This window comes from Desulfovibrio sp. SGI.102 (genome assembly GCF_050314315.1).
Classification (GTDB): domain Bacteria; phylum Desulfobacterota; class Desulfovibrionia; order Desulfovibrionales; family Desulfovibrionaceae; genus Desulfovibrio.
In genome coordinates, this window is the sequence record NZ_JBNPNC010000009.1 from 1 (window position 1) to 56284 (window position 56284).

The following is a 56284-nucleotide window of genomic DNA, read 5'->3' on the forward strand; positions in this document are numbered from 1 at the left end:
CCGTCGTCTGGACGCCGGGCGGGATGTTTCTTATACAGGAAAGGCCCCGTGCGGGCTTTTTTCCTGTTTTTGCCATGACATGCCGCCGGAGCACGCCGGGGCATCCACTCTTTCCAAGGAAGACGCCATTGAAATGCAAGATCTGCAAGGCGACGGCCGTGGTGGCCCTGCGCAGCCACAACGCCGCCTTCTGCCCCGACTGTTACCTCAAGTTCTTTGCCCGTCAGGTGGAAAAGGGCATCGAAGGCCAAAAGCTCTTCACCCGTGACGAACGCATCCTGGTGGCCCTTTCGGGCGGCAAGGATTCGCTGGCCCTGATGCTGGAGCTTTCCCGGCAGGGCTATGACGTCACCGGCCTGCACATCGACCTGGGCATCCCGGAATCCTCGCCCGTGGCCCGCGGCGTGGTGGAGCGCTTTTGCGCCAAGCACGGCCTGAAGCTCATGGTCAAGGAACTGGCTGCCGAGGGCCTGGCCATCCCGCTGGTCAAGGAACGCCTCAACCGTCCCGTCTGCTCGGCCTGCGGCAAGATCAAACGGCATTTCTTCAACAAGGTGGCCCTGGACGAAGGTTTCGACGCCCTGGCCACGGGCCACAACCTGGATGACGAGGTGGCGCGCCTGTTCAGCAACACCCTGCGCTGGGACACGGCCTATCTTTCGGACCAGGGCCCGCGCCTGGACGGCGAGGACGGCTTTGCCCGCAAGGTCAAGCCCCTGTGGCGCCTGACGGAGTTCGAGACCGCCAACTACGCCTTCCTCATGGGCATCGAGCACCACTATGCCCCCTGCCCCTACAGCCCCGGCGCCAGCTTCAGCACGCTCAAGGCCCTGTTGCAGCGTCTGGAAGCGGCCATGCCCGGCCGCAAACTGGACTTCTATCAGGGCTTCCTGGCCCGCGCCCGGCCGGTGTTCGCCCGGCGCGAGGCCGAAGAGGGCGTGGAACTGGCGCCCTGCACCAGCTGCGGCTATCCCACCTCGTCCGGCGACATGTGCGGCGTGTGCCGCATCCGTGAAGCCCTCAAGGACAGCAAATAGCCTTGGCTGCTCCAGAAAGATCATGGCGGGGAGGGGCGGCGCCCCTCCCTGTCTTTGCCTTCTTCCCTGCCCGGAGACCGCTGCGCTCGCACAGGGCCGGGGATTTGTCCGGAGCACCGGCAGCCTTTCCCCGGCTGTCCTTGTGCCGGAGCCCTCATGCCCGGCCCTGTTTGACGGCAGGCTGTACGGCGGCCGGAGCCATGATCGTCAGGGAGGCCCGTCATGGGCGTCGCTGAATATGTCCGGGCCCTGCTGGCCTCGGACAAGCTGGGGCCGCAGATACGGCATCACCGTTGCGAGCCCGCGCGGGCGGCCGTCTATGCGGAAAGCCGCCTGCCCTGGCCCGCGGCCATCCGGCGCACGCTGGAGGAGCGCGGTCTGAGCGGCCTTTACAGCCATCAGGCCTTGGCCACGGACCACATCCGCGCCGGGCATTCCGTGGTGGTGGCCACGCCCACGGCCAGCGGTAAGAGCCTCATCTACAATTTGCCGGTGCTGGAGCGCCATCTGCGCGACAGCGAGGCCCGCGCCCTCTATCTTTTCCCGCTCAAGGCCCTGGCCCAGGACCAGCTGGCCGGGCTGCAGCGCCTGGTCTCCGGCTGGCCCGAGGAGGCCCGGCCCACGGCCGCCCTCTATGACGGCGACACCAGCGACCATTTCCGGCGCAAGATCCGCCGCGACCCGCCCACGGTGCTCATCAGCAATCCCGAGATGCTGCACCTGGCCCTGCTGCCGCACCATGAGCAGTGGGCCCCCTTCTTGGCCGGGCTGTCCCATATCGTGGTGGACGAGGCCCATACCTACCGCGGCGTGTTCGGCGCGCACATGGCGGGCGTGTTCCGCCGTCTCAACCGGCTGGCCGCCCATTACGGCGCCATGCCGTCCTATGTTTTTTGCACGGCCACGGTGGGCAATCCCGGCGAGCTGGCCGCGTCGCTCTCCGGCCTCGACCTGCTGCCCGGCCGCCAGCCGCCCGTGGTGGTGGACCAGTCCGGCGCGCCGCAGGGCGCACGGCATTACGTCTTCCTCGATCCCGATCAGAGCCCGGCCACGGCGGCCATCGATCTGTTGCGGGCCGCGCTGGCACGCAAGCTGCGCACCATCGTCTACTGCCGCTCCCGCCGCATGACCGAGCTGGTCAGCCTGTGGGCCGGGAGCCTTTCCGGGCCGTGGGCGGGCCGCATCTCCGCCTATCGTGCGGGATTCCTGCCCGAGGAACGCCGCCAGATCGAGGCCCGCATGGCCTCGGGCGAGCTGCTGGCCGTGGTCAGCACCAGCGCCCTGGAGCTGGGCATCGACATCGGCGGGCTGGATGTCTGCATTTTGGTGGGCTATCCGGGCACCATCATGTCCACCCTGCAGCGGGGCGGGCGCGTGGGCCGGGCGCAGCAGGAGTCGGCCGTGGTGCTGGTGGCGGGCGAGGACGCGCTGGACCAGTATTTCATGAGCCATCCCGAAGACTTTTTCAGCCGTCCGGCGGAAAAGGCCGTGGTCAACCCCTGGAACGAGGTCATCCTGGCCCGGCATCTGGAGTGCGCGGCCGCCGAGCTGCCCCTGTCCGCCCGCGATCCCTGGCTGGCCCCGGCCCCGGCGCAGGAGGCCCTGCGCGATCTGGCGGCCCAGGGGCGCCTGCTGCTCTCCGCCGACGGCAGCCAGTGGCTGGCCGCCCGCAAGCGGCCGCAGCGGCTGGTGGACTTGCGCGGGACGGGCCGGAGCTTCGTCATCGAGGACAGCGAGGGCACGGTCATCGGTTCCGTGGACGGCTTCCGGGCCTGGCGCGAGACCCATGTGGGCGCGGTCTACCTGCACCGGGGCCGCAGCTATGTCATCGAGGAGATGGACCCGGCAGCGGGCCGGGTGCGGGCCCGTCAGGCCAAAGTGGACTGGTTCACGCGGGTGCGCGGCCACAAGAGCACGGACATCCTTGAAGAGCTGGAGCGCCGTCCCCTGGGGCGCGGCGTGGTCTGCCGGGGGCGGCTGCGCATCATCGACACCATCACCGGTTACGAGAAGCGCAGTACGCGCGACAACCGCCTGCTGACCATCGTGCCGCTGGAAGCGCCGCCGCAGATCTTTGAGACCGAGGGCCTGTGGTACGTCATCCCCGAGAGCTGCCGCCAGCGTCTGGAAGAGGATTTCGTGCACTTCATGGGCTCCATCCATGCCTGCGAGCATACGGCCATCGGCATGCTGCCCCTGCTGGTCATGGCCGACCGCAACGATTTCGGCGGCATCTCCATCCCGCTCCATCCCCAGACCGGCCTGGCCTGCGTCTTCATCTATGACGGCCTGCCCGGCGGCGCGGGCCTGACGCGTCAGGCCTTCGGCCATGCCCGCGAGCTGCTGGAGGTCTGTGCGGCGGTCATCGAGGTCTGCCCCTGCGAGGACGGCTGTCCTTCCTGCGTGCATTCGCCCAAGTGCGGCTCTGGCAACCGGCCCATCAGCAAGGCCGGGGCCCTGCGCCTGATCCGCGATCTGCTGGCGCCTGGTGCGGATGCCGAGGGCGAGGCCCTGTGCGCCGACCTGCGCATCAGCCCGCCGCTGGAACTGCTGCCGCCCCGGCCTGTGGACGAGCCCGCGGCCCCGGTGCCGCCGCCCGTGCCGGACATGGCGGCCATCATGGCGGCCTGGGCCGGACAGGCCCCCGCCACGGCCCCGGCGGGAGCTGCGGGACAGGCCGGGCCGGGGGCCCGGACAAGCGTCGCTGGAGCCGGAGGAGCCGGGACGGGGGCTTCGGAAGGCGTTCCTTCGCAGGAGGAGCGTATCGAGGGCCGCGGAGGAGAGGTCTTTGTGGCCGGTACGAGCCCGCAGACCAGCGCATCCGCCGCAGCCGGAAAGCCTTCCGGCAAACAGGTGGCCCTTCCGCCCCAGTCATCCCCGGTGGCAGGACGGAAGACCGGCGGGGCCACGGCGGCAACAGCCACCCTGTCGATTATGCAAAAGCCGGGGCTCATGGCTCCCGCCGTAGCTGTCGGTGATGCGGGCAACGTCCGTGTCCGTCCCGAGCCCGGTGTGGGCGCGGTGGGCAGGCCGCCGGAACATTATCTGGTCTTCGACGTGGAGACCCGGCGCAGCGCCGCCGAGGTGGGCGGCTGGAACAGGGCCGATCGCATGGGCGTGAGCATCGCCGTGGCCTATGACAGCCGGGCCGACGATTTCTTCACCTATACGCAGGAGGCCCTGCCGGAGCTCTTTGCCCGCATGCGGGCCGCGCAGCTGGTGGTGGGCTTCAACTCCTTCCGCTTCGACTACGCGGTGCTCTCGGCCTTCGCGCCCTTCGAGCTGCGGGCCCTGCCGGGCCTTGACCTCTTGCGCCGGGTGCAGGACAGTCTCAAGTACCGCGTGTCCCTGGACAATCTGGGGCAGGCGACCCTGGACGAGCCCAAGAGCGCCGACGGCCTGCAGGCCCTGCGCTGGTGGCAGGAAGGGCGGCTGGACGACATCGCCGCCTACTGCCGCAAGGACGTGGACCTGACGCGGCGGCTCTACCTTTTCGGGCTGGAACACGGCTGGTTGCTTTTCACCAACAAGGCCGGGCAGCGTGTGCGCGTGCCCGTGGATTTCAGGCAGTGACGATGGAGACGGCGGAAAAGATCATCCAATGGCGGCGGGAGCTGCACCGGCACCCGGAAGAAGGCTGGACGGAATTCTGGACCACGGGCTTCGTGGCCCGGCAGCTGGCGGACATGGGTCTTGCCCCGCGTGTGGGGCAGGAGGTCATCGACCCTGCCGCACGCATGGGCCTGCCCGCGCCCGAGGTCGAAGCCCGGGCCCGGCAGCGGGCGCTGGCGGAAGGGCTGGAGCCGTACTGGCTGGAGCGCATGGGCCGGACCACGGGCCTGGTGGCCGATGTGGGCCCGGCGGACGCGCCGCTGGCGCTGGTGCTGCGCTGCGACATGGACGCCCTGCCGCTTATGGAAGCGCAGGAGGCTTCCCACCGGCCCGTGCGCGAGGGCTTCGTCTCCCGGCATGAAGGCCTGTGCCATGCCTGTGCCCATGACGGCCATATGGCTCTGGGCCTGGGGCTGGCGGCCCTGCTGACGGCTCCGGGCGCGGCCCCCCTGCGGCGGCGTGTGCGTCTGCTGTTCCAGCCTGCCGAGGAAGGCGTGCGCGGTGCGGCGTCCATGGTCTCCCATGTGGCGGGGGCGCGGCATTTCCTGGCCGTGCATATCGGTCTGGGGGCCCCGCACAGCGGTGATCTGGTCACCGGCGTGGGCGCTTTTCTGGCTACCAGCAAACTCGATGTCCGCTTCACGGGCCGGGCGGCCCATGCGGGCGCTGCCCCCGAACAGGGGCGGGATGCCCTCAAGGGCGCGGCGTCGGCCCTGCTGGGCCTGCACGCCCTGCCGCGTCATGGCCACGGCACCAGCCGCATCTGCGTGGGACGCCTGGAAGGCGGCAGCAGCCGCAATACCGTGCCTGCCTCGGCCTTCATGGCCTGCGAGACGCGCGGCAACAACAGCGAGGTCAACGACGACATGCTGCGGCGTGCCCGGGACGTCATCGCGGGCGCGGCCGCCATGCACGGGCTGGAATGGCGGCTCGACGTGGTGGGCGGTGCGCCTTCGGCGGCAAGCGATGCGGCCTTCGCGGAGCTGCTGGCCCGCTGTGCCCGGGAACTGCCGCCCGATGCCCGGGGCGGGGGCTGCTTCCCGCTGCCCCGGATCCGTGAGCAGGGCGGTATGGGCGCCAGCGATGACGCCACGACCCTGATGCGGGCCGTGCAGGCAGAGGGCGGGTTGGCGGCCTATGCCTTCCTGGGGGCCGATCTGGCGGCCGGGCACCATCAGCCGGGCTTCGATTTCGACGAAGCCGTGCTCTGGCCCGGTGTGCGCTGGCTGGAAAAGGTCTGCCGGGAGCTGGCCGGCTAGGACGTGGCCGTCCATACGGAAGGGCCGCCTCTGGCGGGCTTGCGGGAAAAGCGACCGTTCGGAAGATGCCGTCGCGGCGACGGGAAAAGGCCCCGCAGGCCTGCGGGATCGGGGGATGCCGCCACGTAATGCGCAGCTGCCCTGATTTTTCTACATTTGGGAATATTTTTTATAATTACCTGTATGCGCAGGATAATTTTTTGATGGAGCCCCTGCCCTCATCGGCAGGGCCTGTGGAAAAATGCTGTTTTCCACATTCGGGTCGAAAAATAACAGCCCCTGCTGCTGTCTGTTCTGTCAATAGCTTGAGATAACAGGAAAAATCTTTACGGCATGCCTTCTGCATCATGTCCGGCATCCCGGACGCCGCCATCCGGCAAAGGCGTCGGGCAGAGCAGGAGATGCACGATGGAAAGACGAAGGTTCCTGTATTCGGCACTGGCCGCAGCCTCGCTGGCGGCCATCCCGGCCGCGCGGAGCAGCGCCGCCGCCACTACGACAGCACGCAGGGAAGGGAGCGCGCCCATGACACCTTCCCAGAGACAGAACCCCATGAGCTGCAACGGCATGGTCACGTCGCCGCACTATCTGGCCAGCCAGGCCGGGCTGGACATCCTGCGGCGCGGCGGCACGGCCATCGACGCGGCTGTGGCCACGGCCGCCACCCTGGCCGTGGTCTATCCGCAGATGTGCACGCTGGGCGGCGACAATTTCTGGCTCATCCATGATGCCCGTACGGGCAAGATGAAGGGCCTCAATGCCAGCGGCCGCGCCGGGGAAAAGGCCAGCATCGACTTTTACCGCAGCCGGGGGCTGAGCAAGGTGCCGGCGCGCGGCTATCTGGCCGCCAATACCGTACCGGGCGTGGTCTCGGGCTGGGACGAGGCCTGGAAGTACAGCCGGTCGGCCCTGGGCTCGCAGCTTTCCTTCGCCTCCCTGCTGGACACGGCGCGCGAGCTGGCGGAGCGGGGCTTCCCGGTCAGCACGTCACTGGCGTACTGGAGCGGGGTGGACACCGACCCCACGGATCAGGAATTCCGCGATCTGCAGCGCTATCCGGGCTTTGCGGCCGCCTATCTCAGGGAAGGCAAGCCCTACGGGCTGGGCGAGGTCATGCGCCTGCCCGAGCTGGCGGCCACGCTGGCCCTGCTGGCGGACAAGGGCGCGGGCGAATTCTACAAGGGCTCCATCGCCGCGGCCATAGCGGCGGATCTGGAAGAGAACGGCGGCCTGCTCACCGTGCGGGACTTTGCCCGGCATACGGCCGACTGGGTGGAGCCCATCTCCGTGCCGTACCGCGACTGCCGGGCCTGGAACCTGCCGCCCAACACCCAGGGCATGGCCTCGCTGGAGATCCTGAACATCCTCAACAACTTCGACCTGTCGCAGATACGGGAAGGCAGCGCGGACTATTACCATCTTATCATCGAGGCCACCAAGGAGGCCTTCCTCGACCGCGATACCTACCTTTCCGACCCGGCCTTCGTGGACATCCCGCTGGAGCGCCTGCTCTCGGCCGGGCACGGCAAGCGGCAGGCCGCCCGCATCCGCATGGGCAGGGCCGCCACCAGCCTTGCGCCGCTGGACCCCAAGGGCGACACCATCTGGCTGGGCGTGGTGGACGGGCAGGGCAATGCCGTTTCCCTGATCCAGAGCATCTACCATGACTTCGGCTCCGGCATCGTGCCCCGGGGCACGGGCGTGCTGCTCCAGAACCGGGGCAGCTTCTTCTCCCTCGACCCTGCGCACGTCAACCGCCTTGAGCCCGGCAAGCGCACCTTCCACACCCTGAACCCGGCCATGCTGACCAGGAACGGCAAGCCTTTCCTCGTCTACGGTACCATGGGCGGCGAGGGCCAGCCCCAGACGCAGGCCGCCATCGCCACCCGCGTGCTGGATTACGGCATGACCCCGCAGGAAGCCATCGACGCGCCCCGCTGGCTGTACGGCCGCACCTGGGGCAAGTCCAGCAACGACCTCAAGCTGGAGGGCCGCATCTCCGCTGACGTGGCCGACGAGCTGGCCCGGCGCGGGCACCCCGTGCGCCGGGTGGAGGACTATACCGATACCATGGGCCATGCGGGCGCCATCCGCATCGACCCGCAGACAGGCGTGCTCCAGGGCGGTACGGACCCGCGCGGCGACGGCCTGGCCTGCGGCTATTAGGCGGACGGCAGCTCCCTTTCCCGTGGAGCCGCTGCCGGTATGACGGCCGCGGCCGCCCGGGTTCCCGGACTGGACGCAGCACCCCCTCGGGAAGCGCTGTGAGGTAGAAAGGTCTCAACGAAACAAACATAAAAAGCCCCGGCAATGCCGGGGCTTTCGTCTTTTTTAGCCGGTCCCGTGGGAAAGGGGGCCCTTCCCCCGGCAGCCGTTACGCATCGGCCTATGGGCAGTCCGCAGTGATGGCGGTTCAATACAGTTTTTCCAGATCCTTCTCATCCATGCCGTAGGTATGTTCCGTTGCCGGGAAGGTCCCTGCGCGAACCTCGTCGGCATAGGTCTGGAAAGCCTGGCGCATGGCCGCGCCCAGCTCGGCATAATGTTTGACGAATTTGGGCGAGAGACCGTCTACCATGCCCAGCATGTCCTGCCAGACCAGCACCTGGCCGTCGCAGTCCGGGCCCGCGCCGATACCGATGGTGGGCACGCTGACGCTGCGGCTGACCAGCGCGGCCAGTGGTGCGGGCACGCATTCCAGCACGATGGCGAAGACCCCCGCCTGTTCCAGTGCCCGGGCATCGTCCAGCAGGGCCTGTGCGGCTTCACGGCCCCGGCCCTGGACCTTGTAGCCGCCCATGCTGTGCAGGGATTGCGGCGTGAGACCCAGATGCCCCATGACCGGGATGGACGCCTGCACGATGGCTTCCACCTGCGGGCAGAAATGGCGGCCGCCTTCCAGCTTCACGGCCTGGGCCCGGCCTTCCTGCACCAGGCGTCCGGCATTGGCGCAGGCCTGCTGCGGCGACAGGTGGTAGGACATGAAGGGCATGTCGCAGACCAGCAGGGGCTTGGTCAGGCCCCGGGACACGGCGGCGCTGTGATGGATCATCTGGTCCATGGTCACGCTCAGGGTATCGGGCTGCCCCAGCATGACCATGCCCAGTGAATCCCCCACCAGCACGGCATCCACATGATCGTCCATGAGCCGGGCGACGGTGGCGTCATAGGCCGTGAGCATGGCCAGTTTGCGTTGCCCCTTGGCCTGGCGGAAAGTGACGGCGGTCTGTTTCATGGCAGTGCTCCCTTGCTGCGGGCGGGGCATGACCGCCCGGGAAAAACGGGCCGTGGCCCGGGTAGGAAAAGAAAAGGCGGGGAAAGGACGCATGTCCTTCCCCCGCCCTGATATGGACAGGATGGCTAGAAGCCTTCTTCCAGCGGCGGCCAGACCAGCCAGGGGCCGTCAGGCGTCACGGTCTTGCGGTCGGCCGGGGCCAGGAAGACCTGGCGGCCTTCCACGCGCAGGCGGCCTTCGGCCAGCCATTGCAGGGCCTGCGGGTAGATGCGGTGCTCCAGCGGATGGATGCGGTTCATGAGGTCGTCCAGTTCCTCGCCGGCATTGGCAGGCACGGCGGCCTGGATGATGACCGGGCCGCTGTCCACCAGTTCTTCCACGAAGTGCACGGTGCAGCCCGTGATCTTCACGCCGTAGGCCTGGGCATCGGGACCGCCGTGGGCGCCCGGGAAGCTGGGCAGGATGGCGGGATGGATGTTGATGACCCGGCCGGGGAAGGCCTGGAGGAAGGTGCTGGTCAGCATGCGCATATAGCCCGCCAGCACCACATATTCCGCGCCGGACGCCTTGATGGCGGCCACCATCTCGCGGTCGAAGCTCTCGCGGTCGGCAAAGGCCTTGTGGTCGATGCAGACATGCGGGATGCCGGCCTTTTCGGCGCGTTCGAAGACCTTGGCGCCGGGACGGTTGCCCGCGATGAGGCGGATGTCGATGTCCAGCACGCCCTGGGCGGCCTTGTCGATCATGGACTGGGCGTTGGTGCCGCTGCCGGAAGCCAGGATGGCGATTTTCAGGGCCATGGTTTACCTCTGCGGGCTGTAGTGAGCTTTCAGGGCCTCCACCAGCGCGGGGATGGTGTAGGCCTCGGGCTGGATGTGGCAGGGCAGGCCGTTGTCGGCCAGGGTCTTGGCCGTGACCGGGCCGATGGCGGCCAACTTCACTTCAGGATGGGCGCGCAGCTCGTCCGCCGGGATCAGGGAGAGGAAGTTCTCCACCGTGGAGGAAGAGCCGAAGGTCACGCAGTCCAGGGTGCCGTTCTGCATGGCGGCCAGCACTTCGTCCTTGCGGGCGGCGGCGGGCACGGTCTCGTAGGCGGCGATGACGTCCACCTGCGCCCCGGCCTTGCGCAGCTCGTCGGGCAGCACTTCGCGGGCCTTGGCGGCGCGGGGCAGGAGCATCTTGACGCCGGCCACGGGGCCCATGGCCAGCAGGCCTTCCACCACGCCCTCGGCCACATAGCGGGCCGGGATGAAGTCGGGCTCGATGCCGCGTTCGCGCAGGGCGTCGGCCGTGGCGGGGCCGATGGCCGCCACCTTGCACTGGCCGATGGCGCGGCTGTCACGGCCGCAGGTGGCCAGGCGCTTCCAGAAGCGACGCACGCCGTTGACCGAGGTGAAGATGATCCAGCCGTATTCGGCCAGACGGGCCACAGCGGCGTCCAGCTCGCTGTAATCGGCCAGGGGGCTGATCTCGATGGTGGGGCACTGGATGACGTTGGCGCCCAGTTCGGTCAGGCTTTGGGCCAGGCCGCTGGCCTGTTCGCGGGCGCGGGTGACCACGATGCTGCGGCCGTACAGCGGGCGCTGTTCGAACCAGCCCAGCTGGTCGTGCAGGGAGCAGACCTTGCCCACCACGATGACCGAGGGATTGCTGAATTTGTTGTCCACGGCGGCCTGGGGCAGGGTGGAGATGGTGGCCACCAGGCTGCGCTGGTAGGGCGTGGTGCCGCGGTAGACCAGAGCGGCCGGAGTGTCGGGATCCATGCCCGCGTCCAGCAGGTGCCGGGCGATGTCGGGCAGGTTCTTCATGCCCATGACGAAGACCAGGGTGGAGGCGCTGGCGGCCAGGGCCTTCCAGTTGTGCACGGAACCGGGCTTGTCCGGGTTCTCGTGGCCGGTGATGATGGTCACCGACGAGGCGAAATTGCGGTGGGTCAGCGGGATGCCCGCATAGGCCGGGGCCGCGATGGTGCTGCTGATGCCGGGCACTTCCTCAAAAGGCACGCCGGCGGCCAGCAGTTCTTCGGCTTCTTCGCCGCCGCGGCCGAAGATGTAGGGGTCGCCGCCCTTGAGGCGGGCCACCACCTTGCCTTCCTTGGCCTTGCGCACCAGCAGGGCGTTGATCTCGTGCTGGGGCAGGGCATGGTTGCCCGCCACCTTGCCCACGTAGATGCGCTCCGCATCGGGGCGGGCATGGCCCAGCAGCGAGTCGTTGGCCAGTGCGTCATAGACCACCACGTCCGCGCAGGCCAGCGCGTCACGGCCCTTCAGGGTCAGCAGCCCGGCATCGCCGGGACCGGCTCCGATAAGATAGACCTTCATTTATACGCCTCCACGCGCCAGTTCCAGCAAGGTGCGGGCGCCGAAGCCCGTGGAGCCCACGGGGCAGAGCGCCGTCTTCTTGGTTGCCCAGTCCACGCCGGCGATGTCCAGATGCGCCCAGCGCACGCCCTCACGCACGAAATGCTTGAGGAAGAGCGCCGCGTGGATGGCCCCGCCTTCGCGCGGGCCCATGTGGCAGATGTCCGCCACCTCGCTCTTGAGGTTGTCTTCGTAGCCCTTCCACAGGGGCAGGGGCCAGTAATTCTCACCGCCCACGGCACCGGCGGCACGGATGTGCTCGGCCAGGGCGTCGTCATCGCAGAACAGGCCCGCCACCTGCGTGCCCAGGGCCACGGCGCAGGCGCCGGTCAGGGTGGCGATGTCCACCACGGCCGCGGGCGTCCACTGCTTCTGGGCGTAATCCAAGGCGTCGCACAGGGCCAGACGGCCTTCGGCGTCGGTGTTCTGGATCTCCACGGTATCGCCGGAAGCGGCGCGCACCACGTCGCCGGGGCGCATGGCATTGCCGCCGGGCATGTTCTCGGCGCAGGCCATGATGCCCACCACGCGGCGGGGCAGCTCGTCCCCGGCGCAGGCCACCAGCGTGGCCAGCACGGCGGCGGCCCCGCTCATGTCGCCCTTCATGGCGTGCATGTTGGCAGCGGGCTTGAGGCAGATGCCGCCGGTATCGAAGGTGATGCCCTTGCCCACCAGCACCAGGGGCTTTTCCTGCTCATGGCCTTCGGGAGCATGCTCCAGCACGATGAGGCGCGGCGGACGGGCAGAGCCCTGGCCCACGGCCAGCAGGCAGTTCATGCCGGCTTCGGCCAGATCCTTCTCGTCCAGCACGGTGCACTTGAGACCGGCATCGGCGGCCAGCTTCTGCGCTTCTTCGGCCAGCAGGGCGGGAGAGAGCAGGTTGGACGGCGTGTTGTCCAGACGGCGGGCCAGGCACACGGCCTCGGCCGCGCGTTCGCCGCGGCGGGCGGCCTGCTGGCCGCCGTCGGGCACGAAATCGCCCTCAAAGGCCACGGCCAGCCACTGGGGAGCCGCGGGGGCGTCCTTGGCGGGCTTTTTGAGATCGTATTTGTACAGGGCCAGGCAGGCGGCGTAGACGCTTTCTTCCACCAGGCGCTCACGGCCGCCGGGCAGGGTGGCCAGCTGGGGTTCCAGCAGCAGGATGGATTCCAGGCCCAGTTCGTGGGCACGCTGCACACCGGTGGCCACGGCCGTGCGGATGTCGTCCGTGGTCAGGTCTTCACGGGCGCCCAGGCCGATGGCCAGCACGCGCGGCACGCGCAGTTCGGGATGGCCGTGCAGCAGGGCCTGCTGGCCCTTCTTGCCCTGGAAGTCGCGCATGGCGGGCGCGATGGCCAGCCAGGGAGCCAGATTGTCCAGCGCGGGGCAGGCTTCCAGCATGTTCTCGCCCTGGCAGACAGGCACTATGAGAATCTCGGCCTTCCACTGGTCGGGGCCGAGGCATTGAAAACGGATGTCCATAGATTTCTCCGAAGCATCGAGATGAACGGGCGTCCCGCAGCGCGGGACGGCGACGGCGGGTTGCCATCGCGAGGAGCAGAATATACGCTGTGCCGTCGTTTTTGCCAAGCCGCGAGGCGCTTTGCCGTCCCGGGGCCCTTTCCTCTCCGGCCTGTGCCGTCATCCCTGCCCATCCGCGTCGCTTTCCGCCATGCTCGTCTACATCCACGTCCCGTTCTGCCGCTCCCGCTGCCGCTACTGCGCCTTCCACTCCCTGCCGCTGGGCCCTGCCTCGCCCGACAGTTCGCCCCGGGTGGCGGCCTACCGGGACAGCCTGCTGCGCGAGCTGGATCTTTGGGCCGCGCGTCTGGGCAGGCGGCCGGTGGAGAGCGTCTTTTTCGGCGGCGGTACGCCCAGCCTGCTGCCGCCCGATTTCCAGGCCGCCGTGCTGGAGCGCATCGACCGGCATTTCCATCTGGCGGCCGGGGCCGAGATCAGCATGGAGGCCAATCCCGAATCCCTGCTGGCCCGCCGGGCCGTGGACGCCTATCTGGCCGCGGGCATCAACCGCATCTCCATGGGCGTGCAGAGCATGGACGACAGTTTCCTTTCCCTGCTGGGGCGGCCGCACCGGCGCGCCGACGTGCTGCGGGCCGTGGAGCATCTGCGGGCCGCGGGCTGCCGCAATCTGGGGCTGGACCTCATGTGGGGCCTGCCGGGACAGGAGGCGGCCCACTGGCTGGCCACGCTGGAAGACGCCCTTGCCCTGGAGCCGGAGCATGTCTCGGCCTATGGCCTGACCCTGGAAGAAGGCACGCCGCTGGAACGCGACTGGAGCGCCGGGCGTCTTTCCCTGCCCGAAGATGACGAGCAGGAACGCATGTATCTGGAAGGCATCCGCCTGCTGGCCGCGCACGGCCTGGAACAGTACGAGATCTCCAACTACGCCCGCCCCGGCTTTTTCAGCCGCCATAATATGGGCTACTGGACGGGTGCCGACTATCTGGGCCTGGGCCCGGCGGCCACGTCCACCCTGGAGGGCCGCCGCTGGACCGATACGCCCGATCAGGCGCGCTGGCAGGCCGACATCGACGCCGGACGTCCCGACCATGATGCCGAGGCCATCACGCCGCGCATCCGGCTGGAGGAGCGGCTCATGCTTTCCCTGCGTACCTGCGCGGGCTTCGGGCTGGCGGAGTACAGGTCTCTCAGCGGCCGGGATTTCATGGCCGACCACGGCGGCTGGTGCCGCGAATTGGTCGCCGCCGGTCTGGCCCGTCTGGACGGGGACAGGCTGGCGCTCACGCCGCAGGGCCTGCTGGTCTCCAATGCCGTAGTGGCCGATCTGTTCGAGCGTCTGGACGAGCTGGGGATGTAAAGAGATCTGTTGGGCGGGCGAGGGGAGAGGGACACCCTTTTGGAAAAGGGTGCTCCCTCTCCCCTCGTGCTCCCCTCTCCCTTCCCAAAACCTTTGCTCCGGTCTCTGGACGATGCCGGGAGCGCCCCGGGCAGCCGTTGACGTTGGTCTCCCGAAAGGTTTGGCGGGTGGAGGCGGGGCGGGATGTTTCTAAAATAAGCTGCAGATAGCGTCGAAGGCAGACATCGTCCCGATAAAAACGGCCGGCATCCTTTGCAGGATGCCGGCCGTTTTTAGGTGTTGCAATGCTGTGGACCCGGGCGCCATCAGGATGGCGGGGGACACGTCCCTCCCGGCGAAAGTGCGCTGGAGAGAGGGAGTTTGAGGGGGCTCCCCTCAAACCATGCCTGCCGCCGCAGGGCCCTTGCCTAGAATTCCAGGCTGCCGGGAGTGCGGGGGAAGGGGATGACGTCGCGGATGTTGGTGATGCCGGTGAGCATCATCAGCAGGCGTTCGAAGCCCATGCCGAAACCGGCGTGGGGCACGCTGCCGAAGCGGCGCAGATCCAGATACCACCAGTAGTCCTCGGGCTTCTGGCCCATCTCGGCGATGCGGGCCAGCAGCTTGTCCAGGCGCTCTTCACGCTGGGAACCGCCGATGAGCTCGCCGATGCGGGGCACCAGCACGTCCATGGCCGCCACGGTCTCGCCGTCGTCATTGCCGCGCATGTAGAAGGCTTTGATCTCCTTGGGATAGTCATAGACGATGACGGGACGGCGGAAGTGTTCTTCGGCCAGGAAGCGCTCGTGCTCGGTCTGCAGGTCCACGCCGAAGGCCACGGGGAAGGTGAACTCCTTGCCGCTGTCTTCCAGGATGTGGATGGCTTCCCGGTAGGACACGCGGGCAAAGGGCTGGGCCAGCATGCCCTTCAGGCGGTCGATGAGGCCCTTGTCCACGAAGTTGTCGAAGAGTTTGAGGTCGCTCTCGCAGCGGGTCAGGGCATGGTCCACCACATGGCGGGTCAGGCCTTCGCCCAGCTCCATGATGTCTTCCAGTTCGGCAAAGGCCATCTCGGGCTCGATCATCCAGAACTCGGCGGCGTGGCGCGGGGTGTTGGAGTTCTCGGCGCGGAAGGTGGGGCCGAAGGTGTAGACGCGGCCCAGGCCCAGGGCCAGGGCTTCGGCTTCCAGCTGGCCGGACACGGTCAGGTTGGCCTGACGGCCGAAGAAGTCCTTGGAAAGATCCTTTTCACCGGCGGGCAGGGCGGTCACGCGGAACATCTCGCCCGCGCCCTCGCAGTCGGAACCGGTGAGGATGGGCGTATGCACCCAGGAAAAGTGCTGGCTGTGGAAGTAGTCATGCACGGCGCGCGCCGCTTCGGAGCGGATGCGGAAGGCCGCGCCGTACTTGTTGGTGCGCATGCGCAGGTGGGCGATGCCGCGCAGGAACTCGTCGGAGTGGCGCTTCTTCTGCAGAGGGAAGGATTCGGGATCGGCCAGGCCGAACACGCGGATGCTCTCGGCACGCACTTCCCACTTCTGTCCCTTGCCGGGGGAGGCCACCAGCTCGCCGGTGACGGCCACGGAAGCGCCGGTGTTGGCATCGCCCAGGCCTTCGTGGGCGGCGGTGCCCGCATCCACGATGCACTGCATGTTGGTCAGGCAGGAACCGTCGTTGATCTCCACGAAGCTGAAGTCCTTGGCATCGCGGCGGGTGCGGATCCAGCCGCAGACGGTGATCTGGCGCTGCGGGGCCTCGGAGGCCAGGGCATTGACGATAAGGGTGCGTTGCATGACGACTCCTTGTGTCGCAAAAAGGTAGAATGTGTATGGATAAGGCTCTTGCCGTATGTTCGGGACAGGGGGAGCGGTCCTGTGAGCGGAACGCACCCCAACACGTTACTATAACGGCAAAGACGGCGCCCTTCAAGGCCGGGAGCCGGGGCGGCGCCGGGGGATGGAGCTTGGTTTTTGGGCGGGAACGTGCTTAGATGGAGGGATGGGACTGCCCTCCATCCCCGGCAGTCATGAAACAAGGAGACTCGGACATGAAAAAGATCGCCACGCTGGCCCTGTGCGTCCTGATGCTGGCCCTGACGGCCCCCGTGATCCAGGCGGCCACCCCCCAGGCCGGAGCGCCCAAGGCCGACAAGCCCGCCAAAGTCGATGCCCGCAGCACGCCCGTCTGGGTGGAGCTGGAAGGGACGGACAGCATCGGTGCCCGCCTGGGCATGCGCCTCAAGGAAGCCTTCAACGGCAGCAACCTCTTCAGCCTCACGGACAAGGACATGCCCAAGATGCGCCTGCTGGTGAGCACGCAGTCCGAATTCCCCGGCCGTCCGGGCGTGGGCTCCGTGTACTCCATCTGCTGGACCTTCACCCAGGGCGAAGGCTACCTGGGCTATCTGCTGGCCCGCGAAGTGGGCACCCTGACCTATGAGGAAATCGACGCCCTGGTCAACCGGCTGGTGGAGCGCACCGACGGTCTCTCGGTCAAGTACAGCAACCTCTGGAAGTAGTTTTTTCTGGGAAAAGGTCGCTCTGCGCTGTTGAAAAAGCCGCTGTCCCCTTGGGGACGGCGGCTTTTTGCATGGCAGGACATTGTACGCGGGAAGATGTGTTGACGAGGGGAAAGGAGGCCCTTTGGGCTGGCGCGACAAAAGGGCCTCCTTCCCCCTCGTGCTCCCCCTTCCTCCCCAAAACGCGCTCATGGCGTCCCGTGCTCCGCACAGGACGCGGATATCCGTCATGACGGGCGGTCGGGGGAGCTGCAAACGGCCGTGCCGTCATGGGGCAGACCGGGACAGACGCAGGAAGCGGAGGGGAAAAAGGTCAGTTCCCCATGCGGGTGACGTGCAGGCGGGCGGCCAGGGCCTCCAGCACGCGGGCGGGCGTGACGTTGAAGCCCAGGGCCTCCTGCGCCTCGTTGAACCAGAAGCAGCACTGGACGCGCTTCTCGCGGGGCAGCAGGGCCAGGGCCGTGTCCAGGGGGCAGAGGGCGTCGTCATTGCCGGACATGACCCGGCTCATGGATTTCTGGCAGGCCAGCAGTATCTGCCCGGCCAGACGGGCGTCCAGGGCGTTGCGGGCGCCGGTGCGTTCGAACAGGCCGCGACCGCTGGTGATGAACAGGGCCAGGGCCTCTTCCCAGGGCTGGAGGGCCGGATCACGGGAGAGGCTGTCGGGCCAGGGCAGGGTCAGGCAGAGGGAGCGCGAGACCAGCGTGGGCAGGAGCTGTTCGCGCTGGGCGGCCAGCAGGACGAAGCAGGAGGAGAGCGAGGGTTCTTCCAGCGCCTTGAGCAGGGCATTGGCCGCATTGCTGCGGTTCTGTTCCACGCCCATGAGCAGCACCACGCGGCGGCCCTGACCGTGGGGAGCGTCGCGCAGCTTTTGCTTGAGCTCGCGGATGTTGTCCATGTTCAGGGCGCGGATGGGGCCGGGATGGGCCTCGTCGTCGGCGTTGCTGATGCGGCCGTCGTAGGCCAGCACGTCCAGATGTTCACCGGCATCGATCTGCATGCAGGTGGGGCAGATGAGGCAGGGCCCGCCCTCGCCGCCCGGCTGCTGGCAGTTGACGCAGGCGGCCCAGTAACGGGCCGCGGCCAGGCGCTGGGGCTCGGTGCCGCCTTCCAGCAGCAGGACCTGCGGCGGGTTGGCGGCCAGGCGGTGGAGCACCTCGCGGATGCGGTCGAAGTCCGGCGTGCTGATGTCCTGGAAAAGCGGCATGGCGTCCCTCGCGGTGCGGGAGCGTGATGGTCACGCACATGGCAGGGCTGCCCTGATGCGCCTCAGGCTCCACCAAAGATGGTTGGAAGGAAAAGGACCGGCCGGACAGGGTGGCATACGCCGCCGGCCGTCATGGTCCAAGCTCCCCCTGATAAAAGTTTTTGGAAAAGAGAGGGGGGAGCGCGAGGGGGGAGAGGGAGAACCTTTTTTCAAAAAGGTTTCCCTCTCCCCCCTCGCAGGATCTATCTCAAGCGCGAACGCTTAACGGACGATGGTCTGGGCGCGGTCGGCACCCACGGAGATGAAGGAGACGCGCACGCCGGTGAGTTCTTCGATGCGGGCGATGTAGGCGCGCACGTTGTCGGGCAGCTGCTCGACGCTGGTGCACTGGCTGATGTCGTCCTCGAAGCCGGGCATTTCTTCATAGATGGGCTTCACGCGGCCCAGGGCGCCTTCTTCCTGCGGGGGGTATTCCAGACGCTGGCCGTCCAGTTCGTAAGCCACGCAGATCTGCAGGGCGGGCAGGTTCTGGAGCACGTCCAGCTTGGTCAGGGCGATGTCGGTAAGGCCGCACAGGCGCACGGTCTCGCGCAGGATGACCACGTCCAGCCAGCCGCAGCGGCGCGGACGGCCGGTGGTGGCGCCGAACTCATGACCGTTGGTCTGGATGTAGCGGCCGGTGTCGTCTTCCAGCTCGGTGGGGAAGGGGCCGGAGCCCACGCGGGTGGTGTAGGCCTTGACGATGCCCACCACGCGTTCCAGGGCGGAGGGGCCCACACCGCTGCCGGCGGCGGCGGAGCTGGCCACGGTGCTGGAGGAGGTCACGAAGGGATAGGTGCCGTGGTCGATGTCCAGATGGATGCCCTGGGCGCCTTCGAACAGGATGTCCTGACCGGCGGCCTGGGCCTTCTGGATCTCGGAGGAGGCGTCCTTCAGATAGGGCGTGATGCGCGGGGCGATGGCCAGCAGCTCTTCGCAGACCTGGTTCTCGTCCAGGGTGTCGTACTTGTAGAGCTCGCGCAGCAGGACGTTCTTTTCCAGCAGGGCGTGATGCACTTTTTCGCGCACCAGCTGCGGGTTGGTGAGGTCACCGGCACGCAGGCCCACGCGGGAAGCCTTGTCCTCATAGCAGGGGCCGATGCCGCGGCCGGTGGTGCCGATCTTCTTGCCGGCACGCTTGGCTTCGCGGGCATTGTCCAGGCTCTTGTGGTAGGGCATGATCAGGTGGGTCTTTTTGCTGATGCCCAGACGGCTGGGGGACACGTCGATGCCCTTGGCCGCCAGTTCGTCCACTTCCTTGAGGAAGACGAAGGGGTCCAGCACCACACCGTTGCCGATCAGGCAGTTTTTGCCCTCGTGCAGGATGCCCGAGGGGATCAGGTGCAGGATGGTCTCCTTGCCCTGGACCTTGATGGTGTGGCCGGCGTTGTTGCCGCCCTGGAAACGCACGATCAGCCCGCTCTGCGCGCTGAGCATGTCCACAATCTTTCCCTTGCCCTCGTCGCCCCACTGGGCGCCGATAATGACCGTATTTGCCATATATCCACCTGCACTGCCCGCATGGCGCGGGCCAAGGCTGAAGTTTTGTCGTCCACACGCGAAAACCCCGTAGCCTGACGACTAAGGGGAACAACGTTGGCCGCAATGCCTTAGTTTTTTCTAGCCGCTAACAGCGGACAAGTCAAATGCCGGGGCCACCGGGGGAGAAAAATGGGTAAAATTTTATGAGATCCGTGTCCCGGCAGGGGCGGGGCCGCGAAAAAAGGGGGGAAGGGACATCCCTGCCGGGATGCTCCTTCCCCCCTTTCATGACGCTGCCGGAGCAGCGGGACCGTTATTGGTAGGCGCCTTCACGCGTGCACTTGGAGGCATCGAACAGGGTGCCTTCCATGCGGTACTGTTCGAAGATGTAGGCGTTCTCCTTGTGTTCGCTCCAGCGCGCGCCGCCGCGGGCATGGGTGAGGATGCGCGGCTTGGGCAGGGCGGCCGGGTCACGCATCTCGAACTCGTCGGAGGTGCCGACGCCCTGCAGGGCCAGGGTGGGCACGTCGGCGCTGGACATGAAGGCATCGCTGATGCGCAGCTCGCCGCGCTGATGGGGTTCCTTGACCATCAGGAGGGCGTGGGGACGGCCGGGAGCGTAGGGCGCGGTCTGGAAGACGGTGCCGTCGGGGAATTCCTTGCCGTCATTGTAGGTACGCTCCACCATGGGGCTGTCGCTTTCGCCGTGGTCGGAGACCAGGATGATGCGCGTGTTGTCGTAGATGCCGGCTTCCTTGAGCTGGTCGAAGAAGATCATCAGGTAGCGCAGCAGGTGGCGTTCGGCGTAGTAGTGTTCGGGCAGCAGGCCGTCGACGAAGAAGAGCTGGCCCTCGGTGGCCGGATAGGGGTCGGCCACGATCTCGGGCTGGCCGTCCTTGAGGTCGGGGGCGTAGTGCCACATGTAGTGGGACAGCATGGTGTAGAAGACCTTGGCCGTGCTGCGCGGGGCATCGGTGGTGATGCCCGAGGTGAAGGCGAAGCGGAAGAAGGCGTCGCCCGCGCGGCAGGCGTCCATGCTGGCCACCAGGATGCCGTCGCCGGCGTCATGCCAGTTGCCGTCGTCGTAGATCTTCTGCTTGATGATGTTGGGCGAGGCCTGGAACAGGCCCAGCATGGCGAAGAAGCTGCTGAAGTCCCGCAGGCTGGTGCCCTGGTGGTACTTGAGCTGGAAGTCGTCCTTGACCTGGGGCACGGTGGTGACGTTCTCCACCTTGCCGAGGTGACGTTCGTAGAAGTCCTGGTTGAAGAACTCCAGGCCGTTGAGCATGCAGACGTCGTAGCCGTGGGCCGCGAAGTTGCGGGGCATCACGGCAAAGGCGCTGTTGATGTTCTCTTCCAGGGTCACGTCGCGGCGGGCGTTGACGGCCGCCGGGCTGTAGGCGTGGCCGCCGTAGATGCTGGGCAGGCTCATGACCGTGGCGTCGGCCATGGAGATGGTGTCGGGGTACCAGACGAAGCCGTCCATGCCCTTGCGGAAGCCGTTGGTGAACCAGGGGTCGTCCAGCATCCGTTCGATATGGCCGCCGGTGAACATGTCCATGACGATGACGATGACGTTTTCGCCGTCCTTGGAATAGGACTGCATGTCAGCCACATAGGCGGGCGGGGTGAAGCTGGTCTTGGCCTGTTCGGGCTCTTCGGCGGTCAGGGCGTTCCAGGCCGTGAGGGCCACCAGGGAGAACACGGCGATGGAGAGCACGCGCGGCAGCTGCAGGCGCACCTTGGGGAAGGCGAACAGCAGGGCCGTCAGGCCCAGGGCCACCAGCACGGGCAGCAGGCCGTCCTTGAAGGTGCTCATGGGGCCGGTGAGGGCGGCCTCACGCAGGAAGCGGATGCCGTCCAGGGCGCCGAAGTGGCCGGGCAGCACGAAAAGGTTCACGAAGGCGAGGCTCAGGGCCCAGAAGGCCACGAAGGCCGGGATGGTCTTGGCCTTGGCCGGGAACCAGAGCCAGAGCACGAAGACCACGAAGAAGGTCAGCGAAAGGTAGCGCACCATGCCCAGCAGCACGTCCAGGGGACCGGCGGCGAAGAAGTTGGGGTCGCTGGCGTAGGACTGGAAGGGCACGTACAGGAAGATCAGGATGGCCAGACCGGCGCAGGACAGGCTGTAGACCGAGCGCATGGTGGCGGCCATGACGGTGTTCATGCCGCCCTGGGCAAAGCCGGGCTTGCGGAAACGGGGCAGGCGGATGGGCAGGCGCAGGTTCTGGAGCAGGAAGAAGACGTTGTTCATGGTCCAGAAGATGAGCAGGGCCGAGGCCGCGCTGTACAGCAGCGCCAGGAAGAAGAAGGCGATGATGATGGCCTGCAGGGTGTCCTTGCGCGTCAGGCCCGGGGTGGTCAGCGTGGCGATGATGTTGACCACGGTCATGACGATGGGCAGGGCGTTGACGCCCCAGAGCAGGCCGTCGGGCTGCGAAAGGTCGGGGATCATCAGGCAGGGCTGGCCCTGCAGCTGGGTGAGCCCCAGGATCATGTAGTACGCGCCGGTCAGGAAGGGGATCTGCAGGGCCACGCCGAAGGCCGAACGGACGGCCAGCAGCGGATGGTAGGCGTAGCGCTTGTAGAGGTTGTTGATGCGGCGCTGGCGCTCGGCCCCCTTGGATTCCTTGCGGATGCGGGCCAGCTGCGGGGCCATGATCATCTGGAGTTTCTTTTCCCGGGCCTGGGTGCCCACGGCCAGACGTCCCAGGGGGATGAAGGCCACGGCGCTGATGCAGGACAGGACGAGGATGCTCAGGCCGTAGTTGTGGGTGAACTGGAGGCTGCCGAGATAGATGGCCCGGTAGATGATCTCGATGGGCAGGATGAATATTTCATACAGAAGCGACATGGCGTTTCCTTGAAAGCATATCCGGCAAGGGCCGTGCTATTTCGTTTTGGTGGCGGCAGCTTCGGCCGCGTGTTCGGCGTCCATGCGGGCCAGGGTGTCCACGGTCCACTGGGCGATGGCTTCACCGCTCCGGCCCCAGCAGGCCACGGATTCCTCGCGGAAGGCGGCGATGGCGGAGGAAGGCGTCTTGAGGGCGCGTTCCACCACGGGCACGATGTTGTTGAAGTCCTCGGGCGAGACCACTTCGCCCAGACGGGCGGCCACGGTGTCTTCCCAGATGACGCCCAGGTCCGCCACCTCGTAGAGTTCGGGGTTGCGCACGGGGATGTCCAGGGTGATGACGGGCTTCTCGTAAAGGAAGGCGAAGTCGAAGCGCACGCAGGACTTGTCCGAGATCATGACGTCGGCCCGGCTCATGGAGGCGGTGGCGTCCATCTCGGTATCGAAGCTGACGTTGGGGTAGTCGCGCAGCATCTCGTGGATGGTGTCCAGCATCTCGGTCTCCACCTTGAGGGACTGGGGATGCGGGCGCAGGATCACGTCATAGCCGGCCTTGGCCAGATCCAGCAGGAAGTTGGGGCCGCAGATGTTGAGGCAGCCCTTGTTGCCCCACGAGGGCGCCACCAGCACCACGGGCGGGGTGCTCCGGCCTTCCTTCTTGCGGGCTTTGGCGGCCAGCTCGTCCAGATAGGGCAGGCCCAGGGAGACGCATTCCTTGGGCGGCAGGCCGCGCAGCTCTTCCACCTTGCGGATGCTGGGCAGCATGAAGTCGCCCACCATCAGGACGGCGTCGTAATGGTCCAGGGAGCCTTTCTGGTACATGGCGATGTCGCCCACGCCGTGGCAGATATGGGCCAGGTTGGTCACGCGGCGCGGACGCGGCATGGGGAAGCCGGGCGTGCCGATGTTGGGCGTGGTGGAGAGCATGATGTCGGCGCGGCGACCGGCGGCGCGGGCAAAGGCCGCGGAACCCGTGCCGATGTAGCGCGAGTTCATGAGGTCGTTCTCGATGGTCAGGGCCGGGTCTTCCACATCCATGGTGATGTAGGAGAAGGGCACGCCGCGGCGCAGGAAGGCGTCGATGACGGGCTTGAAGGTGTAATAGTAGCTGCGGCCTTCGGAGAACATGAGGATGCGCTCGTGGTGCAGCTGCTTTTCGGGACGGCGCTCACCCTTGGCCCTGCCCATGATGGCGTAGACGATGTTCTTGACGAAATAGAGCACCGTCCCCACCAGGCTGATGGCCAGGTAGACCAGCACGTTGCCCGTGCCGGGGTCGAGGTAGGCGTAGGAGGGCGCGGGGAACAGGGCTTCCAGCACCAGCCAGAGCCCCAGATAGGCGCCCACGGAAATCAGAAAACCGTGCTTCATGCCAGTTGTTCTCCGCGTTGCAGCAGTTTCAGGTTGCGGTCCATTTCCGCGATGCGGCCACGACCGTAGTCGATGCACTCGCGGTAGAAGCCCCACAGGCCCCAGATGTAATCCACGATGATCATGGCCTTGAGCAGACGGGTGCGGTCAGCGCCGCTGGCTTCGATAAAGGCGTCCAGCAGGGGGCCGGAAAGACGGGTCTCGGTGACGAAGCTGGCGTAGTCCCAGTAGGGCGAGCAGAAGCAGGCGTACTCGAAGTCGATGAGCTTGATGTCGTCGCCCTTGCGCAGGATGTTCTCCAGCACGAAGTCGCGATGGCAGAAGCGCTTCTCGTCGCTGTCCATCTCGCGGGCAAAATCGTAGAACAGGCTGCGCTCATGGTCGGCCAGCAGGTTGACGCCGCTCTGGCGTTCGTAGAGCTTGACCTCGGAAAGCACGGAGAGCACGGCGCTGGGGCCGTACTTTTCGCGGAAGCCTTCGGGCATGCGGATGTCATGCAGGCGGCGCATGATGTCCACCACCCCGCGCACCTCGAACCGGTCCAGGGTGTCGTGGTTCAGGATGCGGTAGCCTTCCAGAAAGTCCGTGGTCTTGATGCCGCCCGCGTAGAAGTGGCACTCGGGCGTGATGTCCAGATCCTTCACCATCTCCAGCATGGCCGCTTCCACGCTGCGGTCGATGATCTGGTCGGTGCCCTGGCCGGGGATGCGCAGCACAAGGCCCTTGCCGTCCAGCTGGATGTGATAGGTGTCGTTGGTCAGGCCCTTGAGCTTTTCGGCCATCTGGGTCTCGGAGCACTGGTCGGCCAGTTCGTCGGGCGTCAGCAGGCCCAGGGAAAGGGCGTCGCTCAGGCTGTCGATCTCGCAGAGCAGCATCTTCACCCGCGTGGCGTAGACGGGCACGCGGTCCAGGATGCGGATGACGGAGTCTTCCCAGTAGTCGTCCGGGCCGCTCCTGTCCAGTTCCTCGCGGATGAGGGCCGCGGCCTCCTCGGTCCAGTAGGAGACGCCGGACATGCAGTAGCCCGAGGGCGAATCCTTGCGCACGGAGACCACGCGGTCGTCGGCATCGGTGATCAGTTCCCATTCATGGCCCTGCTGGGTCTGCTGGCAGATGAACTGCGAGACCCCGGGACGCACCAGGGGCACCACCGGACGGCGGATGTAGGTGTCACCGTCGATGACCAGGCTGTCGCCCAGGCGGTGGGCCACCAGCTGGAGGGAGGAATAGTTGTTGGCCGTGGCATACTGCGCCGAGATGATGAGCTGGACGCCGTATTTGTCCACAAGATAGTTGAAGCATTCGTGCTTGTAACCGACCACCAGGGCGATGTCGGTGACGCCGTCGGCATGGAGCTGGCGGATGGTACGTTCCACCAGCGGATATCCGCCGATGTTGAGCAGGGGCTTGGGCTTCAGATAGGTGAAGGGGCGCAGACGCGTCCCGAAGCCGGCACAAAGAATGTTGGCACGCATGGGAACCACTCCTGTGCGTTGTGCAGGGATGTGACGGACATCCCCGATGCTGGTGAGGGGGACTGCGCTTGCGCAGGAAAACCTTATCCCCCGGGGTTCGCGATCCCGGATGCCGTATCCGGGGTGCGGAGGTTTCTCACGACACGCAAAAAAAGGCAAGGGCTGTCTGGCGGTTGTCGCCGGACGGGGCAGGCCGGGAGGTGCGGAAGACGGCCCGGCCCATGCTGTACAAGGCGAAGCGTTAGTTTTTTGTGAGCGGGATGCAGCGCGGGAAGGGCCCGGCTCAGTCGTCCTTGCGGGAGGGGGCCGTATCTCCCGGCGCGGGGCGGAACGAAAGGACGCGGCAGTGGTGCGGCGCGGGAGCTTCCGCCTGGCCCTGCATCAGGTCGAAGTCGGGGGCCAGGGGCTGGGCCGCGGGGGCGGGGCCGTCTTCATGCGGCTGGGCCTGCTGTGCCCAATAATAGTTGAACAGCTGGTTCTTGTAGCGTTTGGCCTGGATCATGGAAAAGACCAGGACGGCCTCTTCCCAGCGCTGGGTCGGTTCGAAACGGCTGGCGATGGTGGCGTACTTGCTCCACAGCGACATGAGCGACGCCTCGTCGAGGGCGTCCAGCTGGCGGGCAAGGCGGGTGAGCAGTTTTTCCATGGTTTCCTCCGGCAGAAGCGCGTATATCGCGCCGTCGTTATGGCCCATTTGCGGGCCTGCGTCAAATCCGGCGCCCCTCCGAGCCGGGGAGGCCCCTGCCGGCGGGCCTTCCTCCCCCCCCGGGGGACGCACTGGTGGAGAGGGGCGTTTTGTGCTACACCATTGCCGCGCCGCGAAGCGCTTTCACCTTTTTTGCTAGGCATACCTGGAGGCATCATGACGACCGACCTGAAGGCCATGTACAAGAAAGTCCACAAGGACGCTTTTCCCGAGACCATGACCATTTTGCTGGGTGACGAAAAGCTTGTGTACCACAAGCGCGTCTGGACCCTGGACAACGAGGAAAAAGGTCTGCGCTACGGCGAAAACCCCGACCAGCCCGCTGCCCTGTATGAACTGCGTGAAGGTGGCATCACCTGCGGCGGCCTGCGCTGGCGTGGCCCCGGTCAGGGCATCGTGTCGGCCATGACCGAAGCCCAGATGATCCAGGCCGGCAAGCATCCCGGCAAGACCAACCTCACCGACGTGGACAACGGCGCCAACATCCTGCAGTACCTCAGCGAGCGCCCCGCGGCCATCATCCTCAAGCACAACAACCCCTGCGGCGCTGCCTGGGACGACGGCGGCGTGGCCGCTGCCCTGGACAAGGCCTTCTGGTGCGACCGCATCGCCGCTTTCGGCGGCGCGGTGGTGGTCAACCGTCCCTTCACCCGCGAGGCCGCCGAGATGGTGGCCGCCAGCTACTTCGAGGTGGTGGCCGCTCCTGCCTATGAAGAAGGCGCCGTGGAGATCCTCAAGGGCCGCAAGAACCTGCGCATCATGGAACTGCCCGGCCTGGGCCGCCTGGACGAACTGACGCAGTCCGCCTTCCTGGACATCAAGAGCCTGGCCGACGGCGGCATCGTGGTGCAGAAATCTTTCGTGAACCGCATCCTCACCGATGCCGACTTCCTGCCCGCCGAAGCCACGGACAAGAACGGCGTCACCGTCACCGCCCGCAAGCCCAACGCCCAGGAAATGGCCGACCTGCGCTTTGCCTGGGCCGTGGAAGCCGGCGTGACCTCCAACTCGGTCATCTTTGCCCGCAACGGCGCCACCGTGGCCATCGGCACCGGTGAACAGGACCGCGTGGGCTGCGTGGAACTGGCCATCCACAAGGCCTACACCAAGTACGCCGATACCCTGGCCTTCCGCGAGCACAACCTCTCCTTCTACGAGCTCAAGCAGAAGGCCGCCACCGACGCCGCCCTCAAAGCCGCTCTGGACGACATCCAGGCCCGTACCCAGGAAGCCCGCGGCGGTCTGCCCGGCACAGTGCTGATCTCCGACGGCTTCTTCCCCTTCCGTGACGGCGTGGACGCCGCCATGGCCCAGGGCGTCACCGCCATCGGCCAGCCCGGCGGCTCCATGCGTGACACCGAAGTCATCGCGGCCTGCAACGAAGCCAGCCCGCAGGTGGCCATGGTCTTCACCGGTCAGCGTTCCTTCAAGCACTAGTCTCCCGCAGGGCACGACACCGGCCGGTGTCGTGCCCTTTTTTCATATCCGCGGCCCTGCCGCCTTCCCGTCAGCCAAGGATGCCCGCCGTGTCTTCCCATCCCCGCACGCCCCGCACCGGGGCCTCGTCCGCCCGTATCTGCATCTCCGCCCTGTCCGGGGGCGGCGGCAAGACCCTGCTCTCGCTGGGCCTGGCGCGGGCCTTTTCCCGGCAGGGGCTGGCCGTCCAGCCCTTCAAGAAAGGCCCGGACTATATCGACGCGGCCTGGCTCTCGCTGGCGGCCGGACGGCAGGCCAGCAATCTGGACCCCTATTTCCTGTCCCCCGCGCGTCTGCGGGCCCTGTTCCGTCATGTGATGGGGCGCAGCGGGGCCCGGCTGGCCCTGCTGGAAGGCAACCGCGGCCTTTTCGACGGCATGGACGTGCGCGGCTCCTGCGCCACGGCCGAACTGACCCGCACGCTGGACTGCCCTGTGCTGCTCAGTCTGGATTGTACCAAGATGACCCGTACGGCCGCTGCCCTGGTGGCCGGGGTACGGAATTTCGAGCCCGGCCTGCGTCTGGCGGGCGTGGTGCTCAATCAGGTGGCCTCGGCCCGGCACGAAGGCATTTTGCGTGAGGCCATCACCACCTACACGGACGTGCCCGTACTGGGGGCCATCCCCCGCCTGCGGGAGAATCCCCTGCCGGAACGGCACATGGGGCTCGCCTTGCTGTGCGGTGACGATCTGAGCCCGCAGGCCCAGGAGATATTGGAAAAACTGGCCGATGTGGTGCGCGACCATGTGGACATGGACCGCGTGTTGTCCATCGCCGATGACCTGCCCGCTCTGCCCGAAGAGCCGGATTTCTGGGACGAGGCCGCCTGGGCCGGCGAGGGCGCTGTGGCCTCTTCCGGCGAAGGGCAGCCTGTGGTCTGCTCCGAGGCTCCGGCCCCCGCTGCCGGGGCTGGGACGTCCCCCCGGGCGGATGCCCCGCGCATCGGCTATGTGCGCGACCGGGCCCTGTGGTTCTATTATGAGGAGAACCTCGAAGCCCTGCGCCGGGCCGGCGCGGAGCTGGTACGCCTTTCCCTGCTGGATGACGCGGCGTGGCCGGAGCTGGACGGCCTGTATCTGGGCGGCGGTTTCCCCGAAGACTGGGCCCGGGAGCTGTCCGCTTCGCCGCATCTGGCCCGGCTGGGTACACTGGCCGCCAAGGGCTTGCCCATCTACGCCGAATGCGGCGGCTTCATGGTCCTGGCTTCGGCTCTGGAGCGTGACGGGCAGCGCTGGCCCATGAGCGGCATCTTTCCCGTGGAGACCCGCTTCTGTCCCAAGCCGCAGGGCCTGGGCTATGTGCGGGCCGACGTGGTGCTGCCCAATCCCTATTTCCCCCAGGGCTCTGTCCTGCGCGGACATGAGTTCCACTACTCCCTCTGCCACGAGCCTGCCGCCGTCAGCGGCCGTCTGGATCATGCCCTGCGCCTGCGCAAGGGCACGGGCATGGGCCGCGATGCCGAGGGCCACGGCCGGGATGGTCTGGTGAGCGGCCGGGTCTGGGCCGCCTATTGTCATATCTTTGCGCCGGCAGTGCCCGGATGGGCCCCCCGTTTCGTGGAGCTGGCCCGTTGCTACCGCCAGGAACGGACTGGGGGATAGAAAAGGTTTTTATGAGGGGGGAGAGGGACACCTTTTTGGAAAAAGGTTCTCCCTCTCCCCCCTCATGCTCCCCCCTTTCCCTTCCAAAAACTTTTATCAGGAGGCGTCGCAGGATATGGCGGGCCTGCTGACAGGGCTGCGGCGGGTACGATCAACGGACAGGAATTCGCCCTGTCTGGTTTTGATGAGAGAAAAGGCAGCGTTCCCGGAATATTGGCTCCGGGAACGCTGCCTTTTTTGCTGTGGGGGAACGGAGGATGCGGGAAGGGAGCGGTGACCGGAGGCAGCCCGAAGAGCCTGCCCATGGTTGATGCAGGCGTCTTGCGGGGCCCGGCAGCAGAGATATGGGGCTCCCCCCAGTGTGTCCTGTGCGTTCCTAAAAACGGTTCAGGATGAGCTTGTCCAGGGCCAGCTTGGGCACATAGTGCACCTGCTCGGCGTCACGCCAGTAGCCCAGGGCGCCGCTTTCGGGCACGTCGGCCACACGGCGCACTTCCTTGGCCACGCCAAGGCCCAGGACCAGCGTGGGGCGCAGGTCGTCGGGAAGCTGGACCAGTTCGCTCACGCCGCTATGGTCGAACGAGGCGATCATGCAGCAGCCCCAGTCACGGCTGGAGGCCGCCAGCTGGATGGTCTGGGCCGCGATGCCGGTATCCAGCCAGACCAGGTCGCCCGCGTTCTTGGGCATGCTCATGACGATGAAGCCCGTGGGGCGCTCACCGGGGAAGGGCCCCCCCCAGTCCTTGAGGGCCGCCGCCCATTTGGTCATGCCGAACAGACGCCGGCAGGTCTCGCCGGGGCCCACGAGGCTGTAACGCAGTTGCTGGGCGTTACGGGCGCAGGGGGTCAGGCGGGCGCAGTCCACCAGCCATTCCAGATCCGCCATCTGCAGCGGACGCTCTTCTTCGAAACGGCGGCAGGTACGGGCCGCCAGTGCCAGTTGCTTGAAATCCATATGGGCTCCGCAGGTGAGAAGGGATCGCCGGGATCGCCCGGCGGGGAGGAGAAAAAAATAGCACCTGCCGGAGCACGCGTCTACCGTGGGCAGAGCGGCTGCGGCGAAGCGGAAGGCATGGTCGGGATGCGATGTGGCGGCACGGCCGGGAAATGCTGGCGGGCAGGGCGAACAGACCTGCAGTCACATAAATGGAGCTGGGGGAGAGGATTTGTCTGCGCAGGGCCGTAGGGGAGCCATCGTGCCGTCCGCAGCTCTCGGGCACGGCGCCATGCAGAGAACCTTGGCGTATGGCCTGCTGCGGGCGGTCAAAGACAAGAAAGGGGAGACGCCTGTGGGCGTCCCCCCTGAAAAATCATGGCGGCCTGGCCTAGCGGTGCTGGCTCGTGTGATCGAAGGCCAGGGCGTAGAGATGGTGGAAAAAGTCCACATACTCCACATGCACATGGTCCGGGGTCTTGATGCGCGCCGGGGCGAAATTGAGGATGGAGGTGATGCCCGCATCCATCAGGTGCTGGGCCGCACGCTGGGCGCGTTCGGGCGGCGTGGTGATGATGCCGATCTCGATGTTCTGCTCGGCCACCATGGCCTTGAGATCCTTGGTGCAGTGCACTTCCAGGCCGTGGACGATCTCGCCGATCTTGAAGGGGTCGCAGTCGAAGATGCCCACGATGTTGAAGCCGCGGGCGCGGAATTCACCGTGGTTCAGGATGGCTTTGCCCAGGTTGCCGACGCCCACGAGCGCCATGCGCCATTCACGGTCGACCCCCAGGGAGGAGGTGATGGCCGCAATAAGGGAGGTTATGTGATAGCCCACGCCGCGGATGCCGAATTCGCCGAAGTAAGCCAGGTCCTTGCGGACCTGGGAGCCGTTGACCCCGCAGGCTTCGGCCAGGGGGTTGGAGGAGATGACTTCAACGCCGTCGCGCGCAAAATTTTCCAGCACCTGCACATAGGTGGCCAGGCGCTGGATCGTGGCGCGGGGGATGTGTTTGCTTTTGGGTTCCGTGGGCATAATCAATACCTGCTCAAGCTTGTGATGCTTTTGTGAAATTTAGTCTTTTCAATTTACTGGAAAAAAAAAGAATCCGCAAGCACCGGAAATACAACCTTTATTCCTTGCATGCCCGGGCTGGCGAAATGATATGCCAATATAATCAGTCTGCTGGCGGTGTGAATGGGGGAAAAGGAAAAAAGTTGGATTTTAGAAAATATTTTTAAAAGTTTAGGGATGTCCTTTCAGCACCCGGGGTTGAGGCCGGTCCGCAGGAAAAAAGACATTTTGTTATATTGTGAAATAATTCCGTGAAGGGGCGAACAACCACGGCCTGCGCAGGACCAAAAAAAAGGGGGGACCGAAGTCCCCCCGTTGCAGCATTACTGCCTGGACGGCCTACGCATAGGGGTTGGCGTACAGCAGGATGAAGCTGATAACCAAGGCGTAAATGGCCAGGGATTCGATGAAGGCGAAGGCCAGGATCATGGTACCGGTCACTTTGCCGCTCACGTCAGGGTTGCGGGCGATACCTTCGCAGGCGCCCTTCAGGCCCAGACCCATACCGATACCGCAACCGAAAGCGGCGATGCCGATGCCGAGAGCGGCGGCCAGGCAGGTGTAACCCAGGGAAGCGGAATCAAGCTGGTTGGCGGCGAAAGCCATGGAAGCCATACCCAGCAGGGCCACGGTGTTCAGGGCGATCATCAGAAGTTTGCGCATGTGACACTCCTTCAACAGTTTGTATAAGTTGGGTCGTTTCCGACCATTCCCCACATATTCGGGGCTGCCGCAAGGGCAGCGGGCTGATTAATGTTCCGGGGCCTCGATGGCGCCCTTGATGTAGAACATGGTCAGCATGAAGAACACAAAGGCCTGCATGGTCTTGCCCAGCAGGAACAGGGCGTAGATCGGGATGGTGCCCAGGATGGGAGCCATGATGAAGAAGAGCACCATAACGATTTCTTCACCGCGGATGTTACCGAAAAGACGGAGAGACAGAGAGACGGGACGCGACAGGTGCGACACGATCTCCAGGGGGAACATCAGCGGGATGAGGAACTTGGAGGGCCCGGTGAAGTGGTGCACGTAGTGCGCCTTCCAGCGGATGATGCCCAGGGCGTTGTAGAACACGAGCACGAACAGGGCCATGCTCACGGTGGTGTTCAGGTTGGCCGTGGGGGCGTCGAAGCCGGGGATCAGGCCCAGCAGGTTCATGCCGAAAATGTAGATGAACATACCGGCCAGCAGCGGCACGAAGCGGCGGCCGGCCTCGCCCATCGTGTTGCAGATGAAGTTCTCGATGGTGTCGATGAGAGCTTCAAAGAAGTTCTGCATGCCTCCGGGCACCAGGGTCAGGCGACGGCGCACGAGATAGGCCACCACGAAGAGCACGGCCATACAGACCCAGGAGTAGAAGACATGTTTGAATTCCACCACCTGTCCGCCGATCGTGATCTGGTCCATGTTGCAGAACGTGGAGAGTAATACCGGATGCGGCAAACCACCAGCCATGAGACATGCCTCCTGCTCGGTTAAGGTGAAAAATCCGGCGCTAGCGCTTTCCGGCCGCGCGGCTTGCCCACGCGTAGGTAATGAGCGCCAATGCCGTGGCGGCGGCCAACCCTCCCAGCAGGGCCGTCAGCGGCGCCCCGCACACTGCAAGGGCCACATAGGTCACCACGGCCAGTACGGCCAGTCTGCCTCCCCAGCGCAAGAGCACCACGCGCAGGAACGCCGTACTGTATTCACCAAGGGGCTGCCGCAAGAAAAAGCGGGCCAATCCCCAAAAAGTCCAAGTAATCATTGCCGCGCCCACGCCAAACCAGAACAGGCCGGGCATGTGCGCATAACCGACGCCGCCCATCCCAAGGCAAATGCCGGTAAACAAAATCAAATTCCGCACCAGCGGCAGAATGACCGGATGACTTATACCCCGACGCCAGAGCCAGTTGTCAATATCTTTCAGCAAGGGTCCCAACATTATCCGTCATTGCGGTCGTGACCGCCGGTCTTCGTGCCTTCGCCCTCGGGGGCTTCCGGGCTGGTCGTGCCGTTGCGCAGCTGCGCCGTGGGGGCCCTGCCGACGGTTTCCCGGCTGACGGCGGCGGTTTCCGCCGCACAGGCCCGGGCGATGCTGTCCGGGACGACCGTTTTTTTCTTCACCGTGACGCGCTCCGGCCTGTCGGCCAGGGCTTCGGCACGTTTTTGTTCTTCTTCGCGGGACATCTTGCGCAGCAGGCGCTGGGTATCCTCATAGACGTTCATGAAGCCGGCGATGATCCCGATGACCAGGAAGACCAGCTTCAGCCAGGGACCCGTCTCCAGCCAGGCGTCGAGTCCGTAGCCTATGGCGAAACCCACCAGCGGGCCGCTCACCATATGCATGCCGATGGTGCCCGTGGTGGCAAGGGATTCCATGCCCTTGCTCTGCTGTTTGAAAATGTCCTTCAGTGACACGTTTTCTCCTGCCTTCGGCTGTGATGACGGGCGGGTGAGGATCGCAAAATCCTTTGCACCCCCTGAAGCCGTGTCAATGTACAAATTATCACAATGGCATCGCTGCGTCAATGCAATTTGTGGATTTGCACCGGCTCCCCGTCCGGAAGACCTTGTGAAGGGTTGCTCTATCTTATTGAAAAATAAATTGTTTTTTAACTATCTGACATATTTTATAAAAAGGATCAAAAACCCCGGAAGCGTCAAAAATCCGTACCGTGCGACACCGGCAAAAGGGGGCCGTCTCAGGCGCGACGCTGCCAGCAGCTCACGCTTTCCACGTGCGGGCTATGGGGGAAGAGGTCCAGGGGCGTCACCTGCACCAGCTCATAATCGGCGGACAGCATCCGGGCATCGCGGGCCAGAGTAGCCGGGTTGCACGAGATGTAGACCAGGCGCTCCGGAGCCAGATGGAGCAGGGCCTCCAGCGCTTCCGGGGCCACACCGCCGCGCGGCGGGTCCAGCAGGGCATGATCCCAGTGCCCGGGGCCGTGCTTGCGGGCCAGGGCCGTCAGCAGGCGGGCGGCGTCCCCGGCCTCGTAGCGGCAATGGCCGAAGCCGAAACGGCGGGCATTGCGCTCCGCCAGGAGCACGGCGCGGCGGTCGTATTCCATGCCCAGCACCTCGTCGAAATGTCCCGCGGCCAGCAGGCCAGGAGCCCCCGCACCGCAATAGACATCCAGCAGACGGCGGGGCGTCACGCCCGCCTGGGGGGAGAGGAGCAGATCCACGGCCGTGGCGGCCAGCAGTTCGGCGGCCCGGCTGTTGACCTGAAAAAAGGATGCGGGATCGATACCGAACCAGCGGCCGCCCAGGGGCAGATACAGCGGCGCCCCGTCGTCCGGCAGGGCCTCGCCCCGGCGGTCGAGGCAGAGCACGCGCGTCTCTCCGGCCACCAGAGCGTCAGGGGTGGCACGTTCCTCATGGACGAAGGCCTGGATGTGCGGGAAGGCGTCCAGCAGTGCCCGGCCCATGCGGGCCACGGTACGGCGCTGTTCCGCCGTGCCCGGGCTGGTGACGCAGGTGAGCCACCAGCGGCGTCCCGGGGCATCGTCCGCGGCGGCCTGTGCCGGAGCGGGATCGGGCCAGCCGTAGCGCACCACCAGGAAGCGCCAGAAACCGCAGTCTTCCGTAGCCGGACGTTCCCGCCGGGGGCGGCGCCCGCGATTCTTTTCCGCCCGGGGCCGCAGACGGCCTTCCTCGGCGGCGCTGCGCGGCGGCACATAGGCGGGCAGGCCGCTGCGGGCGGCCAGATCGGCGCAGGCCGTGACCAGCTCCAGCCCCTCGCCGGGCGGCAGGGCGCAGCCGGGCACCGGCAGCACCCGCAGGCCGCCGCGTCGGCGCAGGCCCAGGCACAGGCCGCTGCCGTCGGCAGGGCCGAAGGCGAATTCCATCTTGTTGCGGAAGGCCCGCTGTTCCGGGGAGCCCAGAGCGGGCCGCAGGGGCAGGGCCGCATCACGGCCCAGACCGCCGATGCGCTCCAGGGCATCGCGTACCAGCTGGCCTTTCCAGCGCAGCTGGGCCGCATAGGGCAGGCGCTGCCAGGGACAGCCGCCGCAATCCTCGCCGTGGGGACAGGTGTCCGCCGCCAGGGCCACGTCCTCCAGCACCGCCGTACGCTGGGCCTCCCAGAAGCGTTTCTGGCGGCGGATGATGCGGGCCCGTACCGTCTGGCCGGGCAGGGAGCCCGCGACGAAAATGACAGGCCCGCCGTCCTCGGGGCGGTGCAGGCCGCGGCCGTCGTGGCTCAGGGTGTCGATACGGCAAACGATCTCATCGGTCATGGCGGAACAGGGGGTTGGAGTGGCGGGGAACAGGCCGGAGAGGCCTGCGGCACGATGATCTTTCTTGTAGCGGCTTTGCCCCGGGCTGGCAATGCGCGGCAGGGCGGAGCAAAGGGGGACAGCCGTCCCTCTGCGGCGGGAAAAGCGCGTCCGGCGCGGAAAAAAAGCGGCGGAAGGCAAAAAAGCATTGCCTCCCGCCGCTTCCTGTGCTATGCAACGCAACTGGCCTACGCCTCTGTCTGGCCCCGACTACCGCGCGTCCCACCACAGGATGCGTGGCCTGTGGCGCGGCCAAGAACAAAAATCACTTGACTTTTCTTGTAGCATGAGGCAAACAGGCCTCTCTCTTTTCGGAGGTTTAAGAGCATGTACGCTATTATTGAAACGGGCGGCAAACAGTACCGCGTCGAAGAAGGTTCCAAGATCGTTGTGGAAAAGCTCGCTGGCGAAGCCGGCAGCGAAATCAAGCTGGACAAGGTGCTGATGCTTGGCGGCGCCGACGTGAAAGTGGGCGCTCCCTATGTGGAAAACGCTGCCGTGACCGCCGAAGTGGTGGAACAGGGCCGCGGCGCCAAGGTCATGGTGTTCAAGCGCTGGCGTCGTAACGACTCGCGCAAGCTGCGCGGTCATCGTCAGGACTGCACCACCATCCGCGTCAAAAGCATTAACGGCTAGCTTGACGGCGTGTCCCTGCGGGGACGCACGGCAATCTGCCTTGTAAGGAGTATACCATGGCTCATAAGAAAGCAGGCGGCTCTTCGCGTAACGGCCGCGACAGTGCGGGCCAAAGACGCGGCGTGAAGCGCTTTGGCGGCCAGAACGTGCTGGCTGGCAACATCATCGTGCGTCAGCTCGGCACCAAGATCTATCCCGGCACCAACGTGGGCATGGGCAGGGACTACACCCTGTTCGCCAAGGTTGACGGCGTGGTGCGTTTTGAAAAGTACATCCGCAAGCGTCGCGTGCTTACCCGCGTGCATGTGGAAGCCCCCGTTGCCGAATAACGGCGCGGCAAGGCGTGATTTTTGAAGGGAAGAGGCCGCAGGGCTTCTTCCCTTTTTTGCTTTTTTCAGGCCCCTGCGGCCTGCGGTACGCCCGCAAGGCGTCCCGAAGATCAGGGTGGTGACACCCGGGAGATTTTTCATGCGTTTTGTGGACGAAGCTACTATCCAGGTCCGGGCCGGCAAGGGCGGCCACGGCTGCGTGTCTTTCCGGCGTGAAAAGTTCGTGCCCCGCGGCGGGCCGGACGGCGGTGACGGCGGCAAGGGCGGTTCCGTCATCCTCAAGGCGGACAGCCGCCTGCTTTCCCTTTATGACTTCCGCCTCAAGCGCCAGTACGAGGCCCGCAACGGCCAGCCCGGCATGGGCAGCCAGTGCAACGGCCGCAAGGGCGATGACCTCATCCTGGGCCTGCCCGTGGGCACCTTGGTCTATGCCCGCGACGAGATGGGCGAGGAATACCTGCTGGCCGACCTGCGCGAGCCCGACATGGAAGTGGTGGCCGCCCAGGGCGGTCGCGGCGGCATGGGCAACGAGCATTTCAAGACGTCCACCATGCGCGCCCCGCGTTTCGCCCAGCCCGGCGAGCCCGGCGAGGAACGCGAACTGCGCCTGGAACTGAAGATCCTGGCCGACGCCGGCCTGCTGGGCCTGCCCAATGCGGGCAAGTCCACCTTCATCTCGCAGGTCTCGGCGGCGCGGCCCAAGATCGCGGCCTATCCCTTCACCACGCTGACGCCCAATCTGGGCGTCATGATCGACGAATACGATCCTGACCGCCGCATGGTCATCGCCGACATCCCCGGCCTCATCGAGGGCGCCCACGAAGGCCAGGGCCTGGGCCACCGTTTCCTCAAGCATGTGGAGCGCACCCGCTTCCTGGTGCACATCCTCAGCATCGAGGACGTGAGCGACGACAATCCCTGGGCCGGTTTCGAGCTCATCAACGAGGAGCTGCGCCGCTTCGACCCCGAACTGGCCGAACGTCGCCAGATCGAGGTGGTCAACAAGATCGACCTGGTGGACGAGGAGCGTCTGGAAGAGCTGCGGGCCCGCGCCCGCGCCGACGGCCGCGAGGTCTTCTTCATCTCGGCCCGTGACGGCATCGGCATCGAGGATCTGGTGGCCGCGCTCTGGAAGCTGCGCGACGAAGTGCAGGTGCACGAACCCCTGCACCACTTCGTGGAAGCCGAGAACGTGGACGAAGAGGAATTCGAGGACATCGAAGTCATCTACACCCGCGAGTGATGCGTGCGGGGCAGGGATGCGGGACCGCCGCTTGGCAGGCCGCGTTCCTGCCCCGTTTTTCGTCACTCAGGAGGAGAAGCATGAAACATATCCTTCTGTCCTGCCTCCTGCTGCTGGCCCTGTGCGCCACCGCCCTGGCCGCCCCTGTGGAGAAGCAGACCTTCCGCGTGGTCGCCCCCGAGGGCTGGACCGTGACCGCCGTGCCGGACGTGAGCGAAGGCGTGGTGCTGGTGGCCCCGGACAAATCCGTGAGCGTCACCATCGTCACTGCCGCCAGCGGGACCATGACGCCGGAACAGCTGTCGGCCGATTACGAGCAGAAGCTGCACGCCGCCCGTGTGGCGCAGAACGGCAACTATTACGGCCTCAAGGGCATGGCGGGCGATCTGCCGCTGGAGGTCTGCCTCTGGACCTTCGACGGCATGCACGGCGTGGCCAGCATCGTGGGCCGTACCGGCCATCCCGCCCTGCAGGGCATCGTGGACTCGCTGGAGTTCTACAAGTAGTCCCGTACCCCAGTGTTTTATGAGGGCGGGGCCGCCATGTTGGCCTGCTTTCCGATAGCGCGGGCAAGCCCCGGACATCTTTGGCAAAGGCCGAAGGGCCCGCCGATCCGTCATGAGGTGACGGGCATCGTCTGATACTCTCCTGCCCCGGACCGCAGAAATAAAAAAGGACGCCGGATATATCCGGCGTCCTTTTTTTTGTGGCCTTTCTTTGGCGGGAAGACCATACCGCCATAGGTATGGATAAATCTCCTGCATGTGCTCCTCATGCAGCCCTGTCCGGCATCACTGTGGATGCGGGGAACGGCAGGGGCCCGGCGTGTTGGCACCAAGCGGGATCACAGGCCTTGGGCCCTTACCTCGCTTCGTTGACGGGCAGACTTTCGGGGGAAAGGCTCATTTTCCTGTCTTCCGAGGGCAGGGCGCTGCAAGGCTGCCGGCGTATTGCCACGATGCTTTGACCGGCGAAGACCTTCTGTCCCACCACGACACGGGGCGCGTAGTTCGGAGGAAGGTAGAGATCGACACGGGAGCCGAACTTTATCATGCCGATACGTTCCCCTTTTTTCCCCATATCGCCTGGCTCCGCATAGCTGACGATGCGCCGGGCTATGAGGCCCGCGATCTGCACCATGACGAAGTTCCCGTCATCGGCCTTCAGGGCATAGGCGCAGCGTTCGTTATCCCGGGAGGCTTTGTCCAGGGACGCGTTGAAGAATTTGCCGGGGTAATAGCGGATGTCCTCGATGCGGGCATCGACCGGCATCCGGTTCACGTGCACGTCAAAAAGATTCATGAAGATGCTGATGCGGGTGAGCCGCTCCCCTGTGAACGGTTCGTCGGCTTGCTCGATGCGCACGATTCTGCCGTCGGCCGGACTGAGGGCGCAGTGCTCCTCTTGCGGGCAGACCCGTTCAGGATCACGGAAAAAATGGCTGGACAGCCAGAGCACGAGCAGGAAGGCCAGGGCCGGGAGCCAGAGCCCCAGGAGGGCGAACAGGAGCGCGCTGAACGCGACGAGGGCGAGGAAGGGGCACCCTTCCCTGCATATGCCGGTTTGGGGATGTTTCATGAGCATGTCTCCAGGGGGAGACCTCCGTGCGCGGGCAGGGAGGCCTCCCGCAGTCAGGCTACACGAGTGACGGACACAAAATGTCCATCCCGTGCTGTCTCAGGATGTCGGCGCCGTCATAGTGGGCCAGTTTTTCAAGGAATTTTCCGTCCTTGAGCGTGATCATGAACATCAGGGAAAAGCGAACTTTTTTGTTCGTGGGCGGGAGGCCGAGAAAAGGTCTGGTGTGGACCCCCTCATAGACCAGATAGCAGGCCACCTTGTCGCCTTCCGCGAACATGTCGTGGATGCGCATGGTAAAGCCCGGGCAGGCGTCCATATGGTTCTTTTCCTGCCGGATGAACTCATCAACCGAAAGAGGATGGTCTATCTGGGAGTAGAAACGGAAATCAGGGTGGCACAGCTCCTTCAGCGCATCATAGTTGTTCTCTTCGATGAGCTGGTAGAACTTTTTAACGACAGCTTTGTTTTCTTCAGGGGACATGGATATGCTCCTTGCTGGATGTTGGCAGTGCGGATCCGCGTATCCTTCCGGGAGGTCTGAATTGACGCTAATCCTTATAGCAGCTATAAAGTCAAGCACTTTTCGTACGATGTCGTCCCCTGCACGTCGAGGAGGTGAACATGAGGATAGGAGAGGTCGCAAAAATTTCCCGCTGCCCGGCGGTCACCATCCGCTACTATGAAAAGATCGGTTTGCTGCCCAACGCGAAACGCACGGCGGCAAACTACAGGATCTACGATCAGAACGATCTGGAGCGCCTGCGCTTCATCCGCCATTGCCGCAACCACGGTATGTCGCTTGCCGACATTGAAAAGCTGCTGTCGATCAAGGATGATGGCAGCGCCCTTCATGATGGGGATATCGTCGCCATCATCGAATCCCACAGGAAGAACATAAAAGCCCAGATAGCCTCGCTGGATGCCCTGCTCCGCAAGCTGGACGAGCTGGTCGCCGACCCGACCGGCAGCCGGGAAAAAGGGGACAGGATCATTGAGACCTTGGGGGCGCCGTGCCCTGACTGTTCCGATTATGCGAAGTTCTCGCATGATCCTTCCTGAAAGGGCATAAGAAGCGGGGAGAAGACAGGCTCTTCTGCCGGGAAGACACGAACTGTCTGCACGCTGGCTGTTTGTCGTGCTTTGGGCTATGGTCAGGCGGCGTCCGCCGGAGGCGGACAGGAATTTTTTAGAGCCCTTGTTAGGAGCGATCATGGAAAGACAGGCCGATTGGCGACAGGAAAAAGCACAGGCGCTGGCCCGTGCCCGTGTGGTGGTCATCAAGGTGGGCAGTGCGGTATTGACCGATGCCCAGGGGCTGAGCACGCCCGTGCTGGAAAGCCTGGCCCGTCAGATGGCCGCCCTGCGCACCGCGCCGGACGGGCATGAGCGCCGTCTGGTGCTGGTCTCTTCCGGGGCCGTGGCGGCCGGTCGCGCCGTCCTGCGCGCCCACGGCCACAGCGGCGAGACCTCCGGCCTGTCCGCCCGTCAGGCGGCTGCCGCCGTGGGACAGGGGCAGCTCATGCGCGCCTGGGACGAAGTCTTCCGCGCCTATGATTTCCCCACCTCGCAGGTGCTGCTCACCCGCGACGACCTGCGCGCCCGCCAGCGTTTCCTCAATGCCCGCAACACCTTCGCCGAGCTCATGGACTGGGGCGTGCTGCCCATCGTCAACGAGAACGACACGGTCTCGGTCAGCGAGCTGAAATTCGGCGACAACGACTGTCTGGCCAGCCTGCTGGTCAACCTCATCGGCGCCGACCTCTACATCAACCTGACCTCGGCTCCGGGCGTCTACGCGGCCAATCCGCAGGAAGTGCCCGACGCGGGCATCCTGGAATGCGTGGAGGACGTGGCGGGCCTCGATCTGGGCCGCATGTGCGGCGGCAAGACCAGCGTGGGCACCGGCGGCATGTACTCCAAGCTGCAGGCCGCGCGCCGCGCCGCCCAGCTGGGCGTGCCCACCCTCATCCTGCCCGGCCGCGAAGCGGACGTGCTGGCGCGCGCCTTTGCCGGTGAGGCCGTGGGCACCTGGGTCCGTCCCGAGGAACACGCCATCCCGCGGCGCAAGTTCTGGCTGGCCTACCAGTCCGATCCGGCGGGCACGGTGCTGGTGGATGCCGGTGCGGCCGAGGCCCTGCTCAGCAAGGGCAGCAGCCTGCTGCCCGGCGGTGTGCGTCAGGTGCTGGGCAATTTTCAAAAGGGCGCACTGGTGCGCGTGGCCCGTCTGGGCGAGAGCGACAGCCACGCCAGTCTGGGCGTGGGCCTGTCCAATTACAGCGCGGCGGACCTGCGCAAGATCATGGGCCTGCGGCGTCATGAGGTGGCCGCCATCCTGGGCGATGCCCACTATCCCGAGGTCATCCACCGCGACAACCTGCTCATGGATGCCGCCATCTAGGCAGCGGCGTTTGCCGGGCGGCAGGGCGTATCCGTAGGGCATGCAGCGCTGAAGAGCGGGGCTTGGCCCGGCGGCGGGAGCCGGAGCGGCTTCCCTCCTTGGGCGGAGGAGCCCGGAAGACGGGCAGATCCTCAGGAGTTGGTGAGCGATGGTCATATTGATCGCAGGGGAGACCCATACGGGAAAGACCCTGCTGGCGCAGAAGCTGCTGGAGGCATACCGCTATCCCTGCCTGTCGCTGGATCACCTGAAGATGGGGCTCATCAGGAGCGGCCAGTGCGCGCTGTCTCCTGAAAGCGATGATGCCGAGCTCACACGCTACCTGTGGCCCATCGTCAGGGAGATGATCAAGACATGCATAGAGAACCGCCAGAACATGATCATCGAGGGATGCTATATCCCCTTTGGCTGGGAAGATGATTTCCCGGACGAGTACAGAAAAGAAATTGCCTATGTCTGCCTCGTGTTCAGCGAGGACTACATCAAAGAACGATATGCGGACATAGCCAGGTATGAAAGCGTGAGCGAAAACAGGAAGGAAGCATGTCCTGCGCCTGAGAGCCTGCTTGAGGGAAATCGGCGCAATTTGCGGCAGTGCATCCTGCATTCCTATAAGTACATTCTGATGGACAAAGACTATGCCCTGGATATCGAAATGATACGGCGGCTCCTGCATACGGCAGCGCCCAAGGCCGATGCCGTTGCGGGATAATGAAGTCTTTTTTCCCGTGCGCTGCCCCAGCAGGCAGGGCATGGAGGCATCCTGCAATCACTGCTCTCTGTCATCAAGGAGGGACCATGTCCGGCAAAACAACTGTCATGAAACCCGGTGCGGCCATCGCCGCCTGCTTCGGCAAATTCGCCCGCTGCTACGGTCGCAGCTGCCGGGCCGAGTTCATCTGGTTCCTGCTGTTCTTTCTGGTGCTGGGGGCGCTGGCCGTGTGGTTCACCTCGCCCATGATCGTGGGCATGCTCTGGGCCCTGCTGATGATCCCGCTCAGCTCTGTGGGCATCCGCCGTCTGCACGACCTGAACCTGCCCGGCGGCATCTGGACGGTCTGGCTGACCATCACCGTCATTTTGCCCATGTTCGGCCTTTCCAACTACATGAACAATGAAGGGCACCTTTCGGACTACATGCTCTATCTGCACTACGGCTGGCTGTTCGTCACCGGTACCTTGCTGCTTTTCCTCTGCTTCGCCAGCGGTCAGGAAGGCCCCAACAAGTACGGCCCGGCGCCGTGCGTGAAGGCCGCGGTCGCTGCGGACGAGGAAGAGGCGGCCAAAGAAAACTAACCATCTTTTCCTCTTCGATTTACATGATGAAGCGGAGCCCTCGGGCTCCGCTTTTTTTATGGCGCACGGGCCCCGCATCTTTGTGCGAGCTCCCAATATCCGCAATGGCCGGGCGGCCCCATGAGCGGCCATCCGTCATCTTGCGCATCGACTTTTTTGCCTGTCATCAAAAAAAGGCCCGCGGCCCGCCATCTGGCGGGACGTGGGCCCTGATAAAGCGCGCTGGGGAGGGATGGGGGTACGGGGGAAGGGGACCGCTCTCGCGCGAGCAGAGGGGGCCCCTTCCCCCGTCCAGTTCGTTACGCGAAGTCGTAGCCGGCCTGCAGGGCCTTGGCGTTGACCGGGATCAGCTTGGCATAGTGGGCGCTGACCACGCGGTTGAGGGCTTCCTGCACGGCTTCCAGGGGCAGGACGCCGGTGGCCTTGATCCAAGCGCCCAGGGCCACCATGTTGGCCAGTTTCACATTGCCCAGTTCGTGGGCGATGTCGTTGACCGGGATGTAGACCGTGCGGTGCTTGCCGTCCAGCAGGCCTTCGGAGATGAGCGAGGCGTTGACGATCTGCACGCCGTCGGGATGCAGCCGGGGCTGGAACTTGGCCAGCGAGGGCTCGTTGAGCACGATGATGGAGCGGGGCGTGTTGACCAGGGGCGAACCCACGGGATGCTCGTCCAGCACCACGGTGCAGTTGGCGGTACCGCCGCGCATCTCGGCGCCGTAGACCGGGATGAAGCTCACTTCGAGGCCGTGTTCCATACCGGCCTGGGCCAGCAGGTTGCCGATGAGCATGACGCCCTGGCCGCCGAAACCGGCAATGATGACGTCCTGATACTTAGCCATGCTGCACCTCGCTTTCGGCCTGGGCGGTCACGTCTTTGTAGACGCCCAGAGGGAATACAGGGATCATGGCCTCGCTGATGCGCTTGTTGGCGCTGACGGGGTCCATATGCCAGTTGGTGGGGCAGCCGGAGAGCAGCTCCACAAAGCCGAAGCCCAGGCCCTGCAGCTGCACTTCGAAGGCCTTGCGCAGGGCCTTCTTGGCCGCGCGCACATGCTTGACGCTGTCCAGGGCGCAGCGTTCGGAATAGGCCACGCCAGAGAGCTGGGCCATGAGCTCGGCCATGCGGATGGGGCCGCCTTCGTGGCGGGCCATGTCGCGGCCGCGGGGGCTGGTGGTGGTCTTCTGGCCCAGCAGGGTGGTGGGGGCCATCTGGCCGCCGGTCATGCCGTAGACGGTGTTGTTGATGAAGATGCCGGTGATGAGCTCGCCGCGGTTGGCCGCGTGGATGGACTCGGCCAGACCGATGGCGCCCATGTCGCCGTCGCCCTGATAGGTGAAGACAACGCTTTCGGGGCGGGCACGGCGCACGCCGGTGGCCACGGCGCAGGCACGGCCGTGGGGGGCTTCGAGGCCGTCCACGTTGAAGTAGTCGTAAGTGAAGGTGGCGCAGCCCACGGAGGCCACCAGGATGGTCCTGTCGGCCACGCCCAGCTCGTGCAGCACCTCGCTCACCAGGCGGTGGGCGATGCCGTGGTGGCAGCCGGGGCAGTAGTGGGTCACGCGCTCGTTGAGCACGGGATTGGTGTCGAAGACCAGGGTCTCGCCATCCTGGGGCACAAGGGCCTGTTCAAGTTCGTGCGCGTGCATCTTAGTTCTCCTTGCAGGCCTGACGGATGGGATCTTCCAGGGCATCGGCGCCGATGAACAGGCCGGGCATGACGCCGTGCCAGTCCACCCTGGCGTTCTCGCCCATCAGGGACAGGCGCACGTCTTCCACCATCTGGCCGGTGTTCTGTTCGATGACCAGGAAGCGGCGGCCCGGAGCCAGGGCGCGCAGGGCGTCGGCCGGGAAGGGATAGAGCGTCTTGGGACGGAACAGGCCCGCCTTGAGGCCTTCTTCGCGCAGCTTGCGGATGGCGCTGCGGGCGATGCGGGCCATGGAGCCGAAGGCCACCACCACGAGTTCGGCGTCGTCGGTGTTCCAGCATTCGGCGCAGGCTTCGGCCTGCATGGCGGCGTACTTTTCCATGAGCAGGCGGTTGCGGGCGGCCAGGGCGCCTTCGGCCAGATACACGGACTTGAGCAGACGGGGCTTGGCGCCGGGGCCGCGCTTGCCGTAGCCTTCCATGCGCCAGGGCGCGGCCAGTTCGGCCAGGGCCTCGGGGCTCAGGGCGTCGGCCGGGGGCTGACGGCGCACGGGCTCCTTGATCTGGGCCACGATGGCGTCACCCAGCAGCATGACCGGGTTGGCGTACTTGAAGGCCAGGGCGAAGGCGCGGAACATCATATCGTAGCATTCCTGCGCGGTGGAGGGGGCCAGCACCAGGTTGCGGTGGTCGCCGTGACCGCCGCCCTTGACGGCCTGGAAGTAGTCGCCCTGCGAGGGACCGATATCGCCCAGGCCCGGGCCGCCGCGTTCCATATTGACGATGACGGCCGGGATATGGCTGCCCGCCATGTAGGAGATGCCTTCCTGCATCAGCGAGATGCCGCAGCTGGACGAAGAAGTCATGGCCGGGATGCCGCAGGCGCCGGCGCCCAGCAGCATGTTGATGGCGGCCACTTCGCTTTCGGCCTGCACGAACTGGCCGCCGCATTCGGGCAGCCGGAGGGACATGGTCTCGGGGATCTCGTTCTGCGGCGTGATGGGATAGCCGAAATAGCAGCGGCAGCCGGCGTCCAGGGCGCCAAAGGCCACAGCTTCATTGCCCTTGATGAGAATGCGGTCGTGACTCATGCGGTCTTCTCCGTTTTTTGGGATTTGAAGACACGGATGGCCACGTCCGGGCACATGAGCGCACAGGAGGCGCAGCCCGTACAGCGGCCTTCGGTTTCCATCACCTCATAGCCCTGGCGGTTGAACCGTCCCGAGGGGCGAATGATGTGCGCCGGGCAGACTGCTACACACAGGCCGCAGCCTTTGCAGCGTTCTTCCAGAAAAACAATTCGCGACATGCTGTTCCCCTGATCGATACAGATTGCACATGGCGCGGCATCCTGCCACAGGGTGCCGCACCATGCGGTGTTGATACTTATCATGCCCCGAAGGGCCGGTTGCGGATGCGTCCGGCTCCGTCCGTACCGGAAAGCCGGGCAGCCGCAAAAAATTCCTACCGGATGAGCATGGCATCCCCGTAGGAGAAGAAGCGGTAGCCTTCCTTCACGGCCTCCTGATAGGCTTCCAGGATGCGTTTGCGGCCCGCGAAGGCCGAGACCAGCATCAGCAGGGAGGACTCGGGCAGGTGGAAATTGGTGATGATCCCGTCCACCACGCGGAAGGGACGGCCGGGGTAGAGGAAGATGTCCGTCCAGCCGGCAAAGGGCTGGGCACGGCCGCAGACCTGGGCCACGCCTTCCAGCGTGCGCACCGAGGTGGTGCCCACGGCGATGACGGGCCGGTGCCGGGCCTTGGCCTCGGCGATGGCGTTGGCCGTCTCTTCGGGCAGTTCCACGTATTCCCGGTGCATCTGGTGGTTGCGGATGTCTTCGCAGCGCACGGGGCTGAAGGTGCCGTAGCCCACATAGAGCGTCACTTCGGCCCACTGGAAGCCGCGCCGGCGCAGGGTCTCGCGCAGCTCGTCGGTAAAGTGCAGGCCCGCCGTGGGCGCGGCCACGGAACCGGTCTTCTCCTCGCGGGAGTAGATGGTCTGGTAACGGCTGGAATCTTCTTCGGCGTCGGAACGCTTGATGTAGGGCGGCAGGGGGATGTGCCCGGTGGCGGCAAAGGCGTCGGCCACGTCGCCCTTCCAGCACATGCGCACACGCCGGTGGCCGAAGGTGCCGCATTCAAGGATGGTCACGCTGATGCCCGCGCCGAAGTGCAGGGTCTCGCCTTCGCGCACGCTGCCCCCGGAACGGACCAGGCCGTTGACCTCGGCGCTCCAGGTGTCCTCACGGCCCTTGACGGGCGTGGCGGCGGCCCGCACCAGCGGCAGGGGCGTCAGCAGCAGGAATTCCACCTTGCCGCCGGTACTGCGGCTGCCCAGCAGGCGGGCCTGCAGCACTCGGGAGTTGTTGGCCACCAGCAGGGAGCCTTCGGGCAGGCAGTCCGGCAGGTCGCTGAACATGTGGTGCTCCAGGTCCAGAGCGCCGTTGCGGCGCATGGTCAGCAGGCGCGACGTGCCCCGCTGCTCCGGCGGATACTGGGCTATCTGCTCCTGAGGCAGCTCGTAGGTATAGTTTTGCAGCAGAAAATCATCTTCGGAAACGAAAACAGGCGGCATGGGTCTTTTCCTTCACTTCTCTTCGGGCCGCGTGGCGGCCGCAACATCTGCCGTCGGACAGGGCCGGGCGATGCCGTTTTCCATGCCCGCCCCGCAGGGGGAGGGGCAGCCGGGCAGCCGGAGAGACGCTTGTCAGTCCGTGCCGGAGAGGCTATCCTTTTCGGGCTGTCCGGCCTTCCGGACGACAGTTGAAGGAGTATAGCCAATGCGACGCCTACTTGTCACCTTGATCCTTGGGGTCTTCCTGGCCAGCGCCGCCGGTTGCGCGGACCTGGGCATCAGCAACCCCTTTGAATCCACGCCGACCGCCGCAAACAGCCAGCTTTTGGGCATCAGTCTGCCTGCGGGCATGGAACTTTCCACGCAGCACTGCGCCCGCACCACCGGCAGCGACGGCCAGCCCCAGGGCATGGAGACCGCGTACGGTCAGGCCGACCGGATGCAGGTGGCGCAGAGCCTGTTCAACAACATGCAGGGGGCGGGCTGGAACGTGCGCATGAGCCTGCGCAAGGCCGACCGCATCATGCTGGCCTTTGAGAACGGCAACCGTCTTGCCGTGATCAGCCTGTATTCGCAGACGGTCTACAGCTGCGTGGCCGAGATCTGGGTCTCGGAAAAGATGGCCGACGGTTCCTCCCTGAACCTCCTGCCCCTGCGCGGTGAAGGCAGCCAGAACAGCGGCGGTTTCGGCGGCTTTGGCGGCAGCTCCGACGGTGCTTCCGGCGGCGGCTTCGAGAGCAACGGGCCCGCCACGGGCGGCGGTTTCGAGACGCCCGACGGCGGCAGCACGCCGCCTCCGGTGGGCAACAGCGGGGGCTGGGGCTCCTCTTCGGGCGGCAGCAGCGGCAGCGGTCTGCAGGAGCGTCTGCTGTGAGCGCGTCGCCCTTCCACAACAGCCGCCGTTTCGCGGGCAAGCGTCTGCATCTGGGCGTGTGCGGCTCCATCGCCTGCTACAAGGCGCTGGATCTGCTGCGCGCCCTGCACGCCCTGGACATCCACGTTTCCGTCACCCTCACCGACGGCGCGCGCCGTTTCGTGACGCCCCTGCTTTTCGAGGCCCTGGGCGCCATGCCGGTCTATGGCCGCATGTTCGAGGGCGACGAGGTCTTCGATCATCTGGAGCCGGGCCAGCGGGCCCAGGCCATGCTGGTGGCCCCGGCCTCGGCCGACGCCCTGTCGCGTCTGGCGGCCGGAGCGGCGTCGGACATGCTCTCGGCGCAGGCGCTTGCCTTTGACGGGCCGCTGGTGGTGGCCCCGGCCATGAACCCGCGCATGTGGCGGCACCCGGCCACCCAGGACAATGTGGCCACCCTGCGGCGGCGCGGGGCCCGGGTCGTCGTGCCCGGCTGCGGCGGCACGGCCTGCGGCGATACCGGCCAGGGCCGTCTGGCCCCGGTGGAGGATCTTTTTCTGGCCGCCCTGCGTGCCCTTTCGCCGCAGGACATGGCGGGACAGCGCGTCATGCTGACCATGGGCCCCACCCGCGAAAAGTGGGACGGCGTGCGCTACTGGACCAATCCCAGCAGCGGCACCATGGGTGCGGCGCTGGCCACCTCCGCCTGGCTGCGCGGGGCCGAGGTCACGGCCGTGTGCGGGCCCGGCTGCCCCGACCTGCCCGCCGGGGTGGAGCGCATCGGCGTGGGCAGTGCCCGCGAGATGTTCGAGGCCGCGTCCGACTGCTGGCCCCGCATGGACATGGGCCTGTTCTGCGCCGCTGTGGCGGACTTTTCGCCCGAACCGCTGGGCCCGCAGAAGTTCAAGAAAGAAGGGCGGCAGGACGGCTTCAGCATCCGCTTCACGGCCAATCCCGACATCTTGCGGACCCTGTCGCACCAGCGGCGGGAAGGGCAGAAAGTGCTGGGCTTCGCGGCCGAGACCACGCCCGACATGGACAGCCTGCTGGAGCTGGCCCGCGGCAAGCGTGCCCGCAAGGACGCCGATCTGCTGGCGGGCAACCGCGTCAACAGCGGCGACAGCGGCTTCGGCGCGGCCACCAACAGCATGGCCGTGGTGGACCGTACCGGCCATGAAGAGATCTGGCCCAACCAGAGCAAGGCCGACGTGGCCTGGGATCTTTGTTCGTGGCTTTTGCGCCTGTAAACCCGCTGGCGGCCCCCTGGCAGGCACGCGGCCTCGACTGGCTGCTCATGCCCGAGGATCTGCCCCCGGAGCTCTCCCTGTGCGTCATGCCGGACGCCGTCCCGGCCGCGCCCGTGCGCCGTCCGCAGCCTGCGGCCCCGCGGGCGCCCCGTCCCGTGCGTCCTTTGCCTTCCCAGCTGCAGCAGGAAGGCCAGGGCAGTGCGTCCGCCGCACCGGCACAGGCCGTGAGGCAGGGCGGTGCCCCCGTGGCTTCTCCCGCTCCCGCAGCGCCCGCCCCGGAACAGCGGCGTCCGGCCCGTCCGCAAGCCGCGGAACAGGCCCCGGAGACCGCCGCACCGGTCAGGAGCTGGCGGCCCCTGCCGCCCCACGTCTGGCCCGCCGTCTGGCAGGAGCGCCTTTCGCGCACCCGGCAGGGACGAGTGGTCTGGACCTACTGGAACCTCGGCCCGGACCTTTGCGAAGCGCAGGCCCCGGGCAAGGCGCAGCGCAGCGCCTTTTTCCGCCGTCTCATGCAGGATCTGGCCTATCCGGCGGGTACCAGCACCTTCTGGCCCGCCTGTCTGCCCGATCCTGACGCCATGCCCGCCTCCCCGGCCCCGGCCGAGGGGGAGGACAGGCCCCGCTACCAGCCCAATGCCGACGTGTTCTGGTCCGGCGTGCAGGCCCTGCATGCCCGTGCCGTGGTGGTCATGGGCTCCGTGGCGGCCCGCGCCCTGGGGCTGCCCGCCGGGGTGCGCCCCCTCCAGCAGTTGCGGCATCGCGGCACGCTGGTCTGGGTGCTCTGGGACGTGGAATTCCTTCTTGATGAACCGCAGCGCTACGCGGCCATGCTGGCCTTTGTGCGCCGGGCGCTGCAACAGATCTCCAGACGCTGAAAACAACGCCATGTTCACTGCTATCGGACTGATGCTCACGGGCATCGCTCTGGGCTTTGCCCTGCGCTCTTTCCAGTGGCCCGAACTGCTGGGCCGCGCCATCTCTCCCACCATCATGCTCATGCTCTTCGCCCTCGGCGTGGCCGTGGGCGGCAACGAGACCCTGATGACCAACCTGCCCGTACTGGGCGGCAAGGCCCTGATCCTCACCGTGGCCTGTGTGGCGGGCAGCCTCATCTGCATCGTGGCCGTGCGCCGTTTCTTTCCCGATGCCGGGCCCCGGCGCCATGCGGCCGCTGGGGCCGACAGCGAGGACGCGGGCGCGGCCATGAGCGTGCGCCGTGACCGGGAAGACGGGGAGGGCCGGGCATGAGCGGGAGCCTGATGATCCTGGGCTGTTTCGTGCTGGGCGTGCTGCTGGCCTGGCTGGGCTGGATACCGGACTATTTTCTGGAGCACGACGGCACGCTCTACGTGCTCTATGTGCTGATGTTCCTGGTGGGCATCTCCATCGGGCACGACCGCCGTCTGGGAGAGATATTGCGCACCCTGCGGCCCCGGGTGCTGCTGCTGCCCCTGGCCACCACCGTGGGCACCTTTGCCGGGGCGGCCCTGGCCAGCATCACGCTGGCCTATTCCCTCAGCGAATGCCTGGCCGTGGGTTCCGGCTTTGCCTATTATTCCCTTTCGTCCATCTTCATCACCCAGTACAAGGGCGCGGAGCTGGGCACCGTGGCCCTGCTGGCCAACATCATGCGCGAGCTGGCCACATTGCTTTTCACGCCGCTCATGGTACGCTGGATCAGCCCGCTGGCCGCCATCTCGTGCGGCGGCGCCTCCACCATGGATTCCACCCTGCCGGTCATCACCCGCTTCGCGGGCAAGCAGTGGGTGTTCGTTTCCATTGTGCACGCCATGATCCTGGATTTCAGCGTGCCTTTCTGGGTGACTTTCTTCTGTACCCTGTAACGCAAGGAGCTGCGCCATGGCCCGTATGCGTGCCGTCAAACAGCAACTGAAAGATCTGCTTTCCGCGCCCGACTGGCGTGACCATCTGTCCGAACTGCGCTCCATGGGCCAGCCCGCCGTGGGGCCGCTCTTCTCCTTCCTGCTGCTGGAACCGCTCATGCGCCACAAGGCCGCCCTGGCCCTGGGGCAGGTGGTGGCCGGTCTGGAAGAGGGCAGCGCCGAAGACATGCACAACATCATGCGCCGTCTCATGTGGCACATGAACGAGGAGTCCGGCAACATCGGCTGGGGCATCCCCGAAGCCTTCGGCGAAGTGCTGGCTGCCTGTCCCCGCGCGGCCAAGGAGTTCCACCGGGTGCTCATCTCCTATGTCATCGACCTGGGCCGGGACGACAACTTCTGCGACCACGGCCCGCTGCGCCGTTCCTGCTTCTGGGCCATCGGCCGTCTGGCGCAGGCCCGGCGGGACTTGGCCGTCATCGCCCGTCCCTGGCTGCTCAAGGGGCTGGAGGACGAGGACATTCCCTGCCGCGGCATGGCCGCCTGGGCCCTTGCCCAGCTGCCCCGCGACTTCATGGATGCCCCGGCCCTGCGCCGTCTGGCCGAAGCCGGACATGAGGAGATCTGCGAGGTCTTCGACGGCGAGAAGGTAGTGGAAAAGACCGTTTCCGAGCTGGCCCGCGAGGCCCTGGGGTAGAGTGATGCCGTATTGAGGTGGAGAGGGGAACTTTTTTTCTTGGAAAAAGTTCCCCTCTCCGCCTCAAGCTCCCCCTTTCCCTTCAAAAAACGCTGTTCCGGTCATTGGGCGGGGAGCGTGACGCCCCTGTCCGTACCGTGTTTGATGGTCCCCCGGTAGTGCGGGGGACTTTTTTGTGCCCGGTGGACGGAGCGGGGGAAAGGATGGGCCGGGGACAGATACCACAGGATGGGGCAGGCAGGACGGGAGCGGGGCGGGGAGGATGGCGCGGACGTCTTGGGATGGAAAGAAAGGCAGGGGAGCGGGCAGTTCGGACAGCGTCCGCTTTTTGAGGCTGACGGGCTTGAAATATATGCAAAAGGCCACCCGAGCGGGTGGCCTTTTGTGTTCATGGGGATGCCGGAGCAGGGCAGGCCCGCTCCGGGGGATTTTTTACAGGCCCTTTTCCTGCATCAGGCAGACCAGGTCGCAGACGCGGTTGGAGTAGCCCCATTCGTTGTCGTACCAGGCCACGACCTTCACCAGATTGCCGTTCTGCACGGTGGTGTAGGGCGCTTCCAGGATGGAGGAATGCGGGTCGCCCTTGAAGTCCATGGAGACCAGGGGCAGGGTGTTATAGCCCAGGATGCCCTTGAGGTAGGTCTCGCTGGCGTCCTTGAGGGCGGCCAGCAGGGTCTCGGTATCGGTCTCCTTTTCCAGGATGCCGTTGAAGTCCACCACGGAGACCGTGGGGGTGGGCACGCGCAGGGAGTAGCCGGTGAATTTGCCGGCCAGTTCGGGGATGACCTTGGCCACGGCCTGGGCCGCACCGGTGGAGGTGGGGATGATGTTGCAAGCGGCGGCACGGGCACGACGCGGGTCCTTGTGGGCCATGTCGAGGATGCGCTGGTCGTTGGTGTAGGAGTGGATGGTGGTCATGTTGCCCAGCTTGATGCCGAAGTTGCGCTGCAGCACCAGGGCCACGGGCGCCAGGCAGTTGGTGGTGCACGAGGCGTTGGACACGATGTGGTGCTTTTCGGGATCGTACTGGTCGTGGTTCACGCCCATGACGATGGTGATGTCTTCTTCCTTGGCCGGAGCGGTGATGATGACCTTTTTGGCGCCGTTGTCCATGTGCACGGACGCCTGGGAGGCCTTGCGGAAGATACCGGTGCTTTCCACCACCACGTCCACGTCATACTGGCCCCAGGCCAGCTGATGGGGATCGCGCTCGGCGAAGCAGTGGATGTTCCAGTCACCGACCTTCACTTCCTGACCGTCCACCTGGGCGTCCAGGAAGGCGCGGCCATAGACGGAGTCGTATTCCAGCAGCTGGAAGTTGGTGGTGGCGTCGAAGAGGTCGTTGATGGCCACCACTTCCACGCGATCAGCGTAGCTCTGGCGCAGGGCGCGGAACACCTGGCGGCCGATGCGGCCGAAACCATTGATACCGACACGAACTTTTTTCATTGTATTCACCTTTGCCCTTGCGGGCATACTGTCTTGATGGGGGCGGAGCGGCACGGCGGCGGGCAGGGCCCCTGATGCCGTCATGCCGGGGCGCATGCCGCCTGGCCCGGCGGATCGGGATGTGCGGCAGGGCCGGCTAGTCTTCGTAGACCGAGTAGGCGTGTTTGGCCATCAGCTCGTAATTGTTGCGCAGGGCGTCATGCAGACGGGCATTTTCGATGGCCACGGCGGAGATGGCGGCCACGGCCATCATGAAGCTGTCTTCGTCGTCGGTGAACTCGCGCTCTTCGGAGGAGTAGACGCGGATCAGGCCGATGACCTTGCCGCCCACGCTCAGGGGAGCGGAAAGCACGGAGACCAGGCCCTCAGCCTTGGCGGATTCGGGATACTGGAAGCGACCGTCAGAGGTGGCGTCCTTCAGGTGGATGGCCTTGCCGGACAGCACTTCGCTGTCCAGGCCGCTGCGTTTCACTTCCACGGGGCCTTTGCGCATGTAGGTGGCGGAGAGGCCGTAAGCGGCGCTGGGCAGCAGGAAGTGCCCGGTGCTGTCCAGCAGGCGGATGGTGCAAGCCTTACAGTTCATGGTCTGTGCCGTGTGCTCGCTGATCTTGTGCAGCACGTCCTTGGGATCAAGGCTGGCATTGATGGCCAGGGCCACATCACGCAGGGCGCGGAAATAATCCTGGGGCATGGAAGACCTCCTTTGGATGGGGTGACGCCTTCCCCGGCAGGCGTCGGTGATTGCCGTTGGCCGCCCCGGGCGCAGGCGCGTTACCGGGGATGACGGACGCGCGCGGGACGGCGGGGATGGGATAGTCGTCGGCCGGTCGCCCGGCAACGGGATATCCGGATGGGACATGCGGCGGGTTCCCGGCTGTGCCCCGGGAAAGGAGGTGGGAGCTCTCCTGTCCGGCATGCCTGTCCAGGCAGGCATGCCTCAGGCTCAGCTCTTGAACATGAAGCGCCGCATAGAAACATTAAGCACGATGCCCAGTAATGTGAAGTTCACTACCGTGGCACTGCCGCCGTAGCTGATGAAGGGCAGGGGGATGCCCACCACGGGCATGAGCCCGATGACCATGCCCATATTGATACATATCTGCCAGAAAAAGTAAAAGAAGACACCCACGGCCAGCATGCTGCCGAAACGATCCTTGGCCTGGACCACCGTGGAGAAGATGGACAGCAGGAACAGGCAGAACAGCGTCACCAGGGCCACGCAGCCCACAAAGCCCCATTCCTCGCCGAATACGGCCAGGGCAAAGTCCGAGTGGCGCTCGGGCAGGAAGTTGAGCTTGTTCATCATGCCTTCCATGTAGCCCTTGCCCCACAGCTCGCCGGAACCGATGGCGATGCGCGACTGCAGGATGTGGTAGCCCGCGCCCAGGGGGTCGTCGCCGGGATTGAGGAAGGTGAGCACGCGTTGCTTCTGGTAATCGTGCATGAGCACGCACCACATGAGGGCGGCCACGCCGGGAACGGCCAGCAGGCAGGTGCCCAGCACATAGCGGCGCAGGCCGTGGAACAGGATCATGCCGCCCATGATGAGCAGCACCATCATGGCCGTGCCGAGGTCGGGCTGCTTGAGGATGAAGACCACGGGCACCAGCCCCACGGCCAGGACGGAAAAGAAGTTCTTCCAGCCCAGGGGCTGGCTGTCGCGGGCCAGCAGGCGCGCCACCAGAATGAGCACGGCGATCTTGATGGGTTCCGAAGGCTGGATGGTGAACAGGCCGAAGGAGATCCAGCGCTTGGCGCCGTAGAAGGTGGAGCCGACCAAGGGCACCAGCATCAGCAGCACCAGGAAGATCAGATAGGCGGGCCAGGCCAGATTGCGCAGCTGCCGGTAGTCGAACAGCGTGGCCAGCAGCATGCAGCCCAGGCCGCACAGGCCCCAGACCAGCTGGCGCTGGTAGAAGCTCTCGAAGGCGAAACCGGTCTCCACGCGGGTGCCGCTGGCGGAATAGAGGTTGGCCACGCCCGTGAAGTAGAGCAGAAGCATGCAGGCCAGCAGTGCCCAGTTGATATAGCCGAGAAGGCGCTTGTCCATGGGGCGTTCCTGTTGTCGTCAGCGGCGACGGCGCTTGGGGGGATCGTTGCTGTCGTTGGTCATGCCCGGCAGGGGGCCTGATACGGTGCCCAGCATCCTGCCGGCGGGCTGGGGCGCTTCCGGCGCCCTGTAGCCGGGCGCGGCGGTATCCGGCCCGAAAAGATATTCGTAGACTTTTTTGGCCACGGGGCCGGCCACGCTGGAACCGCCGCCACCGTGTTCCACCATGACGATGACCACATAGGTCTTGCCGTTCTTGCTGCCCCAGGTGGCGATCCAGGCATGGTCGCGGTGCAGGTAGGCCAGCTCCGCGGTGCGCAGGCGGCGGTCGTTGGCGGTCATCTTCAGTTTGGTCACCTGGGCCGTACCGGTCTTGCCGCCCATGTCGGCATCGTGGCGGCCCACCACCTTGGCGGTGCCGCCCCCGGCCGTGCGGCGCATGGCCTGGACCACGAAGCGCAGATGGCCCAGCTCGGCGGGGATGCGGCCGCGCACCTCGCGGGGGGCATCTTCCAGCAGCTGGGGCTTGAGCAGGTCGCCGCCGTTGAGCATGGCCGACACATAGACGGCCATCTGGATGGGCGTGACCAGGGTGAAGCCCTGACCGATGGAGGTGTTGAACGTATCGCCGCGTACCCAGACCTGCTTGCGGTAGCGCTGCTTCCAGTCACGCGAGGGCACCAGGCCCGAACGCTCGTGGGGCAGGTCCACCCCGGTGGGGCGGCCGAAGCCGCATTGCTTGGCAAAGGCCGAGATCTTGTCGATGCCCAGGCGCTCGGCCATGATGTAATAATACACGTCGCAGGAGTTGATGAGCGACTGCTCCAGCGTCTGGCTGCCGTGCCCGCCGCGCCGCCAGCAGCGGAAGATCTGGTTGCCCAGCTTGGTCTGGCCGCCGCAGAAGACGGTCTCGCGGGGATCCACGCCGTTCTCGAGGAAGAACACGGCCATGAGCAGCTTCCAGACCGATCCCGGCGGGTAGACGCTCTGGATGACGCGGTTCTGCAGGGGATAGCGCTTGCTGGTGCGCAGGGCTTCCCAGTCGCGACGGGAGATGCCCGCGGCGAACAAATTGTTGTCGTAGGCCGGGGAGGTCACCAGCGCGCGCAGCTTGCCGGTGTCCGGCTCCATGACCACC

General features: G+C 65.7%; 50 protein-coding genes and 1 pseudogene (1 of these 51 cut by a window edge). 22 read left to right on the forward strand and 29 right to left on the reverse strand.

What is annotated here, in order from left to right; translation table 11 throughout:
• Window positions 1-128 precede the first annotated feature (128 nt).
• The 4 genes from ACQRCJ_RS03580 to ggt all read left to right on the forward strand — a co-directional run bounded on the left by ACQRCJ_RS03580 (window position 129) and on the right by ggt (window position 8074).
• Complete coding sequence (locus ACQRCJ_RS03580) at window positions 129-1037, forward strand: ATP-binding protein (protein WP_168934765.1); 909 nt, start codon at window positions 129-131, stop codon at window positions 1035-1037.
• Between the two features lie 222 nt (window positions 1038-1259).
• Complete coding sequence (locus ACQRCJ_RS03585) at window positions 1260-4610, forward strand: DEAD/DEAH box helicase (protein ID WP_427799364.1); 3351 nt, start codon at window positions 1260-1262, stop codon at window positions 4608-4610.
• Window positions 4611-4612: 2 nt separating this feature from the next.
• Window positions 4613-5908, forward strand: a complete 1296-nt coding sequence (locus tag ACQRCJ_RS03590; protein WP_427799374.1) for an amidohydrolase — start codon at window positions 4613-4615, stop codon at window positions 5906-5908.
• A gap of 408 nt (window positions 5909-6316) precedes the next feature.
• Window positions 6317-8074 carry a gamma-glutamyltransferase gene (gene ggt / locus ACQRCJ_RS03595; RefSeq protein ID WP_303932016.1) on the forward strand — a complete coding sequence of 586 codons (1758 nt, stop codon included), beginning with the start codon at window positions 6317-6319 and terminating at the stop codon, window positions 8072-8074.
• A gap of 247 nt (window positions 8075-8321) precedes the next feature.
• Here the strand turns inward: ggt and panB are convergent, their stop codons facing one another.
• From panB to ACQRCJ_RS03615, 4 genes are all read right to left on the reverse strand, one after another.
• Complete coding sequence (panB, locus tag ACQRCJ_RS03600) at window positions 8322-9143, reverse strand: 3-methyl-2-oxobutanoate hydroxymethyltransferase (protein ID WP_302260835.1); 822 nt, start codon at window positions 9141-9143, stop codon at window positions 8322-8324.
• A gap of 125 nt (window positions 9144-9268) precedes the next feature.
• Window positions 9269-9943, reverse strand: a complete 675-nt coding sequence (purN, locus tag ACQRCJ_RS03605) for a phosphoribosylglycinamide formyltransferase (RefSeq protein WP_168934768.1) — start codon at window positions 9941-9943, stop codon at window positions 9269-9271.
• Window positions 9944-9946: 3 nt separating this feature from the next.
• On the reverse strand, window positions 9947-11464 hold the full coding sequence (gene cobA, locus ACQRCJ_RS03610) for a uroporphyrinogen-III C-methyltransferase (RefSeq protein ID WP_427799365.1): 1518 nt from the start codon (window positions 11462-11464) through the stop codon (window positions 9947-9949).
• Window positions 11465-12964, reverse strand: a complete 1500-nt coding sequence (locus ACQRCJ_RS03615; protein ID WP_040369722.1) for a leucyl aminopeptidase — start codon at window positions 12962-12964, stop codon at window positions 11465-11467.
• A 190-nt stretch (window positions 12965-13154) separates the two neighbouring features.
• Here ACQRCJ_RS03615 and hemW point away from each other — a divergent pair, with 190 nt between their 5' ends.
• The gene (hemW, locus tag ACQRCJ_RS03620) at window positions 13155-14321 is read left to right on the forward strand and encodes a radical SAM family heme chaperone HemW (protein WP_304023629.1); all 1167 of its coding nucleotides are present in this window, start codon (window positions 13155-13157) and stop codon (window positions 14319-14321) included.
• A gap of 407 nt (window positions 14322-14728) precedes the next feature.
• On the opposite strand, the gene asnS is transcribed toward hemW, so the two are convergent.
• Entirely contained in the window at window positions 14729-16093 is a 1365-nt protein-coding gene (asnS, locus tag ACQRCJ_RS03625; protein WP_204625669.1) for an asparagine--tRNA ligase, read from the reverse strand.
• 254 nt (window positions 16094-16347) lie between these two features.
• Between asnS and ACQRCJ_RS03630 the strand changes: the two genes are divergently transcribed.
• On the forward strand, window positions 16348-16818 hold the full coding sequence (locus ACQRCJ_RS03630; protein WP_239465015.1) for a hypothetical protein: 471 nt from the start codon (window positions 16348-16350) through the stop codon (window positions 16816-16818).
• Between the two features lie 313 nt (window positions 16819-17131).
• On the opposite strand, the gene ACQRCJ_RS03635 is transcribed toward ACQRCJ_RS03630, so the two are convergent.
• From ACQRCJ_RS03635 to ACQRCJ_RS03660, 6 genes are all read right to left on the reverse strand, one after another.
• Complete coding sequence (locus ACQRCJ_RS03635; protein WP_427799366.1) at window positions 17132-18025, reverse strand: DNA polymerase III subunit delta'; 894 nt, start codon at window positions 18023-18025, stop codon at window positions 17132-17134.
• A gap of 261 nt (window positions 18026-18286) precedes the next feature.
• A complete protein-coding gene (locus ACQRCJ_RS03640; protein WP_168934774.1) occupies window positions 18287-19564 on the reverse strand; it encodes an adenylosuccinate synthase in 1278 nt (425 codons plus the stop codon).
• Between the two features lie 295 nt (window positions 19565-19859).
• Window positions 19860-22400 (reverse strand): YidC/Oxa1 family membrane protein insertase, encoded by a 2541-nt coding sequence (locus ACQRCJ_RS03645; RefSeq protein ID WP_427799367.1) that lies wholly within the window; start codon window positions 22398-22400, stop codon window positions 19860-19862.
• Between the two features lie 36 nt (window positions 22401-22436).
• Window positions 22437-23771, reverse strand: a complete 1335-nt coding sequence (locus tag ACQRCJ_RS03650; RefSeq protein ID WP_321032137.1) for a CDP-glycerol glycerophosphotransferase family protein — start codon at window positions 23769-23771, stop codon at window positions 22437-22439.
• On the reverse strand, window positions 23768-25246 hold the full coding sequence (locus tag ACQRCJ_RS03655) for a phosphotransferase (protein ID WP_168934777.1): 1479 nt from the start codon (window positions 25244-25246) through the stop codon (window positions 23768-23770). The genes ACQRCJ_RS03650 and ACQRCJ_RS03655 overlap by 4 nt, the downstream gene beginning before the upstream one ends.
• Before the next feature lie 283 nt (window positions 25247-25529).
• Window positions 25530-25892, reverse strand: coding sequence for a hypothetical protein (locus tag ACQRCJ_RS03660; RefSeq protein WP_168934778.1), 363 nt, complete (start codon window positions 25890-25892; stop codon window positions 25530-25532).
• Window positions 25893-26108: 216 nt separating this feature from the next.
• Between ACQRCJ_RS03660 and ACQRCJ_RS03665 the strand changes: the two genes are divergently transcribed.
• Together ACQRCJ_RS03665 and ACQRCJ_RS03670 are read left to right on the forward strand one after the other, a co-directional pair.
• Window positions 26109-27389, forward strand: coding sequence for an IMP cyclohydrolase (locus ACQRCJ_RS03665; RefSeq protein WP_278337909.1), 1281 nt, complete (start codon window positions 26109-26111; stop codon window positions 27387-27389).
• Between the two features lie 80 nt (window positions 27390-27469).
• Window positions 27470-29029 carry a cobyrinate a,c-diamide synthase gene (locus ACQRCJ_RS03670; RefSeq protein WP_371926099.1) on the forward strand — a complete coding sequence of 520 codons (1560 nt, stop codon included), beginning with the start codon at window positions 27470-27472 and terminating at the stop codon, window positions 29027-29029.
• 376 nt (window positions 29030-29405) lie between these two features.
• Here ACQRCJ_RS03670 and ACQRCJ_RS03675 read toward each other — a convergent pair whose 3' ends face one another.
• The 7 genes from ACQRCJ_RS03675 to ACQRCJ_RS03705 all read right to left on the reverse strand — a co-directional run bounded on the left by ACQRCJ_RS03675 (window position 29406) and on the right by ACQRCJ_RS03705 (window position 35261).
• Window positions 29406-29984, reverse strand: coding sequence for a nitroreductase family protein (locus ACQRCJ_RS03675; protein ID WP_168934781.1), 579 nt, complete (start codon window positions 29982-29984; stop codon window positions 29406-29408).
• Window positions 29985-30354: 370 nt separating this feature from the next.
• Window positions 30355-30999: a redox-sensing transcriptional repressor Rex gene (locus tag ACQRCJ_RS03680; RefSeq protein ID WP_072336188.1), complete on the reverse strand. Its 645-nt coding sequence runs from the start codon at window positions 30997-30999 to the stop codon at window positions 30355-30357.
• A 378-nt stretch (window positions 31000-31377) separates the two neighbouring features.
• On the reverse strand, window positions 31378-31701 hold the full coding sequence (gene atpE / locus ACQRCJ_RS03685) for an ATP synthase F0 subunit C (RefSeq protein ID WP_006007371.1): 324 nt from the start codon (window positions 31699-31701) through the stop codon (window positions 31378-31380).
• Window positions 31702-31788: 87 nt separating this feature from the next.
• A complete protein-coding gene (gene atpB, locus ACQRCJ_RS03690) occupies window positions 31789-32493 on the reverse strand; it encodes a F0F1 ATP synthase subunit A (RefSeq protein ID WP_040369730.1) in 705 nt (234 codons plus the stop codon).
• A 40-nt stretch (window positions 32494-32533) separates the two neighbouring features.
• On the reverse strand, window positions 32534-32950 hold the full coding sequence (locus ACQRCJ_RS03695; RefSeq protein WP_239463801.1) for a hypothetical protein: 417 nt from the start codon (window positions 32948-32950) through the stop codon (window positions 32534-32536).
• 11 nt (window positions 32951-32961) lie between these two features.
• Window positions 32962-33438 carry an AtpZ/AtpI family protein gene (locus ACQRCJ_RS03700; RefSeq protein ID WP_427799368.1) on the reverse strand — a complete coding sequence of 159 codons (477 nt, stop codon included), beginning with the start codon at window positions 33436-33438 and terminating at the stop codon, window positions 32962-32964.
• A gap of 284 nt (window positions 33439-33722) precedes the next feature.
• A complete protein-coding gene (locus tag ACQRCJ_RS03705) occupies window positions 33723-35261 on the reverse strand; it encodes a class I SAM-dependent RNA methyltransferase (RefSeq protein ID WP_427799369.1) in 1539 nt (512 codons plus the stop codon).
• Between the two features lie 366 nt (window positions 35262-35627).
• Between ACQRCJ_RS03705 and rplU the strand changes: the two genes are divergently transcribed.
• The 4 genes from rplU to ACQRCJ_RS03725 all read left to right on the forward strand — a co-directional run bounded on the left by rplU (window position 35628) and on the right by ACQRCJ_RS03725 (window position 38014).
• Window positions 35628-35936, forward strand: coding sequence for a 50S ribosomal protein L21 (gene rplU / locus ACQRCJ_RS03710; RefSeq protein WP_006007380.1), 309 nt, complete (start codon window positions 35628-35630; stop codon window positions 35934-35936).
• A 56-nt stretch (window positions 35937-35992) separates the two neighbouring features.
• Window positions 35993-36265: a 50S ribosomal protein L27 gene (gene rpmA, locus ACQRCJ_RS03715; RefSeq protein ID WP_040369732.1), complete on the forward strand. Its 273-nt coding sequence runs from the start codon at window positions 35993-35995 to the stop codon at window positions 36263-36265.
• Between the two features lie 139 nt (window positions 36266-36404).
• Complete coding sequence (gene obgE / locus ACQRCJ_RS03720) at window positions 36405-37508, forward strand: GTPase ObgE (protein ID WP_204674038.1); 1104 nt, start codon at window positions 36405-36407, stop codon at window positions 37506-37508.
• 80 nt (window positions 37509-37588) lie between these two features.
• The gene (locus tag ACQRCJ_RS03725; protein WP_427799370.1) at window positions 37589-38014 is read left to right on the forward strand and encodes a hypothetical protein; all 426 of its coding nucleotides are present in this window, start codon (window positions 37589-37591) and stop codon (window positions 38012-38014) included.
• 430 nt (window positions 38015-38444) lie between these two features.
• Here the strand turns inward: ACQRCJ_RS03725 and ACQRCJ_RS03730 are convergent.
• Window positions 38445-39086, reverse strand: a pseudogene (locus ACQRCJ_RS03730) (phosphatidylserine decarboxylase family protein); the annotation flags it as partial.
• A gap of 58 nt (window positions 39087-39144) precedes the next feature.
• Window positions 39145-39570, reverse strand: coding sequence for an ester cyclase (locus ACQRCJ_RS03735; protein WP_303930969.1), 426 nt, complete (start codon window positions 39568-39570; stop codon window positions 39145-39147).
• Window positions 39571-39710: 140 nt separating this feature from the next.
• Between ACQRCJ_RS03735 and ACQRCJ_RS03740 the strand changes: the two genes are divergently transcribed.
• The 4 genes from ACQRCJ_RS03740 to ACQRCJ_RS03755 all read left to right on the forward strand — a co-directional run bounded on the left by ACQRCJ_RS03740 (window position 39711) and on the right by ACQRCJ_RS03755 (window position 42783).
• Window positions 39711-40148, forward strand: coding sequence for a MerR family transcriptional regulator (locus tag ACQRCJ_RS03740; RefSeq protein ID WP_297140232.1), 438 nt, complete (start codon window positions 39711-39713; stop codon window positions 40146-40148).
• A 151-nt stretch (window positions 40149-40299) separates the two neighbouring features.
• Window positions 40300-41487: a glutamate 5-kinase gene (proB, locus tag ACQRCJ_RS03745; RefSeq protein WP_168934788.1), complete on the forward strand. Its 1188-nt coding sequence runs from the start codon at window positions 40300-40302 to the stop codon at window positions 41485-41487.
• Window positions 41488-41635: 148 nt separating this feature from the next.
• Window positions 41636-42199, forward strand: coding sequence for an adenylate kinase (locus tag ACQRCJ_RS03750; RefSeq protein ID WP_427799371.1), 564 nt, complete (start codon window positions 41636-41638; stop codon window positions 42197-42199).
• An 86-nt stretch (window positions 42200-42285) separates the two neighbouring features.
• On the forward strand, window positions 42286-42783 hold the full coding sequence (locus tag ACQRCJ_RS03755; RefSeq protein ID WP_168934790.1) for a DUF805 domain-containing protein: 498 nt from the start codon (window positions 42286-42288) through the stop codon (window positions 42781-42783).
• A 299-nt stretch (window positions 42784-43082) separates the two neighbouring features.
• On the opposite strand, the gene ACQRCJ_RS03760 is transcribed toward ACQRCJ_RS03755, so the two are convergent.
• From ACQRCJ_RS03760 to queA, 5 genes are all read right to left on the reverse strand, one after another.
• Window positions 43083-43622, reverse strand: a complete 540-nt coding sequence (locus tag ACQRCJ_RS03760; RefSeq protein ID WP_168934791.1) for a 2-oxoacid:acceptor oxidoreductase family protein — start codon at window positions 43620-43622, stop codon at window positions 43083-43085.
• Window positions 43615-44430, reverse strand: coding sequence for a thiamine pyrophosphate-dependent enzyme (locus ACQRCJ_RS03765; protein WP_168934792.1), 816 nt, complete (start codon window positions 44428-44430; stop codon window positions 43615-43617). The genes ACQRCJ_RS03760 and ACQRCJ_RS03765 overlap by 8 nt, the downstream gene beginning before the upstream one ends.
• Before the next feature lies 1 nt (window position 44431).
• Window positions 44432-45520, reverse strand: coding sequence for a 3-methyl-2-oxobutanoate dehydrogenase subunit VorB (gene vorB, locus ACQRCJ_RS03770; protein WP_006007400.1), 1089 nt, complete (start codon window positions 45518-45520; stop codon window positions 44432-44434).
• Entirely contained in the window at window positions 45517-45738 is a 222-nt protein-coding gene (locus tag ACQRCJ_RS03775; RefSeq protein WP_040369735.1) for a 4Fe-4S dicluster domain-containing protein, read from the reverse strand. The genes vorB and ACQRCJ_RS03775 overlap by 4 nt, the downstream gene beginning before the upstream one ends.
• Before the next feature lie 155 nt (window positions 45739-45893).
• Entirely contained in the window at window positions 45894-47006 is a 1113-nt protein-coding gene (gene queA / locus ACQRCJ_RS03780; protein ID WP_303956171.1) for a tRNA preQ1(34) S-adenosylmethionine ribosyltransferase-isomerase QueA, read from the reverse strand.
• Window positions 47007-47211: 205 nt separating this feature from the next.
• Between queA and ACQRCJ_RS03785 the strand changes: the two genes are divergently transcribed.
• Genes ACQRCJ_RS03785 through ACQRCJ_RS03810 form a run of 6 tightly spaced genes read left to right on the forward strand, consistent with a single transcriptional unit; the run spans window position 47212 to window position 51647 of the window.
• Window positions 47212-47880 (forward strand): hypothetical protein, encoded by a 669-nt coding sequence (locus ACQRCJ_RS03785; protein WP_168934795.1) that lies wholly within the window; start codon window positions 47212-47214, stop codon window positions 47878-47880.
• Entirely contained in the window at window positions 47877-49106 is a 1230-nt protein-coding gene (coaBC, locus tag ACQRCJ_RS03790; RefSeq protein ID WP_204674047.1) for a bifunctional phosphopantothenoylcysteine decarboxylase/phosphopantothenate--cysteine ligase CoaBC, read from the forward strand. Before ACQRCJ_RS03785 ends, coaBC begins: the two co-directional genes overlap by 4 nt.
• Window positions 49088-49981 carry a hypothetical protein gene (locus tag ACQRCJ_RS03795; protein WP_168934797.1) on the forward strand — a complete coding sequence of 298 codons (894 nt, stop codon included), beginning with the start codon at window positions 49088-49090 and terminating at the stop codon, window positions 49979-49981. Before coaBC ends, ACQRCJ_RS03795 begins: the two co-directional genes overlap by 19 nt.
• Window positions 49982-49991: 10 nt before the next feature.
• Window positions 49992-50354: a LysO family transporter gene (locus ACQRCJ_RS03800; protein WP_168934798.1), complete on the forward strand. Its 363-nt coding sequence runs from the start codon at window positions 49992-49994 to the stop codon at window positions 50352-50354.
• Window positions 50351-50950, forward strand: coding sequence for a lysine exporter LysO family protein (locus ACQRCJ_RS03805; protein ID WP_006007419.1), 600 nt, complete (start codon window positions 50351-50353; stop codon window positions 50948-50950). Before ACQRCJ_RS03800 ends, ACQRCJ_RS03805 begins: the two co-directional genes overlap by 4 nt.
• 16 nt (window positions 50951-50966) lie before the next feature.
• The gene (locus ACQRCJ_RS03810) at window positions 50967-51647 is read left to right on the forward strand and encodes a DVU0298 family protein (RefSeq protein ID WP_168934799.1); all 681 of its coding nucleotides are present in this window, start codon (window positions 50967-50969) and stop codon (window positions 51645-51647) included.
• A gap of 432 nt (window positions 51648-52079) precedes the next feature.
• On the opposite strand, the gene gap is transcribed toward ACQRCJ_RS03810, so the two are convergent.
• The 4 genes from gap to mrdA form a co-directional block, all read right to left on the reverse strand.
• On the reverse strand, window positions 52080-53096 hold the full coding sequence (gap, locus tag ACQRCJ_RS03815) for a type I glyceraldehyde-3-phosphate dehydrogenase (protein WP_168934800.1): 1017 nt from the start codon (window positions 53094-53096) through the stop codon (window positions 52080-52082).
• 136 nt (window positions 53097-53232) lie between these two features.
• Entirely contained in the window at window positions 53233-53787 is a 555-nt protein-coding gene (locus ACQRCJ_RS03820; RefSeq protein WP_168934801.1) for a GAF domain-containing protein, read from the reverse strand.
• A gap of 252 nt (window positions 53788-54039) precedes the next feature.
• The gene (gene rodA, locus ACQRCJ_RS03825; protein WP_168934802.1) at window positions 54040-55146 is read right to left on the reverse strand and encodes a rod shape-determining protein RodA; all 1107 of its coding nucleotides are present in this window, start codon (window positions 55144-55146) and stop codon (window positions 54040-54042) included.
• An 18-nt stretch (window positions 55147-55164) separates the two neighbouring features.
• Window positions 55165-56284 carry the 3' portion of a penicillin-binding protein 2 gene (mrdA, locus tag ACQRCJ_RS03830; RefSeq protein WP_297158295.1) on the reverse strand. Its footprint extends 890 nt past the window's final position, so the window shows 1120 of its 2010 coding nt (coding positions 891-2010); its start codon lies off the right edge, out of view; its stop codon occupies window positions 55165-55167.

Coding starts and splice junctions, on each gene's coding strand:
- ACQRCJ_RS03585 (WP_427799364.1), top strand. CDS start 1,260: ATGGGCGTCGCTGAATATGTCCGGGCCCTGCTGGCCTCGGACAAGCTG.
- ACQRCJ_RS03590 (WP_427799374.1), top strand. CDS start 4,613: ATGGAGACGGCGGAAAAGATCATCCAATGGCGGCGGGAGCTGCACCGG.
- ggt (WP_303932016.1), top strand. CDS start 6,317: ATGGAAAGACGAAGGTTCCTGTATTCGGCACTGGCCGCAGCCTCGCTG.
- panB (WP_302260835.1), bottom strand. CDS start 9,143: ATGAAACAGACCGCCGTCACTTTCCGCCAGGCCAAGGGGCAACGCAAA.
- purN (WP_168934768.1), bottom strand. CDS start 9,943: ATGGCCCTGAAAATCGCCATCCTGGCTTCCGGCAGCGGCACCAACGCC.
- cobA (WP_427799365.1), bottom strand. CDS start 11,464: ATGAAGGTCTATCTTATCGGAGCCGGTCCCGGCGATGCCGGGCTGCTG.
- ACQRCJ_RS03615 (WP_040369722.1), bottom strand. CDS start 12,964: ATGGACATCCGTTTTCAATGCCTCGGCCCCGACCAGTGGAAGGCCGAG.
- hemW (WP_304023629.1), top strand. CDS start 13,155: ATGCTCGTCTACATCCACGTCCCGTTCTGCCGCTCCCGCTGCCGCTAC.
- asnS (WP_204625669.1), bottom strand. CDS start 16,093: ATGCAACGCACCCTTATCGTCAATGCCCTGGCCTCCGAGGCCCCGCAG.
- ACQRCJ_RS03630 (WP_239465015.1), top strand. CDS start 16,348: ATGAAAAAGATCGCCACGCTGGCCCTGTGCGTCCTGATGCTGGCCCTG.
- ACQRCJ_RS03635 (WP_427799366.1), bottom strand. CDS start 18,025: ATGCCGCTTTTCCAGGACATCAGCACGCCGGACTTCGACCGCATCCGC.
- ACQRCJ_RS03640 (WP_168934774.1), bottom strand. CDS start 19,564: ATGGCAAATACGGTCATTATCGGCGCCCAGTGGGGCGACGAGGGCAAG.
- ACQRCJ_RS03645 (WP_427799367.1), bottom strand. CDS start 22,400: ATGTCGCTTCTGTATGAAATATTCATCCTGCCCATCGAGATCATCTAC.
- ACQRCJ_RS03650 (WP_321032137.1), bottom strand. CDS start 23,771: ATGAAGCACGGTTTTCTGATTTCCGTGGGCGCCTATCTGGGGCTCTGG.
- ACQRCJ_RS03655 (WP_168934777.1), bottom strand. CDS start 25,246: ATGCGTGCCAACATTCTTTGTGCCGGCTTCGGGACGCGTCTGCGCCCC.
- ACQRCJ_RS03660 (WP_168934778.1), bottom strand. CDS start 25,892: ATGGAAAAACTGCTCACCCGCCTTGCCCGCCAGCTGGACGCCCTCGAC.
- ACQRCJ_RS03665 (WP_278337909.1), top strand. CDS start 26,109: ATGACGACCGACCTGAAGGCCATGTACAAGAAAGTCCACAAGGACGCT.
- ACQRCJ_RS03670 (WP_371926099.1), top strand. CDS start 27,470: ATGCCCGCCGTGTCTTCCCATCCCCGCACGCCCCGCACCGGGGCCTCG.
- ACQRCJ_RS03675 (WP_168934781.1), bottom strand. CDS start 29,984: ATGGATTTCAAGCAACTGGCACTGGCGGCCCGTACCTGCCGCCGTTTC.
- ACQRCJ_RS03680 (WP_072336188.1), bottom strand. CDS start 30,999: ATGCCCACGGAACCCAAAAGCAAACACATCCCCCGCGCCACGATCCAG.
- atpE (WP_006007371.1), bottom strand. CDS start 31,701: ATGCGCAAACTTCTGATGATCGCCCTGAACACCGTGGCCCTGCTGGGT.
- atpB (WP_040369730.1), bottom strand. CDS start 32,493: ATGGCTGGTGGTTTGCCGCATCCGGTATTACTCTCCACGTTCTGCAAC.
- ACQRCJ_RS03705 (WP_427799369.1), bottom strand. CDS start 35,261: ATGACCGATGAGATCGTTTGCCGTATCGACACCCTGAGCCACGACGGC.
- rplU (WP_006007380.1), top strand. CDS start 35,628: ATGTACGCTATTATTGAAACGGGCGGCAAACAGTACCGCGTCGAAGAA.
- rpmA (WP_040369732.1), top strand. CDS start 35,993: ATGGCTCATAAGAAAGCAGGCGGCTCTTCGCGTAACGGCCGCGACAGT.
- obgE (WP_204674038.1), top strand. CDS start 36,405: ATGCGTTTTGTGGACGAAGCTACTATCCAGGTCCGGGCCGGCAAGGGC.
- ACQRCJ_RS03725 (WP_427799370.1), top strand. CDS start 37,589: ATGAAACATATCCTTCTGTCCTGCCTCCTGCTGCTGGCCCTGTGCGCC.
- ACQRCJ_RS03735 (WP_303930969.1), bottom strand. CDS start 39,570: ATGTCCCCTGAAGAAAACAAAGCTGTCGTTAAAAAGTTCTACCAGCTC.
- ACQRCJ_RS03740 (WP_297140232.1), top strand. CDS start 39,711: ATGAGGATAGGAGAGGTCGCAAAAATTTCCCGCTGCCCGGCGGTCACC.
- proB (WP_168934788.1), top strand. CDS start 40,300: ATGGAAAGACAGGCCGATTGGCGACAGGAAAAAGCACAGGCGCTGGCC.
- ACQRCJ_RS03750 (WP_427799371.1), top strand. CDS start 41,636: ATGGTCATATTGATCGCAGGGGAGACCCATACGGGAAAGACCCTGCTG.
- ACQRCJ_RS03755 (WP_168934790.1), top strand. CDS start 42,286: ATGTCCGGCAAAACAACTGTCATGAAACCCGGTGCGGCCATCGCCGCC.
- ACQRCJ_RS03760 (WP_168934791.1), bottom strand. CDS start 43,622: ATGGCTAAGTATCAGGACGTCATCATTGCCGGTTTCGGCGGCCAGGGC.
- ACQRCJ_RS03765 (WP_168934792.1), bottom strand. CDS start 44,430: ATGCACGCGCACGAACTTGAACAGGCCCTTGTGCCCCAGGATGGCGAG.
- vorB (WP_006007400.1), bottom strand. CDS start 45,520: ATGAGTCACGACCGCATTCTCATCAAGGGCAATGAAGCTGTGGCCTTT.
- ACQRCJ_RS03775 (WP_040369735.1), bottom strand. CDS start 45,738: ATGTCGCGAATTGTTTTTCTGGAAGAACGCTGCAAAGGCTGCGGCCTG.
- queA (WP_303956171.1), bottom strand. CDS start 47,006: ATGCCGCCTGTTTTCGTTTCCGAAGATGATTTTCTGCTGCAAAACTAT.
- ACQRCJ_RS03785 (WP_168934795.1), top strand. CDS start 47,212: ATGCGACGCCTACTTGTCACCTTGATCCTTGGGGTCTTCCTGGCCAGC.
- ACQRCJ_RS03800 (WP_168934798.1), top strand. CDS start 49,992: ATGTTCACTGCTATCGGACTGATGCTCACGGGCATCGCTCTGGGCTTT.
- ACQRCJ_RS03805 (WP_006007419.1), top strand. CDS start 50,351: ATGAGCGGGAGCCTGATGATCCTGGGCTGTTTCGTGCTGGGCGTGCTG.
- ACQRCJ_RS03810 (WP_168934799.1), top strand. CDS start 50,967: ATGGCCCGTATGCGTGCCGTCAAACAGCAACTGAAAGATCTGCTTTCC.
- gap (WP_168934800.1), bottom strand. CDS start 53,096: ATGAAAAAAGTTCGTGTCGGTATCAATGGTTTCGGCCGCATCGGCCGC.
- ACQRCJ_RS03820 (WP_168934801.1), bottom strand. CDS start 53,787: ATGCCCCAGGATTATTTCCGCGCCCTGCGTGATGTGGCCCTGGCCATC.
- rodA (WP_168934802.1), bottom strand. CDS start 55,146: ATGGACAAGCGCCTTCTCGGCTATATCAACTGGGCACTGCTGGCCTGC.